This window comes from Bacillus sp. N1(2025) (assembly GCF_053470005.1).
On sequence record NZ_JBLTJB010000014.1, the window covers coordinates 1 to 56,440 of the forward strand.

Here is a 56,440-nt window from a genome sequence, read left to right on the forward strand (position 1 = left end):
CAGATATGATTGCATGTATCCTTCTTAATTGATCTAACGTTAAATCAACCGATGACCATCTATCAAAGACTGAGCGTATATCGAAAATTAACTTTTTCTTCTCTTCCTTATCAATAATCTCTTGTTTTGATAAATAAAGCTCCCAGTCAGGACTATATTCTGTCACTTCTCTCATATCCTCCAAAGAAAATTTGAACATGCGTCTTGTTTCTGTCTCTCCCGTATTTCCAACATAGAAATATTTCCTTCCTTTTTTCAGCACAACTTTCTCTAGAATATCTTTTCTTCCATATCGTGCGGCATTATTGATTGGTTTAAGATATACTGTTGAGTCCACCTTTATTAATTGACTTTTATCCAAATTTTTTCTCTCCATTCTGTTTAAAATATGCATTTCATTTTGTTTTAGTTATTTTATTTTCATTCTTAAAATATGTATGCTCTGCTGTTGTTTTAACTTGATTTAAGTATAACATGACTATTTTAAATTATCAATACTTATTTTATTTTTATTATTAAAGTGTGTATTTTGTTATGATGTAAGCAATAGAAGCTTTGATGTATCCAGGATATAATAAGAAGCGTTATTTACCGTTTCATTGTAAGATTGCGCACCCTCAAAATTATTAATTACGTCTTTTTCTTCTGCTGTCATATCCTGATATTTTACCTTACCATACGAAGGAGGAAGCCAGTTTTTCTTTTGGCTGCCAAAGATATTAAATTTCTTGAGAATTTCCATATCTTTAAACTCGATGTGACATGTTCCTTTTTTATAGAAAGTTACATAGAAGTACTTTAATTCTATTTTTTTCGTTTCACCGTAATGCTTAGCTAGTTTTATAGTTTCATCAATGTTTATGTCTTCTGTTAACCCATTGTCAAGGTAATTGAAAACTTTTTCGATATCTTTCAACTTTTCTAAGACCTTGTAGTCTGTTGGACTATAGTGACCGAGCCAACTACAATACCCGTTTAGTGGAATAATTATTTTTTTATTAATTTTATATGATTTATTTGTTTTCCACCCATTATATAAGTGCACATTTTTTGATGATTCATCATAGTAATGCTTGTGGCTAAATTCTTCAAAAAGGTTAAGTATTGTATCTTCTACGCCCTGCGTCACCTCTTTACTCATCTGAATTCTTAATGTATAGATATTGAACAAAGAAAAATCATAATCTTTTAATTCCTCAACGTGCTGCAAATACTTTTGTTTTAAATTGCTTGTGAAGAGCCCCATAAATTGATCATTGTTAAATAACGTATTCCAATACTTCGCCCTAATTTGTTTTATATATGCATTCTCTATGTCATTTTCTTCGGTATTCTTGTCAATTAGCAGCTTCAATATTGGAGTACTGTCATCATTGAAACTATGCAGCATTAATGGTTTTAAACTGTTATATTCATTGATTAATTTTAAACCCGCTTTGATTTCATAATTGAACTGTTCTACAATTCCTTTTATAAAGTCTACATTCACTAACTGTGTTGCTTTATAATCGGCACTAATTTTATGGGACTCATCTTTTTTCAATTCTTCTATTAGAACACTGTCATATTCTTGTTTTTCAATGCTTATGTAAATTAGCGCCGTTTCAACTTCTGTGTTTCGCTCTGAGTTCGAAAAAGCGTTTTGAATGTATTCAACTTCTGCATTTATTTCCTCTAGCTTACGTATAAGAAATTTCCTGTCATTTGAATACGGATTTTTTAATGTTTCGGCATTTAGTAAGCAAACAATTTGTCCGGATCTTTGTTGCTTTTCAATTAATTCAATCGCCTTTAATAAATGTTTAACACCGCTACTAAAAGGTGGATTCATAAAAATCAAATCATACTTCTTGTAAGTGTTAAACGTCAGAAAATCGTCTGCTATCACTCTGTAATCTTTGCCTTTAAGTATGTGTCGTAAGTTTTCATCTTGTTCAATTGCATCAATGTCATATTTCGAATTCCTTCTATAGTTGCTGGTGTTTTTAAATTGATTGTGAATAGCTTCTACTAAGTTTCCTTTACCTGCTGACGGCTCCAAAACGGAGTTAATGTACTTCCATTCTACTTTAGATGTCATTTTTCGGATTAACTGTGGTGGTGTCGGATAAAAATCCGGATTATCTTTAAACATTTTTTGTTCTCCCTTTTTAGGGAATGAGATGTTTTCCCATCCCCCCTCTTATTTCATAGATTAGACTTATAAGTATTGATTAAAGGTTTGAATCTTTTATTATTTAAGTAATTTAAAACCTCGTCAAATTGTCTTTTGTCACACGAGTAGTACTTACTGTGAATTATTTTAGTCCCATCTGGTTTAACCTCTACATTATTCAACACTGTTTCGGGCAGCGAGTGCCATCCTTTGAACATCAATAATTCTGAATAGAAGTGTCGGTAATATAAATTCCTTTTATTTTCAGGCCGATATGTCAACTTCACTGCATTATCATATTGAGCATATTTAGTTGACTGGCAACTGTCATACGTTATTCTTTCAGTAATTAAAGATCCAAGATCAGATATGTGAAACAGAGTATATTTTTCACCTTTTTCAAGATCAGCATTTTTAAATTGTTCTTGAATACTGTCAACTTCATGGAGAATTCTGTATAAAGCAGTTTTTAATTTTTCTGTATCTGCTTGTTGGATAACATTTTTACTCAAATTCAAATTATTCAATTTCAATTTTCCTTTGAGTGAAGTTTTATATTTGTCCCAGTCTTCATTATTCCAGGTTAGAAATATATTTAATTCTTCAATGACTGAACTAGAAAGATCTTCTATTTTTCCCGCTTGATGTTTTAACTCGTCTAACTCTCCTTCTTTTATCGCTTGTTTATGAGAAAATGACTTTTCAATTTTTGCATTGTCCACTAAACCAACGTATCTTGCATAAGAATGGCCTTGAGCGTCTACAATGAATTGCAATTTCCCGCCGTAGTACACTCCTACGCCATATAAATTCCATTTGACTGTGTTCTTTTCAAGATCGTCCATATTGTAATAATCAATCATTGAGTTGATTCTATTGTCTTCCGTAAAACTTCCACCGGTTTCCGCAAGAAAATCAAAATCATTTAAAAGCAAGTTAGAAAAGTTGTTTAAAGCTTCTTCAGTATTGAAATGCACTTCTTTTGTAATTTTCACATTTTCAAGTCTGTAGTCACCTTTAACAACCTCGTCTTTATATTGATTAAGTGTTTGATTTTTGTTTAAGTTGGCAAACTGTGCATCAATAACAAAATACTCTTGATCTTCATTCAGTTGTTTTACTACAATGCTGCTATAGATTTTTTCGACTTGTTTCTTTTCTTCTTCTTGCCGTCTCTTATATTCAGCATTTTTAAGCTCTTGCTCTTTTAAATATTCCTGAAGTTCTTTTTCTTTTCTCGCTTTCTCGGCTTCTTCGAATTCTTCCATCTTTGAATCAAACAGTGTCATATCTTCTTTAATTTCTTCTGTTTGTTCTGTCACTGTGTATTCCCAATCTAATGAAACACGACCATAGAAATTGTAACTACCTGCGTAATCAGTGTATGGATCTGCTGGGCTGTAGCAATGGCGATAATTGTTTAAAAGGCTGTTGCAATAATTATAAATCGCAGTCAAATAAGCTGAGCCTTTTTCATAAGGACTTGATTTGATTGTGATGTTAATAGTGCTATGTGAATTGCTTCCCCCAGTAGTAACAGAGAATTTGCATTGTGGGAAACGTTGTCTCAAATGCTTTCTTATTTCCTTTGCCATTTCTTTCACTTCTTGTTCCTTGTTAACCTCGAATTCACTCCATTGTGTTGCATCCCACAGACTCATTTTTACGCCCTTAGCTTTCTTTTTGGTTTTAGTGATTGTTTTAGAAGATGAGATTTCTTGTTTAGTGACACCATTAGCGACCCGCATTGATTTTTCTGTCCGTTTGCTCCACCAACATTTTTTGAATCCAGAGTATCGAAAACCGTTTGATTTAAGATGAGTTAAAACCTCTTGTTCTGGTTTACTATCAAAATAAAGTTCAATTCCGTTTAACTCTTCGTTAATTCTTAAAACAGCTGTCATTTTCAATCTCCCCATTCTTTATAAAAATTTTATTTTTACTCTAAATGTATGTAATCCTTTGACTTGATTTAATTTTAACATGATCACTATAAATATTCAATAATTATTTTATTTTTATTCTAAAAAAAGAAAAACATATTATCGAGGTTCAGCTTGCTGAAACGAGACGTCCGTAAAGGCACTTTACGGACGAATTTATTATTTTTTTATTTAATTATTACCCCTCTTCCCCTTTAAGGGACACACCCCTCAAACCCTTGGGACAGTTGACTTTTTTTTATGATTTATTGCTTTATTTGCAATAAGGGTTATAAATCATTATTTAACCAATCAATAAACATTAACCTCATTCTTCTTGATGGAATGTAAATTGAAATCGAATCATTATTTCTTATGCTGCTTCTCCATATCCACTGAATCATCTCTGAAAGGGCAAAGTAAGTCTCATCAACTTTAACACCCTTAGAGATAAAATATTCAACTAACAAGGGATTACAATAACGGTTAATAGCATAAACCAGTGTATTTTTATGACTATGTTCATTTGTAGACCGGATATTACATGGTATGAACCCCTTAGTATATCCCTTGCCTGAAAGCCTTGGTTTATAATCAATAAACGTTGTCCACATATTAAAGTTTGATTTAGACTTACATATGTTCTGAAAGTAATTCAGGATATTATTCTGCAGTCGCTTATGTAAAACCCTTTTATTTCTGTACCATCCTTTTGATAAAGAGTACTTTTCTTCACCGATTTTATTAAGATCTCCATCGTAAATATTTATCTTTATTTTAATTTTACCCTTAATATGCTTATCTGCTGCTGAATCATAGGGCACACACTTATACTTTCCCTTATCTTTTTTAATCATATATTTCTCATAAGGAATATTGTTTAAATCATAATAATACTTCTGTAACTGTCCATCGAACAGATATGTTAAGTTGTATACTTCTTTAAACAATTTGAATATGTCAGCAGGAAAGTTCCAGAGTATGACTGAATCATTATGTAATATTAAATTGTTATTTAATGCAAGCTGTTTCAAGTGTTTAAACTCTCCATCATATTCCCTTTGCATATTCTTTTCTTGTTCCATGTTCCATATTATTCGGTCGTCTTTGTTAATTATCCAGTTATTTTTAAATAACATATCCAGGTCATCTGCAGATATGTTTAACTGCTTTACAACCTCTATTGCTTCATCCAGTATCAAAGTATAATTACCTGAATAGATGAGTTCTTTTGTTGTCTCATTTGCCATCTTAAAGAGTGCGTGTGTAGTTGCTATATTCTTATTATCTGAAAGGTGTTTATGTAATGAGTCTAGCTTATAAAATGTTTCTCCGTTTACGCTGTGTATCTTAGGTTCAATAAACTTCTTATCTGGACACGCTTCCTTTATCCTCTTTACCTCATCAAGATATGGTGTAATAAAAATAAACTTATCCTCTTTGGGTGCTTCATTCATCTTTTGAATCATGTAACTTGTCTTACCCGATCCCATTATAGAGTCAATTATTTTAATTTTATTCATAATAAATATAGACTTCCCCCTTTAATATTAAAAATAAAGGAACGGATAAATGTTTTACCGCTCCTTCTCATGTATGAAATTCAATTGTTGATTCTTTCTTCAAGATCATGAATACGTCTTTCAAGTCCAGAGAATTTCTTATCATTGTATCGGTGGTCACTTTCAATATTCTTGTTAATAATCTTAAGCATGGATACAACTTCTTCAGGTTCATTTTCTTCGATCCGTTTAACCGTTTCTTTAATATCCTTAACGTCCTGCTTAATTGTGTTAATATCCTTGGATAGTTGCTGTATCGCTTCAAGGATCTGATTTTCCATTCCGCTCACCTCTAATAAGCTTAGTATAGCATGATGTTAGCTAGATTTGTTTACCTTCTTTTGGCGTATACAAAGTAAGCGATCCATAACAAAATGACAATGATACACGTTACTATGAAGATAGCCGTAATAAGCGACTGTATTCCGCTGCTGAAGTAATCTTTGATGAACAGGAACAACAAGAATAAAACAACAAATGTAATGTTCGTAAACCATAATGAGAATCGTTTCATGTTTACAATGTGCTTGTCCATGTTATAATATGGGTAGTGACTAAAGGGGATTAATTCCCCTTTAGCGTGTTATCTGCGTATACGTTTGCGTTGTCTCTTGCTACGGAGGCGCTTGCGTGTACGCTTTTTCTTTTTGCTTTCTTTATTCTTCATCAGGTTTTGAATCTTCTCAGCTATCGTTAAACAGTTGATGATTAAAACCGTGATAGGAATAAGGAAAGCAATTGTTATACCCACTTTCTCAAGCACTATGTACACCTCCTTTCCTATAACTCTATTATAGCACATTTTTCCTTCGGAGTCATTTTATTTTTACTCTTAAAATGGATTTTTTAAATTATTTTGGACTATTATTCATGGGTGTTTATAGGCTGTATAAGGCATGTATGTGGATTGGATACCAATGATACTATGATTCATTTAAAATTGATTCTAGGTGCATTAGAATGCTTCTGATGATGTTATGGTTTGTGTGTTATGGGATGGATATATGATGATGTGTGGTGAATGGAAACGGAATAGAGATGAGGACAAGTCAGGTTATGGGTGGATGTAATGAGATGAGAAGGAACACGATTAGGATGAATATAAAATTAGAGTGAATGTATAAGATAGATTAAAAATAAGACTTCGATTCATTCCCTTTCGTTATACACACGATTATTTTTTATGAATGGGTATTCACTTTTAAATTGACCGCTTAATTATTTTTTCAAAAATAAATATTGTTTTTCATTTGAAATTGTGTTAGCTGTGCAAATTTATCAGCCAAATCACAAAAACCCTACATAACGTATCTTATATAGGGAATTCAATACCAATATATAGGGGGTATATTAACATCTAAAAGCCAAAAAACAGGAACAAATGTACCCCTAGCACTTCCATTTCCACACCCAACTTATTTTTTCACTTTCCCATTTTTCAGCCTATTTTCACATCGTAATCGCTATCGTAAAAGCCTATAATATCAATGTTTTCCCACCCCTCATTTTCACCTTTTTCATTAGATTTTTAACTCAACGACCACTTTTCCCCTCTCCTGCCTACGTTTTACGATCACAAAACACCTATTATCCCCTTTGACAGCTCTAAAACATTGCTATATCAACTAGATAACCCTTTCCGACCTTCATTTACGATAAGCACTTTTATAGCTCACGATCACCCGGGGGTCATTAAAAGTCAAAATAAAAAAGCCACCTTAATAGGCAGCTTCCCTTTAAAATTAGCGCTTTAGTCTCTTCAGTGCCTCCATATAAGAGGTCTTTTTCGGTTCTCTGTTCTCCAGTTTCCTCGGCTTGAATAAATCCTCTCTACGTCGATTCTTTGCTTTATAAACAGTTGTTTCTTTAACTTCAGTGTTCCCATTTTCAATTAAATCATCTAACTGCTTCACCCGCTCATTGATCCAGTTTAATCCACTAAGAATCGTTATCGCCCTATTACCTTTATCATAATGTCCTTTAAATAAGTCTAGGGGCATCTTGTTATCAAAGACATTAAACAGCTCATTATACGATATATGCTCCGTTAAGAACTCATGAACATCCAGAATAACTCCAGCTCTCATCACATTTGTAAACTCAACAGGAGTGAAAATCGAATTGTTCCACGACTTTTGTATATCTTCATGCAGCTTATCAAAATACTTGCCCTCATTTGTAAATTCATTGAGGTCTGTTTGAGCAATAGTCATGATTCCTGGTGTATCAAAAAGCTGATTTAAATCCTTCCTGTCTAATGTACTGATCTTTGATCCTCTGTCCGTGTAATTGAGTAAGACTTCAATTAAATCAAGGAACATTTTATTTGTTTCCTTGTAGAGCCTGCTCTCTGAAATCTTTCCTTCGTATTTACCTAAAACCATTTGATTATCCAAAGGTAAAACACATGTCTCTGGCATAGATAAGTCTTCAAGTAGCTCCAGTGAATTCATCTGGTTAACCAATACCTCATTGTTGTCAGGAAGGATTGGTACAGCAACTATTGTTTTATGAGTAAGACATTCATTTAACAATTCTAATAATATAGGGGCTACCCCTGAACCGGATCCACCAGCTGCAGAGAAAACTACGAAAATAACTTGTACTGAAGGCTTTTCCATTGTGTTCTTTATGAACTCAATAGAGGACTCCCAGTTATTTTTCATATGTTTCGCTGCTACGCTTCTGTCTTTACCCACTCCTTCTGTTCCGACCAAATGCAGCTTATCTTGAATATTGACCAATGAATTAAGGTCTGAAAGTGAATAATTTATTGCGACAGAATGAAATCCTCTCTTCATTGCTTCATCTGCTACACTTCCGCCGGCCTGACCAACTCCAATAAAACCAAACATTAAACCCTCTCCCCTTCTAATTGATATCTCAAAGCTTCTTGACCATATTGAGTAATAAAAATTGTATGCTCTTTACTGTTTTTCACTATATTAATAAATTGCAAGGCCTCCAGACGATCGATGCTCTTTCTAAAGGTAGCATCAGTTAACTGAGTTTTAGCTTGAATGGTTTTCTTCCTAATTGATTTAAACTTTAAATCAGCCCCTTCATCGCTCAATAAGCCTAGAATATACAGATCATTTCGAGTTAAGTTGTCAATGACAGAAGCAAAATAAGTATCCATGTGACCCCTCCTTAATATCTGATGATTTTGAAGTATCTTGGTTGATATACGATTATTATATTGTCTATTTGCATTTAAATGCAAATATTTTTGTATCTTAATGCAAATAATCATACTCTGCTTGTATGTAAACCAGTCATTTTATAAAATTTATTCAAACAGCAAAAGGATGATTTAAATGGAATATAGGGTTAAAAGTAAGTTGGATTCATTTCTAAACAGCAAAGGTATTGAAAAAGGCTGGTTAGCAGAGCAAATAAAAGCTGAAAGAGCAAGTATATCTAGATGGTGTAAAAATGACAGCGAGGGATTTGCAACCGTCCTCCCTAGTACATACAATCTTTTATTAATGGCACATATTCTAAATTGTAAAGTTGACGATCTTTTTGAATTAATCGAAATTAAATCCAATTAACTTTGGATTTTTATGTTTACAAGAGTAAAAATAAAATATATAATAAAGACACAACCACGTGAAGTGGTCTTTATTTTAATCATTTTAAGAGTAAAAATAAAATAGTATGGAGGTGTAAGATGAAAAAGCAGTATTTATTTAGTCATTTAATGGGGTTTATAGAGGGAAAAGTAGTCGATGGGACAGCAACACCCGAAGAAGAATACCTTTATCAGGATTATAAATGGTACGGAAAGATTAATAAGCAAAGCTTTACATATCGAAGTTTAGTAAATCAATATCTTAATAGCGAATATTAAGCACTTTAAGAGTAAAAATAAAATGAACGGAGAGGATTTATTGAAAAGAAAAAAAGACGGATTGTCTAAGCAAGTTCACATTTACAGTGTGGATACATCAGCATTTTATAATGACAAAGAAAATTTATTACATAATAAGATCTTAAAGTCTTATAGATACAGAGATTATCTTAAGACATTAGACAATGTACATAATAAACATAAGAAATACATTTCACAAAGAATTACATACCTTAAAGAATGCCTCTATTCTGCATTCGAAGAACATAATGACATAAGAACACTTCGAACTGACAGTTTAAGGGACAATAAAGTGATTTCTTTATTTGATTCAGTGTTGACCAGAACATTAGGGATTAAAGAAAACACCCTTTCAGAGGAAATCATGGTTGTCCAGACTTACCATTTTGAAGTATTGAAGGACATTATTGATCAGGGATTTTTACATAACAATGAAAAATACGTTTATTTCACGAGTAGCGCCGGTCAAATTCGTACAAAGAAGTCTTGTTTCATTAAAAAAAGCACCTACGATAAATATCAGGATGCTTTGACATGCGGCTTGAGTATTGAAAAGATCAACTCCCTTGGTGGTAGCAGCATTAACAAATGGAATAGCTATATGGCCTTATCTAACAGTGCCAGTAGCCCTTGGGAGATTAATATTGATAAAGCGGTTGTAGTCAACGACTTAGAAACTGATGTGTCGAGTCTCGTTGACTACATTGATCGAGACACATACGAGATCACACGAAAAACAATGAACATTCCCATTGAACATACAGATGGCTGCGGAATGATACTTCCCACTCTAAGTCGTAAAAGCTTCATGGTAAGACTCCCATGGGTAAAGGGTTTATTAGTCCCTTTTGATTTTCGTAAATTTGCTGAGGAAAACAAAGCTTTTAAAGTAACTGATATATACGGCAAGGAATGGGACATAGTGAAAGATGATGTTCAGATTATCTTCACTAAAAGCCAGTTTAAAATGTGGAAGTATTATTCATCGTGGGAAGAATATCAAGGCAATTATAAAAAATATGGATGCTTAGGGGCAAAACTCAATGAAGAAGACCCTTCTGTTGAAGGTAAGCTCACATATCAAATGCTCCAGACACTTACAGATATCTCAGATGAAGAATTAATTCAAATGAGCTCAAAGACTGTAAAAGAAATAACCACATTGGGAACTGACAAAGAAACCATGTTAAGAGTTCTTGGAGCTACGGAGAAAAAGAAACATCGGACAGCTCTTCAGGACGCTTTACTTCTATATCCAGAACTTCTTAACGATGATCACACGAAAGAAATTATTAAAAATAAAAAGAAAAGCATGATTAAAGATGCCAAATCAGGAAAATTGCTTGTGGATGGTGCTCGTTATACATACTTATGCCCTGATCTATATGCTTTCTGCGAAAAATTATTTCTGAATATCCAGAATCCAAAAGGACTGCTTTCAGGAAATGATGTCCATTGTTCTTTATATGATGAAGGGTATATTGACATCCTCCGCTCCCCTCACCTATTCAGAGAGCATGGTGTTAGGTGGAACAAAAAAGATGAGAAATATGAAAAGTGGTTCATTACCCCAGGTGTTTACACAAGCATTCATGATCCGATATCTAAGTTGCTACAGTTTGATAATGACGGGGATAAGGCCTTAATTATTTCTGATGAGTTAATCGTCAATATTGCCAAGCGTAATATGGAAAACATCGTTCCGTTGTATTATGAAATGTCTGTAGCCCAGAAACAAGAGATTAATAGCAGGAACGTATATGAAGCACTTACTCTTGCTTATGGGATCAATATCGGGGAATACAGCAACAACATCACTAAGATATGGAACAGCGACAATATAAATCTGGATGTGATCAAATGGTTATGCATGGAAAATAACTTTACTATCGATTAAATTTATAGTCGCGTCGCATAGCGATATGCGGATGAAAAGTCAGTGAACCTAGAAATCTAGGGTGTACATTCAGCGAAAAGTAGCGATAGGAAATGATCGTCAATGAGTGTGCTAACAGGGGAATTCTAATTAATACATTTTACATTTTTGAACAATGATATTTAAAACAAGGGGGTGACAAAGTGAAGTTTATAAATGAGGATGAGCATAAATATTTGAGTGGGATATATAAGATTGAGCAGATAAGCACCGGCTTAATATATGTGGGGAAAACTAAGATGAAATTTATTAAGCGTTACTGGCATCACACTTGGAAGCTGAAAAACAATTCGCACTGTAATCGACATTTGCAGAATACCTGGAATAAATATGGAGAAAACGATTTCCAATTTCATGTATTGCAAACAGTTGATCCAAACTCAGATATGAACGAATTAGAAACTCACTACATAAATGAACTAGGTGCCTATTTAAATGGCTTTAACATGACCACCGGCGGAGAGGGCAAGAGTAATTGTAAGATGTCTGACTCCACCAAAAGAATTATTGGGGAAAAGAATAGGATTAATAACACCGGAAGAAAGCTTAGTGATGAGACTAAAGCCAAAATGAGTAAAGCGAGAATTGGCAGAAAGCTCTCTCCGCAGCATAAGGAAAAGCTTTTACAATCTAGAATGAATAAAAGGCATTCGCCAGAATCTAGATTAAAGATGCGTCAGTCTCATTTAGGGTCAAAAAATAAATCCTCAAAAATAAATGAAACGAAAGCATACGAGATAAAAGTTCGTTTGATTAATGGAGAAAAGATGTCCGAAGTATCAAAGTCAATGTGTGTTTCCTACCCCATCGTTAAATCAATATTAGAGTGTAAAGTATGGAATCATATTCATGTTACTGGGTGGGACGACTTTATTCTTAAATACAAAAGCAAGAAGAAAAGCACTCTTACTCCAAAAGAAGTATTTCGCATAAGAGAACTTCTTAAAAAAGGGTTATCAGCACCCCATGTTGCAAAAATGTGTAACATAAAACCCAATGTTGTCTATGGAATTAAACAAGGAAGAACCTATAAAAATGTAAAATGAATGTAGAATGTATTATATGAAAACCCTGTGCCAAGCGTTTACATCATGCTGGGAAGCACTTGTAAATGAAGGTGCAACGACCATCCTTTATGGAGTAATAATAAGGTGAAATTCCTTATTATGAAGCGCTGACCATCTGTCTAGCACAGATGATGATATGGTCTATTCCCTAATAAAATATCGGGAAACCGAGGGTATCAAAGTTCGCAAAAACCTTATTCATGCCCACCCGTCCTGATCATGTTGATGAAAAAATTAAAGATTACATAAAAAATAAAGTACCCCACTTCTTCATCAATGCAAAGGATAAAGAAGAACATAGCGTTGAGTTAATTAATGAAAGCACAGTAAATAAGTTAGACTCCATTATCCCTTCTGACCGAATTAATTTCGCAGCAGTAGCAGGAAAATTTGATTATCGCTTCCTGCTCAAGAACAAGGAGATTAAGTTGGACGAGGCAATTATTAGTGAGTACAAACGATTAGACCAAAACAAGAAATGGCTCATGAATGATGAAGACATTAAGCCTGGACAAAAACTTTATGTTTATAAGGTCATTAAAGACAGATTGTTAAAAATCCACAATGACGAGCAATATGTTACTGATGTTTTAGTAAAGTACCTATATAAAAAGAAAAGCAAATTTAAATCAACATTATGGGAGTGCTTTGGAGAGACTTTATTAGAGAATCTAAGACATAACTTAAAGACTTATAGAGGATGCTGTAGTTGCGGAAAAATGTTTAAGTCGACTTCGCACAAGGCGAAATATTGTACAACCTGTGCAAAGAAAATAGCACAAAAGCAAAAAAACAAGTGGAAAAGGGATAAGTGGAGGAAGGAAGAAAAATAGAAAGTGCCCTGAGCCTTACTCCCCCAAGGGGTACAGCGATTTTACCGGAAAAAGTTTAACAAAAAAAGTGCCCTGAACCCTTGATATGACTGGTCTGAAAGCCCCTTTTGAGATAATCGCCATAAGGGAGAAAGAAAGCTAATTTCCACATATAAGGGTGAGTACGTCTCCCATTTTTTCAAAAGAAGCACAAACGGTACCGTAATTATATTTTAACACAAAAATAAACAATATCACTAGGAGGAATTAAAACATGAACAAAACAGAATTTGTTGGAGAAGTTGCAGAGAAATTAGGAGTTACTAAGAAAGAAGCTACGCCTAAGGTAGAAGCAGTATTTAATGTGATCGTTGAAACACTTACAAAAGGTGAATCAATCAAGATTCCTGGAGTTGGAACGTTTGAAGTTCGTGAACGTGCAGCTCGTAAAGGGAGAAATCCAAAATCGGGCGAAGAAATTGATATTCCAGCTACAAAGGCACCTGCCTTCAAGGCTGCTAAAGCTCTAAAAGACGCAGTGAAAGCTTAATAAAAGTTAATGAGGACGACAGGAAAGGCTTCCTGCACGCTTTGTCACATAGAGCTTATGCTCCTAAAAGTGGCAGAGTTAGATGTTATGGAGGAAATTGTCGCCCTCCCCTCTTTTCGCATGTGTTCATCTCCAGGTTAATCAATTAGAGTTCTTTTATTGGCGACATGGGGGTGTCGTCAATAATAAGCTGTTTACTGATATGTGGGATATCAGTTCTCGGCCAATATTCATTTGTTTGAGGACTTGGAATGCCAGGGTTTCAGATAAATGGATATTAGCGGGGTATTGCCCCATCGTGGACTAAGCTTTTTCTAAACATGTTTATTCTCACTTTCATACGAACAAAAGCATTAAATTCGACTTTACAACTACAACTGGTCATTGTGGTTGGTCGGATAATGGTCATTTATGAGGGTTCGAGGTTAACTCGGATGTCTGTATCTTAAAGAGACAGGTAAATGGCCATTATCGGGCTGAACATGCCGGTAAGACCTTTGCTACTCAAGCTGAAAAATTGCTGTTAATGTAGGGTGAATCCCATCACAGTCTTACTATGGGTGACATGTAGCCTGAATTTTAATTGCGGTGCACTGCTTCGGCTTGCACTTAGGTAAGGCAGATGCGTCTCCCTTCCCTTTAAATAATGCCCTTGTAAGCTTTGATGCTTATTATGCGGTCATCAAAAATTTTTCCGGGTTAGCGAGTCTTCTATGCTCGTAAAATAAGTGAGATGGTTTTTGGGCGATTGATCACCGCTCCCATTTCACAGAAAAGGATTATTTTCGGTCTTGCCTTTTCAATTTCACTTAGCAACACGTTCACTTTATTTCACTTCATCTCCTTCAATGTTCTGTATGGAGACTTATCTTTCCCATGCACATACCTCCTTACACGGGTCAGAGAAAACTGTGCAAAATAAATGGCGAGCGTTTGAGACGCTTTGTTTCTTAATAAGGCGTGTAACCTGACAAGAGAGACTGAAAATGCCATTGAGAAGGCTTATAATGGGTCTTTCCTTCTCAATATTTGTTTTTGAATTCATTAAACGAGAGTAGCCGTTTAATCCCGCGTGGGGGACATAAAAGATACCTCGATACGTCAAGCTTTGGGATTCCTTCTAAAGCCAGCTACTAATCAAGTGTTTCACTGCGAATTCAGAGGTTGTTCGGCGACTACTTAACCCATATTATGATTGAGTAGTTGGCAATAACGCAGGATTGATTTCCTTCATTCGCAGCCTATAAATGAATTAGCTCATCTGCCAGGTGTAGAAGGAGCCAGCTGGATTTCGCACAGCGATAACCAGCCTTTTATGCTCATGTACCATGATGTACAAGGAGTTTCTGAAGACGTTATTTGGCGTCTTTTGTTATTTTCGACTTACTTATAGTTTGTCGACTACAAAGGTTTCACATCAGCGTATTCCCTGTCGATCTGAAGGCTTGCGTCCCTACGTGGGCTACTGATGTAGGTGAAACGGGGTTAGAATGTAATCAGAACAAGGCCATCTAAATCGTTAGAAGGTCTTTTTGTGCTTGCGTTAGCCTACGGGCCGACCGGAATAGGCTTCCGGTACGCAAGTTATCAATAATCTCCTTCGGGCGTTTCCCCAACGCCTATCCGACTTATCTTTTCATCTCCTTTATATCCCCTTTTCGGACGTTACCGATGCTTCGGATCATCGGGCTTCCGAAGGAGCTTATTGTACGTAAATAAAACACATATTGGAGGAATTAAATTTGGCTAAAGGCAAGAAAGAGTATTCTTTTAAAAAATGCACTGTAAATGTTGATGAAGATCAAATTATTGAACATAAAGGTGATGGTATACACATTCACTCACTATCTAAATACCTAAGAGAGCTTGAGAGCAAAACAGATCCAATTGATTTCACGTTAAAAAGCGACAGTGATGTTGTTCCTCAAGAAACTGAAGGGCTTTCTGAGTAGGTGGTGACTGAATGACAGCTATTTTAGATACTGTTTTACAACGAGAAAAAGACGAATCGTTCACTGATTATCATATTAGACTTTTCAAAAACAAAGATACTTATCACATTGACACAAAAACAATTGCTACCCTTTTAAACAAGGATCAGGGAACCAACTATGATGAAAGCAAATGGCGTAAAGACTTTAAACAATTTGAGCGCTGGCACGATTACTTTATCTCAAAGAATATGAACAAAGAAGTTCAACAAAAACATGAAGAAATTCGCATTGAATCCGAAAAACAAACAATCAAAGCACGAGACCAAAAAAGAGAATACCGGAAATTCATTGCCAATCAAGCACGGTTTGAACAAATTAAAGATGATGTCGTACAAGCTATTGCATCTCTAGAGTCAAAAAGACCCCTTCGCTTCACCTTCCCATCCCCCGCTATTGCTGAAAAACATGGGCTTGCATTATTCAGTGATTGGCACTTCGGAATGGAAATCGACAACCGCATTAATAAATTCAATAAAGAAATCTTCAATGAACGTGTAGAACATCTCACCAACAAAGTGATTGAGTATGGTAAGCAGAATCATGTCTCCACATTACATGTAGCAAATCTCGGTGATTTAATCGGAGGTCTTATTCATGTGTCTACAAGAGTTCAGGCCAATGAAGATGCTGTAGAACAAATTAAATATGTATCAGAAACGCTTGCTGAGGTGTTAGCTATGTTGGCAAGTGAGTTTCAAGAGGTTAAGTTCTACAACGTAGCAGGCAATCACGGTCGCCTGTCCCCTTCTAAAAATGATGTAGGGATTAAAGAAAACTTTGAATACCTCATTAATTGGTATCTTGAAGCCAGATTAAAGAAAATAGAGAACATCTCCATTGAACCTGAGCAAGACGGATTCATCCCCGCCAAAATCAACAATCAGGAAGTCGTGTTTGTGCATGGCCACTACGATCGTGTTGATCAGTGCGTAACACGATTACCCCAATTGCTTGGTTATATCCCTTCTTACATATTCGGTGGTCATATTCATCACAATTATGAAAAAGAGTACGGCAGCACAACAGTTGTTGTAAATGGAGCGCTTGTCGGTGCGGATGATTATGCTATGCAAGGTCGGTTTGGCACAAAACCTTCTCAAAAATTTATGGTTTTTGATGATGCAGGTATTGAGGCTACATACATAATTCGCTTTAAAAATGAAAAGTAAAAGGAATGATCCTATGTCTACAAACGAATTTATAGAAATATTAGCAGTGCAGTGGGACAACCTGTCCCCTGAAAGTAAGAGCACTCTAGTAAATTTGATTGTTAATTGATATAAAACTTTAATTTTATTCGGATTGGGGCAGTGTAAGTGACTGATTACAAAGATGTTTACGAGTCTTTCTGGAAGGAAATCATTGAAGATGGAACAAGAAATATTAACAAAGAACAATTAATGAAAGAGCTGTGTGATTATAAGTATCTGTTGGATTCAATTCCTGCTGTTTATGAAGAAGTGACTTGTAATACTGTAAGTAAGCCATTTGCTGATCCTAAATATGTTATTGAGACTCATAGAGAAGCTTTTATAAATAAAAGAATTGCCATAGATGATTTAAGAAACATGAGTGTGGCAGCAAAACACTATTCACCTTATGAGACAGTTGTGAGCCTAGGAGCTATTGAAAGTTTATTAAAGTAATACAAAAAACGATTGAGGATGAAGACGAAAAATGACGAATGAAGATTTTAAATACTTAAATAAACATTTAGAAACCCTCTCAGAGTTAAAACAGTCTGGATACAGATGTGATTCTGAGATTAAGCGTGTATTAGAAGCTATTCATTTAACTATTTTTGGAGAGAAAATCCAACCTCCATCCAAGCGAATGAAAGTTGTTTTTAATGACGTGGATAAATCACTACAAGAAAAATTTCATAAAAATGCACCCAAAATACTGCTGGTAAATGGTTCTCAGAGAGGTAAAGGTAAAACAACTCTTCTTCTTAGGCTATCACAAGAGAATAATATTCCTTTACTTGTAGGTGCTCATCAAAAGGTTTACAAAGACTTAGCCAAAGAAAAAGGAATTAGTTGTACTATTATCTCAGTCAATTATTTAGAAGGTAACCATTTTCCGAATGGCGTTTATATCGACAGTACTGTTACTAAAGATCAACTCAAAACAATTAAAAAATTAGGAATTGAGATCAAAGGAGGATTTCATCATGATGAAGTCCTCTCTTCTTTAGTTTAAACACCTTTTTAGAACGCCCAGGATGATTGCGGTACCCCCTTCCGCTCTATTGCTGGGCGTTTTATAAAACGTGTTTTTAGAAATTAACGGAGGTGAGTAGATGAATATTGAAAAAATTGTTTGCTCCTGTTGTGGAAAAGAAAGAGACGCAGGGCAATATTACGCCTCTGCCTCCCCTTTTCACGCTGCAACAGGTAAGCTACACGTCTGTAAACAATGCTTATTAAAAATTGCTGACTCAGACATAGAAAGTCCTATCCATATACAAAATCTCTTACGAATGCTTGATAAACCATACTTACACACTACCTGGATTTCTTCAATTGAAGAAGCAGCAAATAGAAATAGGCATTTATTTTCAATTTACATGAAGAATTTAGGTCTAAGACATAACCGCATGAAAACATGGCAAGACAGTGAGTTCGACGAAGATGGCACGAAAACACAGCAAGAAATAAACGCAGATCATCCATCTAAAGATGATGGCATTCAGTTAGATGATACCAATAAAAAAGATGTATTAAGGATGTTGGGATATGATCCGTTCGAAGGAGAAATTGAGAGTGATAAACGTCTTCTTTACAATAACCTAGTCAACTTCCTTGACGAAGGAACATTAGAGGACAATTTCAAACTACCCGCTGTAATTGAAATTGTAAAAGGATTTAATCAAATTGATAAAATAAACCGAGCAATTGCGACAATTACAAGTGACGTAGCTAATATGTCTAATCAGGCAGGCGGCATTAAATCCTTAATTGACTCCAAAGAAAAGATTCTCAAATCCATGCTGGCTTTAGCTAAAGACAATGGTATCTCGGTAAACCATAACAACAATAAAAGCAAAGGTGCCGGGACTCTTTCTGGAATTATTAAAACACTTCAGGAGAAAGGCTTTGAAGAAGGAGAAGTTAATCAATTTGATATTGAAACAGCACAAGGGATAAGACAAGTAGCTGATTTAAGCAATAAAAGTATTATGGATCAATTGCAATTCGACGAGAATGATTATACTTCAATGATTATGGAACAAAGAGAAATTATTCAGAGCTTAGATGCAAGAACAATTACTCTTGAAGAAGAAAACCGGAAGCTTAAGAAAGAATTATTTAGCCTGAGAAAAACAGAAGGAACTTTGACAAATGACTAAAGCTAATATGTCTCAACGGAAAATAGATGGATTTATTAAGCTTGCCGAAGTCATTCAGTGGGGGCGAAAAAACCCGGTCAAATTTGTAGAAAGATTCTTCGGCATGGAACTTTTAGATTATCAAAAGTACGCTTTTACTGAAAGTTGGTACAAGCAATATGTTCTTTGGTGCATGGGGCGAAACTCAGGAAAAACAACACTGGGAAGCCCTTTTATTATGGCCAAAAGTCTCCTGATCCCCAATTTCCAAGCGTATATCTTGGCTGGTGTTGGTTCACAATCGCAAGAGATGTTCTTAAAAATTGAAAAAATAGCGAAAAGAGAGATTGCGTCCTTTACCGGCCTTACAGACATTTTTTATAACGAAACCGTTAAGAGTGCAGCAAACACTGATGGCTTCACCCACAACCCCGCATCATTTCAATACAAACTTTATAACGGAAGTATTGTAAATTCATTAAACGGATCCTTTGACAACAACCGCTCGAAGCGTTCTAATCTAAATTTCTATGATGAAAGTGGTTTTGCTCCTGATGAGCTTTTTACGACTTCTGAACCGTTTGCTGTTCAGAACAGTGATTTTAGACTAGGTGGAGATGTTGATGTCACTCTATTTCCTAAACAAATGCCCAACCAACTGATTTATGCCTCGTCAGCCTCTTCAACAGATACCTACTTCTATCGAAAATATAGCGATTTTGCTAAAAAGATGTTCTTAGGAGACAAAAGATATTTTGTCGCGGATATCAGTTCAGACATTGTTATAAATGCCACCTTTAATGGAAAACTGTACCCTGTGTCTTTGCTATCCCAAGAAACTGTGGATGCAGCAATGAGAGATAACAAAGAAAAAGCTATGCGTGAATATAAGAACATATTCACCACCGAGGGATCAGACAATCAAATCATCAAACGTGCAATGATTATCAGAAATTCTGTAACGCGCCCCCCTGTTCTTGCTAATGATGGCTCCAGAAAATTTTTAATGGCCATCGACCCTGCAAGAAATCATGACAACTCAGTATGCACAGTTGCAGAGCTAATTAATGATGAGAATGTAGGCTACCGGCTTGAAATTTCTAATAATGTTTCTTGGACTGATCTAGAAAAGAAAAAGAAAACCCCAATTAAGACTCCTGATCAAGTTAAGGATTTTAAAAGGATGCTTCTAAATTACAATGGAACAAAGGCAGCTGATTATGAAAATATCGAAAGAATTCTCTTAGATGCCGGTGCTGGCGGTGGCGGTATGAATGCCTGGGCAGATGGTTTACTGGAGGACTGGACAGATACTAAGGGTGTTAAACACAGGGGTCTTATTGATAAACAACACGAAGAGTACAAATCTTACATTTCCAAGTATCCAAACGCCAGTGACAAACTCTCCCTCCTCTCACCTCAAAAACTAAAAAGCGACATGTTTGAATCTTTAATTGAGATGATGGATTTAAACTTAATATCTTTTACTGAAACCTATGATTATAAGGGAGAAATCACTTTACCTACTGATAACGGTGAAGGAAAAAAGTACAAGCTAACCGATGAAGAAATTTTGTCTTTAACAAATATTGATTTAGCAAAAGAAGAGCTTGTCAGCATCTATAAATTTTCTTCTGGGAGTAGTAGCAAAGTAAGGTATGACTTGCCTCCTGATAAGAAAAGTAAAGTTCACGACGACCGTGCATATACAATTGCAATGCTTGCTTGGTACTTAAAGCAACTAAGACGTGAAAACATAACAAAAAAAGAGCATCCCAAAATTGATATGAATAAAATGTTCCTGTTTAAACAACCGCAAATTTCTTAAAAGAAAGGAGTTGAAATTTGTAACAAATGGATCAAAAATTAATAAGTTTTGCGCAGCTGTCCAAGCTACTTCTCAACGACATGAGCTTAAATAATAACAAATCAGCTATTTCCTCAAAATTCACTAAAGAAAATATCATTATGTACCTTCAAAACCCTCAAAAAAGCCAAAAAGAATTGAGAAGAGTTAGCCGTTTTTTATATAACACCTCGCCTAACTATAAACGCCTGATTCAATATTTTGCAACTATGCTCCGCTTTGATTACATAATCAAACCTTTCGATTTAAATATAGACAAATTCAAAGAAAAACCCTTTAAAGATCAATATTCCAGCATATTAAAACTTATTGAAACAATGAATCTTCAGCACGAATTCACAAAACTATTGCTAATTGCCTTTAAAGAAGACGTCTTTTATGGATATGAGCATACAACATCTGATTCGTATTTCATTCAAAAACTTGACCCAGATTATTGTAGGATAAGTTCCATTGAAGATGGAGTTTTCAACTACAGTTTTGACTTTGCTTATTTTGATTCTAATAAGGACATCTTAAAGGATTATCCTAAAGAATTTAGGGTTAAGTATCTGAAATACACCAAAGACAAAACAGGCTTAAGGTGGCAAGAACTGAGCTCCGAAAACACTATATGTATCAAGGTAAATGAGGAACTTGAATATCTACTTCCCCCTTTCTCTTCAGTTTTTGAATCAGTTCTTGATATAGATGAAACCAAAAGACTTCGCAATGTAAAAAACAAGATGGACAATTATATGATCCTAACACAAAAAATCCCCATGGATGAGAAATCTGGAGAAGCAGACAAGCTTTTATTGAACATGGAAACAGCCATTGATTTTCACAATATGGCAATGAATGCTCTGCCAGAAGAAGTTGGTCTAGTAACCTCTCCTATGCAAATTGAAGCAATTAAGCTTGAAAGAAAAAGCAATGATGCAGATGCTGTCGCAAAAGCTGAAAGAGATTATTATAATGCGGCCGGAGTCAGTCAAATATTATTCAACAGTGATGGAATGAGTGGAACAGGCCTATCTAAATCGATAATCACAGATGAACAAGTCGCTTTTAGAGTGTTAAAACAATTGGAACGATGGCTAAATAGGAAGCTCAAAAAAATGGATAGTGAATATAAATTCAGAATTGAGCTATTAGAAACTACAAAATTGAATGTAGAAACTGTACGAGACAGTTTGTTACAAGCAGCTCAATATGGAATGCCTGTTAAGTCTGCATTAGCTTCTACATTGGGGGTTACACAGAGCAATTTAAACAACATGGCATTTCTTGAGAATGAAATTATGAACTTGCCAGATAATTTAATACCTTTGTCCAGCTCTCACACACAAAGCGTTAAATCCGCTGGCGCCCCAAAGAAAAAAGAAGATGCTCTTTCCGATAAAGGTGTTGAAACGAGGGAAAATGAAGGAAACCTTAATCGAGAGTAATCAAATGATTTTTGAAAGGAGGTGAAAATTTGGACAAAACGGTAGATAATTATGTGCCTCTTCTCTTTCAGAGCTTGGATTCATTTGAAACAGAAGACACTCGATTCTTAAAGGTGAAAATTTGGCTGATGCATTTAGGGGAAAACCTAAATGGAAGCTATTTTAATAAAGAAGCAGTTCAAGCCGCTATCCCCTCTCTTGCTAATACTCCTATTTTATCCTACATAGAAGAGAACTCTGATGGGGATATTGATTTTTCAGACCACCGCATGGTTTTAATTAAAGAGGATGGTCACTTTAAAGTTAAGTATATCGGACAAGCTATCGGGCTCATTCCTGAGTCGAACAATGCAAAGTTTGAAAAACGAGTTTGTGATGACGGAATAGAAAGAGAATTCCTTACTTGCGAAGGACTTGTATGGCAAAAATGGGACGATCCAATCGAAATATTCAACAGAAACAGCGTGAAGTCACAGTCCATGGAACTCCATGATGATTTTGAAGGGGAATGGATTGATGAAGTGTTCCATTTCACTAAATTTAGCTTTTTTGGTGCTTGTGCATTAGGAACTGATGTCCTCCCTGCTATGCAGTCTGCAACTATCGAAACTCAATTCTCAGAAGACAAAATGTTCAAAGGTATTCAAGAAAAAATGGAACTGTTTAAATCCATCAACACTGATAAAGGAGGTATAAAGACTTTGGATAAAACAGAACTTTTAAAACAATTCTCTGTTACTAAAGAAGAGTTAGCCGCAAACGGAATCAATTATGAAGCCCTTTCATATGAAGAGTTAAATCAAAAACTCAAAACAGCATACAAAGTTGACAGCAGCTTTTCCTTGTCAGCTAATCAGTTAGAAGCTGAATTAAAACGTGCCCTTAGTGAAGAAAAGTTTGTGAAAACTTATAGTTGGGGTGAATCTGAAGAGCGAATTCGCTATTACTACGCAGATCAAAAAGACGATGAAGTTTTTGCATTTGATAACAAAGAAGACGGATTACTGTATGGCTTCAAATTCTCCATTTCAGAAGACAAGGTGACAATTGATTTTTCAACAAAACACCGAAAGAAGTTTGAAATTGTAGATTTTATCGAAGGCAATGAATCAAAATTTTCTGTGGTGCCTGTTGAAAAACTAAAAGATGAACTTGAAGCAAAGGAAAAAGAGGTTGAACATACTTACGCGTCGGTTAAAGAAGAAAATGAGGCGCTCAAACAATTTAAAGCTGACACTCTTTCTTCACAACGTAAGGAAAAAGAAAAAGAGCTTTATGAAAAGTTCAATCTTGAACTATCTGAAGATGATATCAATTCAGTTAAAGCGATTTCTGAAGGTTTATCTATTCAACAGATTGAAGAGAAACTCTTCACTCTTTTAGGAAAAAAGAAAGCAAATTTTTCATCTTCGAAAAAAGAAAAAGATACAACTGTGAAAATACCTTTTAATAAAGAAAATGATGATACACAACTGGTTTATGGCGGGTTGTTCGAAAAGTTTTCAAACTAAATAACATTTGGAGGAGGCATTTAAATGTCAGGAGTTGTTCGTTTAGATAATTTGGCTGCCGTATACGGCGGTGCCCATATTCATTCTGTAAAAGCAAAACTTAATGTTGAAAATGGTAATGTTGGTGTGGTTGGAGTTCCGTATGAAGGTGAACGAGAGTTGCGCCTATTTAAAAGAGCTACAGATCCAGCCAAAGAAAAAGCTGCTATTGTAGCACAAGATGAGATTATGTATGACCAGACTCGCAGATCACAAAACAATTTAAAGTATTTCAAAATTGACGCCGGTCAAATTTTTAGAGTATACGACCTTGTTGAAGGCGATATCTTTTCTGTTTCACCAGATCTAATTGATGCTCTTGGTGAACAAGTTGTAATTGGAAATAAGGTCACCTTACAAGCTAATTCTTTCAAATATAAAGAGATTGTAGAGGCAGATGTAGCCGATCAAAGATTTGTAGGGCGAATCGAAGCCATCGAAAAGATTGGCACTCAAACAGTAACCGGGAAACCTGGTTATGTGGGCGGAATGCTTGATTTAGTCGTTATCAGAGTAGAACAAAACTAATAATCATAACTTGGAGGTTAATTAATGAAACAAGATCTTGTGAAATTGGGTATTGATTTATATAAAAACAGAGTTACAGATTACTCAAATAATCAGGCAAATGATGTTATCCGTAAAGCATTTGTAGAGATTATCGGCACGGACAAGCCAAACTTTAGTCAATTTAGACGCTATAAGAATGATATCTTCGAAATTATTGAAGAGGTACTTGATCAAACAATTACCGATGGTATGATTGCCAGCCCTTTCTTCGAACAATTCGTGGATTACCGTGATTTAGCTCTTGGTGATACCAATGAATTTTATGTTGAAGATAGAACAATGCTAGTAGCAGCGCGGCATTCAGGTAACCATTGGAGCATCAGACGGCAAAAATTGAATATTGGGGATACCTTTACTGTACAAACTGAGCCGTATGCTATTGCAATTTACACTGACTTCAAACGGTTCTTAGCCGGTCGCATTGATTGGGACGCTTTCATCAAAAAAGTAAGTGAAGCATTCACTCAGGAGTTGAATTCACGTATCTATACTGAATTCATGGCTTCTATGGCATACTTACCTGCTGAGTTCAAACAGACTGGCACCTATAATGACGCAACACTAATTGAGCAGGCAGAGCATGTTCAAGCAGCAAACCAAGGATCTCAAATCATTATTGCTGGAACACGCACAGCATTGTCTAAACTATCCGGTGCTACTACTCTCATGAGTGAAAATATGAAAGATCAAATTAACAAAAACGGTGTTCTCTCCGTTTGGAACGGATACTCCCTCCTTCCTATCCCTCAAAGCCACAAACCAAACACTTTTGAATTCCAAATTGCAAATGATCGTTTGATGGTTCTACCAGCCAACGCCAAACCTATTAAGGTTGTCAAAGAAGGAACTCCTTTTATTAAAGAAGTATCCGATGGTACAACCAACCAAGATATGTCTATGGAGTACAAATTCATTACTCAATACGGAGTGGACACAGTATTTAACGTAATGTACGGCATGTATCAATTTGCATAATATGAGGGCTAAATAGCCCTCATATATTTTTGATGAAAAAGGAGAGTTTTAAATGGCAACAAAAGAAACTGCAATTGAATCTAATGAAGTGGTTACTGAAAAAGAAGCACCAAAAAAGAAAACAGTTAAGAAAAAGAAACAAATAAATCGTAATCAGTTGGTGTCATGTTTCAATGTTACGAATGGAAGTTTGAAATACATCTCAAAAAAAACTGGGCTAGAAACTGTATGGAGTGCGTATGGGGATGAAGAATACATAGAGGTATCTGAATTGTTAACAATGAAATCGTCTCAGCCTAAGTTTCTAACAGAGCCTTGGATTTTTATCGATGATGAGGAAGTTGTACAATACTTAGGTTTAACCAAGGTTTATCAACACATTATTCCTATTGATGAAGTTGAAGAATTCTTCAATCTTTCAGTCACAGATGCCAAAGATATCTTACTTAAATTACCTAGAGGAATGAAGGAATTGATTGCTGACAAAGCTAGAAAAGGTGTTGAAAGTGGAGAATTTAATAATCTTCAGCTTCTTAAGCTATTGGAAAAAGAGCTCCATTTGGACATTCTTTCATTAGCAGATTAGGAGGCGTAATATTTGCCTACTCCTTTTGAAGAAATCTACGGGTTTTTCCTTCCTAAGTTAACTGATTACTCATTTTTAAACATTTCCGACCAAGATTTGGCTGATACCTTAGAGCCTTTATTAAGGTCGTCATCTATTAAATTTAGAAGGTGTAAAAAGGACTTAACTGACAGGGATCAAGAACTCAAACAATTCAATGAAGATCTATCTGATGAAGAAAAAGAAATTCTGGCATGCTTTATGGTTGTAGAATATCTCACTCCCAAAATAGTCACTGCTGACCTTTTACATCAAACTCTGAGCTCTAAGGACTTCAAATTGTATTCGCAAGCGAACCATATTAAGGAGATTAGAGAGCTACGTAATTTAATCAAAAAAGAAGCTGAAGATTTAATGGTGCAATATACATACTCAAATATAAGTATGAGAGGCTTTAGATCATGAAGATGATAACAGATTCAAAAACTCAGTTAGCATACTTCAACTTTTTAAAGTCACGCATCTTTAAAATCATTCCCCTCCTAGAAGAAAGTAATTATGGTATTAATAATTATGTCAGTTCACTAATCTTCGAATTATATGGAGCTCAGGATACTATTAAATCTGCACATGATTGCTCTGATTATGTTGTGATACTTGCAACTCTAGAGTCCATTCGATTGAATATTTCATCACATGACTACAGTTTTCATGTCGTTAGAAAAGAAGTGTTTAAAGTTCTTGCAACCATTGAAAAAATAATGGGGAGAATGGAACATTGAACTCTTTTGAAACATATAAAAAGAGGTTACTTGCATACGGCTCTACTCCTGATGAAGTTATAATTAATAACACGAAAGACACAATAAATAAGTCTTTTGATTCTTCACTCTTCTCTGAGAGCATTCCGATCAACGGTGAATTAACCGATGTAATAATAAATCAGGGGAAAACCTCCGAAGATAAAACATTACTGTTTCGACCTGATTATGAATCCCATAAGGGAGCTATTGCGGAAATAAACGATTCCCCTTTTCTTATTACAGAGTTTGATACAAACAGACTTTATCCCATAGCCAAGGCTAAATTATGTAACTCATCTATTTCACTAACATCATCTGATCGTAAGATTCCATCTGGAAAGATTAATGAAATTACAGGAAAACCAATTATGATTACAGTTCCTGGTGAAAAGCTTGAAGTTCCTTGTGTCTTTGAGCGCACAACCTCAATAATTGGATCCGAATTGGCCATAAACATTCCCGAAGGACAAGCACATGTCACCATCCCCTTTTTAAAACATGAAAAATTAAGGAAGGGTCTTTTTCTTTCTTTTTATGGCGAGGAATTCCGTGTTGATGATATAGACTATTCCAAGGTCTATGGAGACACCGGGACAATTAGACTTATAGCCAAAAAGAAAGTTGGAGGTGATAGTGAATGAGTATGATGGTCGAACATATGACAACTGTATTCAGAACCATTATGAATGATACTGAATTGAATCGTCTTTTATATTATAAAGATGACCCTCTCTCCTCTTCTCTCCCTGACGTTCAGACGTTGGAAAATTATTATGATCCAGTTGATGATTCCCCATCGATATTAAGCTCCATAATTAAACGTGCTCCCAAAACTGATGATTTAACCGATCAACCAATTTGCAGGCTTTGTGTTTATCTTGGCAATGGAATCCCTAAACCCTCAACCCAAAGTGTGATGCTGCTAGATCAAGATTTGATGATTGATGTTTATACACACATTAACACCTATGAAGAGACTGAATTCAGGAACCTGAAAATTACTGATCGTATTTGTGACATGCTCTTCAATCAAAATTTTGCTGGTATCGGTAAAAATGTTAAATACACAAGGTTGCTCATATCAAATGCGCCTGAAGGGTACTTGGGATACAAATTAATATTCACTTTCGGAGCTATGAAATGATTGATATGGAGTTTTTCATTACTGGAGAGCCTATCTCTACAGAACTTGGTGAATGCAGATTCATTAAAGTTAAAGAGTACGGTCAGTTAGCCAATTATTTAAGGCTAATCAAAATGTCCAAAAAAGAGATCATTTATGTTTATAGCAAAGAAGATGTTAATCGTTTTGGGGAACTTGATGAGCTTGTTGCTGAATTAAAAAAAATGACTCTTTATGAAATTTCGGGTACCCTTCCTAATTTTCAAGAAGCCTATAGCACAGTGTTTTCTAAAATGTTCAATGGAGAAGAAATACTGGATAAGCTTACTCCAGACAACTTCGATTCCATTAGAGAACTTGTATTAAAAATGTGTTGTTTGAAGGAAGAAAAAATAAGCTCCAATCCTGAGATTCAAAAAGCTAATGAGCGAAGCAAAAGAGTTAAGAGTCAAGATGTGGATCCAATTGATATGGCAGATATCATTAGCACAGTATCAACTTATACAGGCTATCTTTATAAAGACATTAATGATATGACCCTGTTTCAACTTTATATGACTTATCACCGGATTGCTCAATTCAAGCAATATGACACTTCTACCCTCTTTGCTACAGTTTCACCAGAAGCAGGCAAGAACATTGTGAACTGGGATAAACACATTGACTTATTTGAGGAAGAGAAACATTACATAAGCCGAGATAAATTTATGAATGAGACCAAGGGTTTTTCTAAGGGCAGCTAATAGCTGTTCCTTTTTTATTTTAAGGAGGAAATCTATAGATGAAAACAGTTATTCAAGATACAGCTGATGTTTATTTCAGAAGAAAATCTGATGGTCAGCTTGTATTCACAGCAGAAGCACAAACAGCTTCATTCTCCCAAGCCATCTCCGAAGACAAGCTTCGTGGTGGTATCGGGAATAAACCACTCTATATCTTGAAGTCTGAAAAAGAAATCAATCTTACTGTCAAGAATGCATTTTTCGACCTTGAATGGTTGGCAATGACACAAGGTGAAACAATTGAAGAAGAAGCAAAAGTTCAGGTTTTTGACCGTGAACATGGTCTAATTGTTGATGACAAAAATACGGTTACTCTTAAAGGTAAACCGGTAAGTGATATAACCTTCTTCAACAAAAAAGGATTAACTTATAAGACGCCTGTATCTACAGATGGCACATACTTAATCCCCAATGGATTTGCTGGTAAAAAAGAAAAGTTAACAGCCGTATATCAGATTAACAAAATCGGCAGACGGCTCGCTATTAAAGCAAGTAAATTCTCTGAGCGATATGAAGTTGAGTACCGTACAATTGCGTATAACCCTGATACCGAAGAGGTCTATAGCGATATCTATATTCAATTCCCTAACGTATCCCCTTCAGGTGAGTTTGAAATGTCTCTCGAAAACGGTAATGCATTAGCTCCAGAAATTAAATTTGAAGCACTGGCCGACACTGACACAGACGAAATGGCTGTTGTTATTGAAGCGAGCAGAGATGATAATGTAGCCACTCCAGATCCTGACCCTGACACAGAAACTCAAACTAAATCCGTAGACGTTGGCAATTAATTTTACAGGAGTGATTTTTAATGGCAGCAAAACTTAATGATTTCGATGGTGTAAAATCTTCAGCTAGAGATGATGGAAACGGTAGCTTAGTAACTGACATTCATCTCAAATCACAAGAAAAGCCTCTACAAGTTGACTTCCCTCAAGCTGGTTTAGATGCTATCAAAGGCATCCAAGTACAATCCCCTTCCGTGACCTTGAATGAAAGAGATCCCGGTTTCTCCTCTTTTAAAACGGATAAATTCACTGTTACTTCAACAGCTCAAAAAGTTACCGCAGGTATCACTGACAGAACAGCACTTACTATTTATCCACCTGCAGAAGGCACGATTTACATTGGAAACTCTACTGTAACTGCTGATACAGGTATCCCATTGACAGCCGGCGACAAACCTTTCTCGGTGCCTGTTGCTACCGGCAAAACACTTTATGTATATGTGATTAATGACGGTACTGACAGAGACGTAAGAGTATTTGAAGCTAAATAAATTGAGGGGATCTTTCCCCTCTCCTTTTTAAATAAAAGTCAGTTTTTAAACAGACTTAGGAGGTGGAGTTGTTGACAGAAACCGATGAAAATATTTTAAAAACCATTCCAGATAAAGCAACCTTTACATTCCACGAAGCAACAACTGCCCCGTCTGAAGGTGAAGAATTTGTAGTATCACATTATCGGGATATTACTGTTAAGATCTCTGGTTCCTCAACTTCAAGAGAAATAAAATTCTTTGCCGTAGATGAAAATGGTGAAAAGACAGAAATTGCTGGAACAAACAAAACTGATTTTCAATTAGGTACGGGCACATTGAATACAAATGAAAACTGGGATTTCGATATTGCGGGGCTTTTCAAATTCATGGTTGAGGTCATTTCCGTAAATGGAGATGTTACGGTTAAAGGAATTGCGGTGAGTTAATGAGCAGCAGTAAATTTGTAGGTCAGCTCAAACAAAACAATATACAAATCAATAACCTTAAAGATCAATTTTTCAGAACTGAATCTCATATGTCTGATCATGAAAAACGTTTATCCGATAAGGTCGATGAGTTCATGGAAAAGCAAAATTCGGAATTAAAGTCGCATACTCAGAATACAGAAAACCCGCACAAAGTGACTAAAGAGCAAGTCGGATTATCAAATGTACTTAATGAAGAGCAAGCCACAAAAGTTGCTTTTGATGACCATCTTAATGATAAGAAAAATCCTCATGCAGTTACTAAAAGCCAAGTTGGTTTGTCTAAGGTTGATAATGTTCAACAAGCAGCAAAAATTGATTTTGACGCTCACGATGCAGACCTCGATCGACATATCACAAAGGATGAGCGCAGTTATTGGAACAGCTCTGATGAAAGGTCAAAGTCTTTCTTAGCTGAACATACTAACGATCAATCAAACCCACACAAGGTTACTGCTGAACAGGTTGGACTTGGGAATGTAGACAATGTAAAACAAGCTAATAAAAGTGACTTTGATAATCATCTGAATGACACTAATGTTCATATCAACAAATCTGATCGAGATAGATGGGACGCTGCTCAACTTTTCAAACTCACTGCCGATGATGGGAAAGTATTCTACAAAGGTAGCTCCGAAAAAACGGAGTACAATGATTTGATTAACACTGGATTTTATTTAATCGCAAACCAGGGGCTTCACTCCCCTGCCAACTTATCCAATGTCTATTTAGCTGTCATGAACTATGGAACTACAATTGCACAATTTGCATTAGAAGCGTATTACGGAACACATACTTATTTCCGTTTTAGAAAAAGTGATTCAACTTGGACTTCATGGCAAACACACGAAACGACTGACGGAGCACAAGCTAGAGCTACTACCGCACTCAACTCAGCGAAAGCCTACACCGATGCCCACGAAGCAAAAACTGATATTCACGTTACTTTAGATGACAAAGCTAGATGGAGTGGTACATCAGGTTCTTGGAACCCAGTTACACTTATTAATGGAGCTACACAATACTCCACTTACCCTTTCAAATTCTCAAGTGTAAACAATGTGTTATGGCTAAGAGGATCTTTCGGGACATTGCCGGCCATTGGAACTGCAGTTGCTAAATTCTCAACCAAGCCAACACAGCTGGTGGATTTTGTAGTACCCACAATTGGATCATATGGAACAGCGAGATTTGCCTTCACAACAGATGGAGATTTACGTTTTGATGGATTGTACGCTAATGACATTAACAGTGTTTCCAGAGTTTCATTTAATATAGGAATTCCTTTATGGTAGTAGGTGAAAATATTATGCATGTTCTTTATTACGATGAGAACTTTATGTACGCTGGAGAAGACTTCATTGAAGGCGATGCTCTTCCTCCAAATAGTACAACTGCTGTCCCAGACCCCACAATAATCTTGCCCAAATATGATCCCAAGAAAAATAAATGGATTGAATCAGCAACTGAAGAATACAAGGATAGTGTTAAACCAAGCATCCCTGAACCTAACGATTTTGAAATAATAGGACAGACCCTATCCCAACTCCGCTTAAGCTTGTTACAAGTCAACAAAACAATAAGCACAATGTTAAAAGATATTGCTGATCTAAAGGGAGGTTCATAAAATAACTACATACAATTATTGGGTTAATGCCCTGAGTCGAAAATGGGCAACCGTCGATCAAGTCAAAGAAGCTTACCAGGAATTCAACGATGTGACAAAAGAAGAGCTCCAATTAGGAGTAAAGAATGGTTTAGTCACTTTAGAAGAGTACAAAGAAATCACTGGCGAAGACTACGAAGAAGCAGACACAGAATAAAATACAAGTTTTATTTAGACACCTCTCCCCTATTGAGGTGTCTTTTTTAATGTGTGCAGAGGATATATAAGGAGGAAATGAGATGGCATCGAAAAAATTAAATCTTGGGTTGATTGAAGAAAGTGTAAGTAAATATGACAAGAAAGAACGAGTACAACTTACTGATGACGTTCATGTTTTTATTTACCCTTACTTCTCCCCTACCCGCTTGACCAAAATGCTTACTGAATTTATTACGGATCAAGAAGAGGCAAAAGAAGCAAGAATTAAGTTTGAAGATATTAATCCTGTTCAATGGGGATTCTTTTCATTAATTAAGGAATTTACAGAATTGGGTATTCCAAGTGATATTAAAAACAAAGTTAAGTGGTTTGTTAAACTTGTGGACTCTGAATTTTTCCCTTTGATTATTAACAGCTTTCCCGAAGAAAGTATGAAGAAATTTGGAAAAGCAACAAAGATGATGCAAGAGAATTTAGACAAACTTTCAAATATGTCTCAGGAAGAAATAAATAACCTCATCCTTAATAAAGTCGATGAGATTGAAAATGAACAAGAGGCTGAATAATGGCCAAGAATATAAAAGAAATAGCAGCACTAATTGAATTTGCCGCGAAGCAAGCCGTACAAAAACAATCAAGCACAAAAAATACAATGATTAAAACTGGTCAAGAGCATGTGCAATCTGATGTATATGAGGAATACGATCCCCTTGAATATGAACGTACATCTCTTTTGAAGGACTCCTTTGTCGTTCAAAACGAATCTAACGGAATTTCATTAGACAATACCCGTGAAGACAACGGTAAGGATGTTGCCACGGTTGTTGAGACTGGTCAAGGATACACGTATCCAGATAAATACGGTTATGGTTACGGAAAACCTCGCCCAGTCATGAAGAATACTGCTGAATCCTTAAAAGATGGACGATTAGTTGCTGCTATGAAAAAAGATTTAAATGCAAATGGTATTAAAACAGAATAACGGTGGTGTATTAATGGCCAGAAAAAAGATAGCATATGCAACAAAAGAAAAGGTCAACAAAATTAACCCCAAAAATGCGGAATTAATCCGGAAGTATTTTGTCTTTAAAAACATGAACCTTTCGGAATCCAGTAAAGTTGGGTATCAATCAGATTTCAATCAATGGCTGGTATACATTTTAGAGAATTACAATAATCGGCACATTGTGGATATTATTAAAGAGGATCCTGATGATATGGTTGATTTAATTGAAGATTTTGTTGCATTCTGTACCAGTATTCTAGGCAATAATGAACGAAGAATTCAGAGACGAATGAGTAGCATTAGCTCATTCTTTTTATTTTTAAGGAAAAAACGTAAGATCAAAGAAAATCCCGTTGACTTCTTAGACAGACCTAAGGCCGGAACTGGTGAAAAACTTCAAATTAAACAGACCTTCCTAACAAAAGAACAAGTTGAAGAAATCAGAAAAGGACTTAAAAAGAAGGAAAATATTCAGTTAGAGCTCTTCTTTGAATTCGGTCTCTCCACGATGGCCAGAGCTAATGCTATAAGCAACGTTAAAGTTGAACAAATTGACTTTGAAAGACTTCGGGTGGAAGATGTCATTGAAAAAGAAGGATACAAAGTCACCCTCTTCCCTTCTCAAAGAGCTATTGATCTTGTTAAGGAATGGCTGGAATACAGATCCGAAAACGGAATTGAATGCGAATACCTTTTCATAACAAAGTACGGAGGCACATGGAAAAAAGCTGAAACCGGAACTTTACAAGGGTATTGGATAAAGAGAATCGGAGAAATAATTGATATTCCTGAATTACACTGTCATGATTTAAGGCACAGTGGTAGTAACCTTCTGTATCACAGTGGCATGAGTCTAGAGGACGTGTCTCAATTATTGAACCATAAAGGAACTGACGTAACAAAAAATCACTATCTAGAAGTAAATAAAGATGCTATTCAAGACAAGAAAGCAAAATTTGAAGTGTAAATGAAATCCCTCTTTTATGCAGAATCAAGATCCTTCAATTGAGGGGTTTTGCTTATGGATAAAATCTTAAACATATTTCCATATTTGACGATAATATGGAGAGGTGAAAAATATGAATAAGACAATACTTAAACACAATTTAGTACAGATGGATAGTCGTGACCTAATAAAATATATACAAAAGGAATTCCCCCACTCAGGCGAACCTTACTCAGAACAAAAACGCAAATTTCAAATCCTAAAATCACTTAATCCATCAGATTTAACTTTAGCTATTTCCCGTATGACTCGGATTGAAGCGTCCTTCGATCATACAAAAATGTGGACAGTTGGAAGTGTGCTCATAGGAACATGCTTACTATCTCTCAGAATTTTATTTAGGTTTAATTTGCTTTGGTATATTCTAATCGCAACATCCATTTGCCTTCTCCTACTTTTCCTTGTACGAAAAGATAGGGACATTGTTATTACTGCTACATACTTTAAAGAATTACTTGAGCAGATTAAGTCCGAAAAAGGAAAGTGACCCTCCCCTTTGTTGGTTCTACACTTTTGGAAATCATGTTATAATGTAGGAAAATAATACTGGCGGTGATTGGATGATATGGGCTATCATTCTAATTTTAGTTGTCGGCTCTTTCATTATTATTGGGGTTTTAGCATCGGACAAGCAAAAAGAAATAGATAAAAAAAGGGCAAACGAGATTGAGATGGTTGGGAACTTCCCTTCTAATTGCAAGTCGATTATTAATCCAGATAAAAATGCAAAGCTTACATTGATTGAACCGGAAGAAAAATTTATGATTCACAAATTCAATCAATATGGAACACTTGAAGAAACAATTATCCCCTTTGAAAAAATCATTGAAGCCGAGGTTTCAATTGATGATAGTACAATTACAAAAGTGTCCAAAGGAAGTCAAATAACAGGCGCTGTTGTAGGTGGATTAGCCGCAGGCAGTATTGGAGCTTTAGTTGGCGGGCTGACTTCCAATAAGACAGAAACAAAGTATTTCAAAAAAATTGATTTGAAATTAAAGCTCGATGATTTCTCCTCCCCTATTTACAGATTTGATTTCCTGCCGAGTAAAGATGAATTTGGATTAGAGAATGTTAAAGGGTTTAAACAGGATGATCCAAAAGTTAAGGATGCTTTATCAAATGCCGAAATATGGCAGGGTATTATGGAGATAGCAATACGGAAAGCAAACAAAGTCGCTCAATAATGAGTGGCTTTTTTATATGCCTTAAAAATTACTCTCTCCTATTCGAAAGGATGTGACCTATAATTGAGTCAAGATTTAAAGATCATTCTCACCCCCAAAGCTGATACTTCTTCAAAAACTGTCGAACAGTTAAATCAGCAAATTAAATCTTTAGAGAAAAAGCTTAATTCCCTTAATTTAAAGACCAATATTGATGCCTCTGCTTTAAAGACTCTCAACGACTTCTCCTCTGCGGTTGACACTTACCAAAAACATCTCAAATCCTTCAATCAAACAGTTAAAGAAACTACAACGATTACCAGAAATGCCGATGGCACTGTTGAAAAGCTGACGCAGCAATATAAGAAAAATGGCGAAATCATTCAGCGTGAAACAAAGACCATAGACAATCGCAATCAATCATTACGTGAACAAACGCAAGAAGTTAACAGGCTTGCTCAAGCGACTGAAAAACTAGGTCAGGTACAGAAAAGAACAGAACAAAAGAATTCTCAAGGACAAACAACGAGGGTTACTCAAAAGAACCGCAATGGCTTTGACGATATTACCTATACAACTGATCCAAAAACAAACGCTACTACATCTAAAGTAACAACGAATTATGATCAGCAACGAAAAGCAATTGAACAATTAAAACTGGATTTAGAAAAGCTTAGACAGCAAGGAATTGTAACTGACACCACCCTCTCTTCCCTTGGACGGAAATTAAACACTGCTCAAACAGCACAACAAATTGAAGCATTACAAAACAGAATTAAAATGCTCGATGATAAGTCTGCTGCTGTGGCGAAAAATAATGAGCTCAGAAAAACTATTGAGTTGTATCAACGCCAAGCGCAGGTAAACGTACAAAACCTTAATACACGTTACGGCGATACTATGGGTGCCGGCAATAGACAAGCTGCTCAAGATTATTTGAATGCAGTAAATAGTCTTAATGTAAGTGCCGGCGGTAATAATATCAGATCTCAAATGCAAAGCTTGAACATGCAATTTAGGGAATTGGCTTCAAATGCTCAAACAGCGTCTAGTCAAGCCTCCTCTTTTGGCACGGAGTTAACTCAAGCTTTCAAAAGTATGTCGACATATTTGATCTCCGGTTCTTTGTTCTATGGTGCTATATCTGGGCTCAAGGAAATGGTTTCTCAGGCTATTGAAATTGATACTCTAATGACAAACATCAGACGTGTGATGAATGAGCCTGATTACAAGTACAATCAGCTTCTTCAAGAGTCAATCGACTTAGGTGACACGCTTTCAAACAAGATCACTGACATTCTGCAAATGACTGGCGATTTCGGGCGTATGGGTTTCGATGAAAGTGAGCTGACCACTCTAACAAAAACCGCTCAGGTACTTCAAAACGTCTCTGACTTGACTCCTGATGACACAGTTAACACTTTAACTGCGGCAATGTTAAACTTCAATATTGCTGCGAATGATTCTATTTCAATTGCAGATAAGCTTAATGAAGTCGATAACAACTATGCTGTAACTACTCTCGACCTAGCGAATTCGATTCGAAAAGCAGGAAGTACCGCTGCCACTTTTGGCGTTGAATTAAATGATCTGATTGGGTATACTACTGCAATTGCAAGTACCACCCGTGAATCAGGAAACATTGTTGGTAACTCACTTAAAACCATTTTCGCACGTATTGGGAATAATAATAGCTCAATTAAAGCCTTAGAACAGATTGGTATTTCTGTGAAAACAGCTAGTGGTGAGGCGAAATCTGCTACTGAATTAATTAATGAGTTAGCAGAGAAATGGAATAACCTCAGCGATGCTCAAAAACAAAACACCACGATAGGTGTAGCGGGCATTTATCAGCTTTCTAGATTTAATGCCTTAATGAACAACTTTTCCATATCACAAAACGCAGCGACTACTGCGGCTAATTCCGCAGGAAGCGCTTGGAGTGAACAGCAGAAATACGCTGACAGTTTACAAGCAAGATTAAATAGGTTGTCAAATGCATTTACAGAGATGTCAGTTGCCTCAAGTGAAGCTTTCATATCAGATAGTATTGTGGTTTTTGCAGATGCACTTAAAGGTTTAATGCAAATAAGTGCTCAAATCACTAAAACAGTCGGTCTCCTTCCTCAAGTTATAGGAGCTGCTACAGCTGCAGTTATGCTTTTTAACACTTCTTTACGTACAAGTGCACTTACCTCAGGAATGGCAATGGGCGCAGCCCTTAAAAATTTAGTACTCAACTTTAATGCTGTAACTGTTGGAGTAACTGCCGCCTCTGCCAAAACAGTTGTTTGGAATAGAGCTGTAACTGCATTTAATGCATCCCTAGTTGGACTTAAAAGAGTGGCGATGACCACTGGAGCTTTCTTAGCAGGAAGTTTTCTTCCTATGGCAGCCATGGTTGGACTTGGCGTCGTTATTGAGAAGTTAATTTCTTCTTACTCTGAGTTGAAACAAGCTAGAGAAGATTTTGAACAAGCGAAAACTACAAGCATTGAAGCAATTACAACCAATAAAGATGAAACTGATAAACTGATTAGCCAATACAAAGAACTGCAAAAGGCTAAAGATGGCGGGGCTTTATCAGCCAATCAGGAGCAAGAATACCTACAAGTAACACAACAATTAGCACAAACATTCCCGAATTTGATCGCTGGTTATGATTCTCAAGGGCAAGCAATCTTAAAGAAAAACCAAGCCCTTAAGGATGCTATAAAGTACACTGAAGACCTTAGTAATCTAAACAAAAAAGACATTCAAACAGGGGCCAATAGCAACTTTAAGGAAAGCTTAAAAGACATTGATAAACTCAATGATAAGATTAAACAGTATAAGCAGGTTGCCGATTATTATAAAAACGGCAAGAGTTGGGATATTTTCTCTTCTGAAAACGACAAAAAAAATCAAGGTATTAAAGCTGAACAAGATGCACTACGTACTGAACAAGAGCTATCCAGCTCACAAGCTAAAATTAGAGAGCAAGTACAACAGACAATTGATGCCTTTAACTCAATAAAGATAAATCCGAATCTTTCAAGGGAAATATCTAACGCATTCGATAAAATTGACTTCAGCAAAATGAATGCAGATGAACTTGAGTCATTTTCAATAAATGTTTCGAAATACATGGAAAATATCCAAAAAGCTCTGCAAACGGGCAATAAAAATAATTTTGATTCCGCCTCTAAAAGCTTAGAACAGCTTGTTAATCAATATATGAGTGGCAAAGATAAAGCTAATGGTTTGGCTTTATCTTATGATGACCTTAAAACTTCCATTGACTCTACAAATGATTCAGCAAAAACTGCAAAAGTAACCTGGGATGAAAATGGTGAAGGTGTAGATGCATTAGGTGAGCAAGTCGGGAATTTATCTGACAAGCTCAAAGAAGCTAAAGGTGATTTTGAAGCAATTAAAGGAATCATCGATGAATTAGTTGAATCGAAGCAAAATGATGCTGCTATATCTGCTATTCAAAATGAAGCTTATGACACTATGTCTGACAGCATCTCCCCTTTAAATAACCTCCTTGAAAAAATGTCTGAAGGTAAAAGCATATCTGCAACAGAAGCCATGAAGCTTATTCAGAAAGAACATGATCTTGCTGATGCAATTTCAGTTGAAAATGGTGTTGTAAAAATCAACAGAAATGCAGTTGTTAAGCTTCGGGATACAAAACTCAAAGCTTACAATGATATGCAACAATCTGTAAGACAAGATCTAATTAATCAGGCTAATGCATTAAATAAAAAGATTAATATGTATAAGTCTGAAGTCAAGGCTATCAAGACTGTTCAAGACGCTTATAAAATGAAGTCTGAGCTTGAAGACAACAAGAAAAAGATATACGACGAACTAAAAAAAGGGAACAGTGGTGCGCTGCAGTTCCTACCGAAAACACAGGATGATTTAAACCAGGTCACTGATATTACCGATCAGCTTAAAGAGCTTGATAAACTAGCCGATTTGGCTTCAACTTCCTTATCTGAAACAGGAACATCTCTTGACGACCTTTCTTCTTCAAGTGATAAAGCCTCTGAGGAAATGAAAACATCTATGTACGTGGCTGATAAATACAAGGAAGCTCTGGAGAAAGTTAATGCTGAAGTCGAAAAATATAATAAGCAAGTAAACGACTATCCAAAGTATTCCCAAAGTTATCGAAATGCCCTGCAGAAAGAAATTAAAGCTCTTCAACAAAAGAAAAAACTTATGCAGGAGCAAGCCAAACTCCTCAAGGATCAAATTAAGTCAGGGAACATTTCACAATACGGTATAGTTACCTCTTCCCTTTCCTCTGGTTCATCTTCTGGTGGTTCTTATTCTTCTGGTGGCGGGTCTTACTCCGGTAAATACTCCAGCTACATTAATTCTGCCGCAAGCAAATACGGTGTTGATCCAGCTCTAATTGCAGCTGTAATCCAACAAGAATCAGGATTCAACGCAAGAGCTCGTTCTGGAGCAGGCGCAGCCGGATTAATGCAGTTGATGCCTTCCACTGCTAAAAGCTTAGGCGTAAACAATGTTTATGATCCTTATCAGAGCATTATGGGTGGCACGAAATATTTAGCCCAACAACTAAGCAAATTTGGTGGCAATGTTGAGAAAGCACTTGCTGCTTATAACGCAGGGCCTGGTAATGTAATTAAATACGGCGGCATCCCTCCTTTCAAAGAAACGCAGAATTATGTTCAGAAGATCATGTCAAACTACACCAAGTCAATGACTTCTGCTAATTCCTCCATTGCAAGCTACTACACGAAGAACAGCGCTTTTAGAATAAGTTCTAAGTATGGTGCACAAGATGGCGCTTACCGATCAACTCCACATAAAGGTATCGACTTCGCAGCAAAAGCTGGAACCGCAATTAAATCGGTTCAAAGTGGAAAAGTTCAAATTGCAGGTTATAGTAAGACTGCCGGTAACTGGGTTGCCATTCAGCAGGATGACGGAAAAGTTGCTAAGTATATGCATATGCTTGATACCCCTTCTGTTAAAGCCGGTCAAACTGTTAAAGCTGGACAGACCATTGGTAAAGTTGGCAGTACGGGTAATTCAACAGGAAATCACCTTCATCTTCAAATTGAGGAAAACGGAAAGACGGTTGACCCTGAGAAGTATTTAAAGGGTGTCGGCACATCTATTTCGGATGCATCTCAAGCTGAAGCAGAACGACAACAAGCAATAGCACAGGCTAAATCAGACCTCCTCTCTCTCCAAGGTGACATCGATTCAGTAAATGATCAGATACAAGAGCTTAGATATGAAATCGTTCAATCGAAACTCGATGAATATGACAAGCGTATTGGTGATTTTGATGTAAGAATCGCTAAAGACAAAGCACTCGCAAGTCATTATCTGAGCGACAGTAAAGAGTTCCGTAAGTATACAAATGATCAGAAAAAAGCTTTAACTGAACAGCAAAAGATTCAGAGTCAGAAGGTTTCTTTCATTGAAAAAGAAATCAAAACAAACAAAACTCTGAATTCCGCTCAAAGAGCACAGCTTGCTGAGGAATTAAAACAAGCTAAGATTGATCTCATCAATTTCCAAGAAGAAGTAAGAGAACTTCAAGGACAGCTCATCCAATCTAAAGTTGACGAAACGCTTAACGGTATAGAGAAATCAACCAAGAAAACTGAATCCAAGCTTAAAGATGTTAGCAACAAAATATCCATGACCGAGGAAGATAAAGACAAGGTTAAATATTATAGCCAACAGATTAAGCTTATTCAGCAGCAACAGAATGAAGCGAAGAAGTATATAAAACAGTTGGAAGCACAAAAGAAAGCTGCCAAAGGGTTCCCGGATATTCAGAAACAAATTACTGAAGAAATCGAGAACTGGAAAGACAAGCAGAAGGATTACAATCTGGAGCTTTACAACACAAAGAAATCAATCAAAGATGTGTACAAATCCCTTGCTGATGAAGTTGTCTCCATCTACAAAGAGATGTACGAAAAGATGCGTGATATTGAATTAAAAGCGCATCAAAAAGCTACGCAAGACTTGATTGATGAGATTGATAAAACTGATGATGAAGCTAAATTCCAAAAACAGTTAAAAGAGAAGCAAGACAGTATCCAAAAACTCACTGACCAAATTAATCAGTATTCTCTTGATGACTCAGAATTTGGCAAGTCAAAGGTTAAGGAATTGACTGAGCAGCTACAAAAGGAACAGTTAGATTTAGATGAGTTTCTTAAAGATCGTGAAAGTAGCAAACGAAAAGAAGCGTTGCAAGATCAGCTTCAAAAAGACGAAGATTCAATTAACAAGAAATATGATGATCTCGTCAATGATGAGCGTGGATTTAAGGAACTTGAGAAAAAGCTAATGGATGGGAAGATTACTGATATTGCTAAGCAACTGAATGAATTCTCTAAGTTCATTAACAGCAATATGGAGTCCATAGGAAAAAGCATCTCTAATAACCTTATCGATAAGCTTAAAGAAGCCTCTAATGCACTTAATACTGTGACCAAAGGTAATAAAACTGGAAAAAAGGTATCTTCTTTTGCATCGGGTGGATATACAGGAACAGGACTGGGCGCAGGTAAGCTCGCCTTCCTCCACGATAAAGAGCTTATTCTAAATAAAACAGATACTGAAAATATGCTTGAAACTGTAAAGCAAGTTCGTAATCTCTCTGGTAACGATTTGAACAATGAAACACCTAAATGGGGGCAAGGTGGAAAATTAGCAGCCTTGATTAACAAAGGGATTACCTCTATTCCATCAATAATTCCGAATATTAACCAATCGAGCCTATCCAATAGTTTGATACCAAACGTTAAAACCACTAACCTCCCTCCTACAGTTAACTCTACTGGCGATAAAACAGTGAATCTAACAAACAATTTCAATATTGAAAAGCTCACAGGTGGAGAAACAGGAGCTAGGACAATGTTCGAAACCATCAAGAAAGAAGTTATAAAATTAAATGGAAGTATGTAAGAGCCTGCATTATACAGGCTCTTCAGCTTGCTTTTTGATTGCTAAGGGTGGAATTTTATGATTAGAGAAAGTCAATATTTTATGTTCGATGATATCCCCTCTTATGAAATTGGAGCAGTGAATGTAAACACAGAGGGCGGACTACTGGAAGAGACATTCATAGCGAATAGAACAGTAAATGAAACATATACACGATCAGCTTCTGAGCCATATGTAGACAGTGTTAAACGTGAACCATATGAAATCCCTTTAAACTTTTACATAGAAGATCATTTAGATGAGGAAAATATTCGAAGAGTGGCACGTTGGCTAAACGTAGAAGATTACAAACCTCTTTCATTCAGTAGTAATTTAGATATCATTTATTTTGCTTTGCCAGTGAACGCAACAGATTTGGTACACAACTGCTCTAATGATGGATATGTGAAGCTGACAATGAAAGTATTTCCTTATAGGTATGGACGAGAAACAACTACACATTGGTATGACATATCATCAGGCTCTAATAATATAGAAATTAAAAATATAGGGGATTTAGATATCCCACTCTCACTTGAATTCAAAAAGATCGGTGATGGAGACATCACAATTGAAAACTTGACAGCTTATAAAGAACCTCTAAAATTCACATCAATTAAACATCAGGAAGTTATTAATGTAGATGCCAATAAAGAGCTGATCACCTCCAGTGTTACTGGGTATGAGTGTTATGATCAAGTCAATGAGCAGTATGTTTTTTTAACAAGAGGGATAAACAGAGTTAAAATAACGGGCGAATGCTATATCCGGTTTATATACAGATATAAGTATTTGTAAGGGGATGTTTTATTGATTTACGATTTTAAACCAGGCCATCTCAAACTTTCTTTAGCAAAACCAAATAAAAAGAAAGTCGCTAATATAGTAGATTTCTCTAACGCCTCTCTAAATTTGAATTTTGTTGAACTTCACGATCTAACTTTTAATATCCCACTTAAAGCAAGATATAATTTCAAGATGAAGTCAAACCATGTGGCAGAGCTCATAAAAGGCTGGTATCTCATTAAGGCAGAGTTCTTAAACAGAGTTGAATGGTTTGTAATAACCGGATTGACAAAGTCAGAAAATGAGGAACAAACAATACAAGTTAGAGCTCAAGGGCTTCCCTACATTCTTCATAAAAGCAAAATCAAATCATATGAAGGCATCTCTAAAAATCTGTTGGAAGTTGCCACAGATTGTCTTAAAGGAACTTGCTTTACTGTAGACTTTATTGACCCCTCTTTTAATGAAAAACGCCGCTCATTTGATGTTACCTCTACCCGATATGAGTTTTTAAAGAACATTGGAGAAACTTTCGAGGCTGTGCCTATATTTGATACTGTGAACAACACAGTATCATTTTATAAAAAAGAAACTGTGTCCAAGTATAAAGGTGTCCAATTCTCTCCTAAAAGATTCATGATTGATATGGAAGATACCATTGATATTGATGAAGTTGTAACACGATTAGACATTACCGGTAAAGATGGAATTGTTATTAATTCAGTCAACCCTACTGGACAGAGTTACTTGGATGATTTCTCTTATTTCCTCTACCCTTTTGAACGTGATGAAAAGAGAAATGTAATTAAGCATAGTGATTACATGGATGATGATTTGTGCCATGCAATTTTAGATTACAATGAACTTGTAAATAAAGAAGGCTCTTCTTTTCACCTCCTTTTAAATCAGAAAAAAGATCTGGAAGCAACAAAAACCACACAGGAGAATGCCCTCTTCACCCTAGAAAAAATTGAATTACAACAAATCTTAGATAAGATCACAGTAGCAAAAAAAGCTGGAGATGACACGAAAGACCTTATCAAGCAAAGAGATGCCAAACAACTTGAAGTTACATCAAAGAAAGCTGAAATATCCACCACTGTCAATCAGATTTCCAAGATAACTGAAGAAATAGCAGTGTTAAAAGATCGGTTGTCTATGGATAAGTTTCTCGGTGAAAAGCTAATGAAAAAGTTGTCTTATTTTATCCGTCAAGAAGATTGGTCTAATGACAACATTTTTGATGAAACAGAGTTGTATGAAAAATGCCTTGAGGAACTTGGAGAGAAAAATACACCTCCGGTAGACATCAGAACAAACATTGTGAACTTATTTACTGTCAACAAAGAAAAGGATTTTTGGGATAGAATTTACCTGGGAGATGTAATCAGATTAGTTAATGACGATTTTAGAACTGATGTCAAAGCAACACTTACAGGAATGAATTTTGATTTTGAGCAGCAAAGTATACAAGTAACACTCTCGAATGGAAAAAGAGCTACTACGATAGAACAAGACTTTGCACGCTCATTGTATACTGCTAAGAAAGCATCAACTGAATTCAATAAGAAAAAGATTGATTATGATACCCTACTGACCAATTACAATGCACGAAATGATCGTATATCTGCACCCGTTGCAAACCCAACTATCCGAAATGACGGGACTGCTATAACTCATGTTGTAAATGATAATGGATCTGTAGATGTATCAATTGAATGGGATTTTCCAGACTCCGGTGAGGATAAATACAATATCGATGGTTTTCTTATCCATTGCTACTCTGACACATCAGATGATACCTATCTTTTTGGTTCAAAGATGTCAGCTGAACAATATTTATCAGTTAGTTATGATAAACGAATTGCAACATTAACCGGTCAAGTTTCAAATAAACACTATACATTTGGAGTCCAAGCCTATCGCACAGTAGAGACATCCATTGATAGCAGTGGTCGAATACTATCTGATATTGTACAGCCTAAATTCCCTTCAGAAAACCCCTACCTCCCTTCTTCTACAGTAGAAGTTAAAGGCAAGCTAAATGGCTCGAAATACACTGTCTCCTCAACTGAACCTGAAGAACCTGAAGCAAACGATTTATGGACTAATACGGTTACCGGCGTTGTTTCATCTTACGACGGAGAAAAATGGGTTTCCAGTGATCAAAAAACAGCTGAGCTTGTTGAAACCACAGCCGCACAAGTTGACACTAAGCTCTCCGACTATGATAGTCGTGTTCAAAACATTGAACTCAATAACCTTTTGGTCAATCCTCTGAAATGGAAAGGCGGAAATGTCTCTGCATTTGGTCGTAAATATTATTCTGATGTAAGTAATGACTCAACTGTTTTAAACTTAAACACAGTCACGATTCCTATCCTTATTAATGCAGTAGATGCTTCAGATTCAAATCCAACTGTTGTTGACTACACTTATAACGAAGCATGGGATATGATCCCTAAACTCAAAAATGATGGATACAACGTTATTTTAGAACCCTATCCCTTCATCGCAAATGGAACGATAGCTGAAACCGATTGGATGCCTTCTGATCTAAACCAATGGTTCACAGCATGGAACAACATCCTACAAGACTTCGCTAAAAAATGTGAGCAATTTAAATTAGACGGTTTATACATTGCTTCAAACTTAGTTCATATGGAAGACTCAACAGAAAAGTGGAAATCAGTTATTACAGGCCTTAGGAGTTTATTCTCTGGTAAGCTACTCTACCGGACAAATTATTGGGTAACTGCTGACTGGGCTCCCGAAACGATTGCTGCGTACAACAAAAAGCTGAACAATCCTATATTCGGACTTGTTGATATCATTGCCATAGCTGCTTATTTTGAATTGACTGATAACCGTAATCCAACTGTCGATCAGTTAATTGATGCTATTTATAGCGTACCGTTATATGGACGAGGACAGAATATATTCAAGGAAATCAAAGCATTTTACGATAAATGGAATAGGCCGATCTTCTTTGGTGAACTTGGCATCCCACCTTACAGTAACTCTCCTGAACAGCCCCATAACGCATTCGGAGACCTAGGAGAATACAATGAATCAATTCAGGCGAATTGGTTTGAAGCTTGGGTTAGAGTTTTTCAAGCTCAAGATTGGTGGCAAGGATATTCTGTATATGCGATTTCAGATGAGAAGTCTGTTTATAACGTAATTGACAAGAAAGCTGAATCCATTATTAGAGGACAAACATTAGGTGGCACTAAGGGCAGACTGCAGAGTTTAGAAGAAAGAGTCGCGCACTTAGAAGAATTGCTCAAATCAATTACACAATAGGAAAGGACGGTGAATTTAGTTTGGATTTTCCTCAGCTCTATAACGACCCTACCCTTTCTCAAAAAAGGAAGGGTTCAATCGATGACCCTTATTTAAGCTATAGTGAAACTTTAACTGTTTACAATGGTCGAGTCTTACTTACAGAAGTACCTAACCGTGAGTACAGAGTCGAGGTTAGTGGTGACAGTAAAGAATGGCGAGAAATTGAAGATGGTGAATTAGAAGACAACTACTTTAAGGTTGATTACCTTATGGGAGTTGTCTTTTTCAATGGTTCAAATGAAGGTAAATCACTTACTTTTACATATCAAGGAGAAGGCGCATCCTTCTTCCCTGCCTCAAGAATATGGATTAAACGACAAGGAAATATGGTCATTGAAACACTTCAAGGCTTAATTGACGATGCTGAAGATGCCATTATTCGTATCAACGAACGTATTGCTGAATGTGAACGTGTCACCAAGCGATGTGTTGAAATAACAAATTGGTGCAGACAAGCAACATCAGATTATGAGTATGTAGTTGAGAACACTAGGAAGATTTACAAACCCTCTGTTTATACATTCGCAGATATACAAACAACTTACCCTAATCCCCTTATAGGATGGACGGTTGCTGTAAAAGAAAACAAAACCGTGTACAGATGGGATGGTTTTGATTGGATTGATATTGGAACTTCGGAAGCTTATGAAGGTTTCAATATCCTATTAAGCGCTGTAGAACCTTTCAATACTAATTATGTATGGTATCAGGATGAAGGCTTAATTCCAGAAAAACAAAGAGTTGTTATATCAAATAGTGCTCCAGAATCAGGTGCAGTTTGGTATGAAATTGACTAAAGGAGACTTCGATCGGGTCTCTTTTTTATGGAGGTAAATGAATGGGATTTAAATATTACGACAAGAAAACAGAGCAGTATATACCCATGTCGATTGAATTACTCAAATCCGATGGGGTATCGTTCACTGCTCCTGAAATCAAAAAAGCTTTTGATGCCGCTTCTAAAGACATTACTAACGTAATAAACACAGTTAATGCTGGCTTAACAGATATTACAAACATTATTGGAGACATTTCAAAAATCCCTGCATCTGGTGCAACAATTGTTGATAAAGTTTTAAATGAGTTTATCCGACGAAGTGTCAATGTTCAGGATTTTGGAGCTAAGGGTGACGGTGTTACTGATGACACTGAAGCTTTTAAAGCTGCCTTTGCAAGTGGGAAGCGAGAAGTTTTTGTTCCTGCAGGTATTTATATGGTTCAAGGATTGCATATCCCCTCTTATGTCAGACTTTATGGTGTTGGATCAGGGTCTATTATCAAACTTCATCCAACTGCAGCCGGAACATCTTGTGTGTTAACCAATAGCGACTACACAAACGGAAACGAATATATCTTAATTGAAGACTTAGACCTCGATTGGAATTTAGACAAAAAGGATAACACCATTACAAATGGAACAAATGCAAACTGTGTGGGTATTGTTAACTCTAAATTTGTTCGGGTTAGTAACGTCAATGCTCGAAATCCAGGTGTGCACGGTTTTGATGTAAGCTCCCCTGTTTGGAACTCTTCCTCTGATGGAGCAGATCATTATCAGCCAAATGGCAGCAAATATGTTTGGATTGAAAATTGTACTGCAACTAATTATGGTGATGATGGCTTCACAACTCACTATTCCGACTACATCTTCTTTACTAACTGTTATGCTTATGACGCTAATGGATCCGCACACAGCAAAGGAGCTTCAAATTCAAACGGTTTTGAAATTGATGATGGCTCTAAAAACGTATGGCTTGTGAACTGTTACAGCCGAAAAAATTGCAGGGGTTTCGAAGTCAAAGCTCACAACAGAGCACCAGCAGCAAGAAACGTAAACTTAATTAACTGCTATTCCGAAAATGATATCCGTGCTTTCGACTTTAGACATATTGGCTTCCACCTAGCCTCCGAAAAAATCTCCACAAGTGCATTTGACATAAATGTCGTTAACTGCACTGCACAACATCCTATTTTCAGTGACCTTTATCAAGGCTTAAATCCTCGCGCACTTGTTATTTCCGCTTATAGAAATGTCAACGTATCAAACTTCAATGCAATTGGTGACCCGACATATGATTACAAGAATACTACAGTTATCTCTACTCAATATAAGAGCAGAAACATCAACCTGAACAACATCACAGTTTCGGGATTTACAACAGCAAGTAACGACATCTATGTGATTGGTGGAGCTCAAAAATCAGACAATGTTAACATCTCGAATGTAACCATTAACCAGTCTGCTTTAGTGGGTATTGCTGTTGGAAGTAAAGTTGGCTCAGTCAATATCAATAACGTTAACATGACGGGAACAAGCAAAGCAGGTTCAATTGGCGTTTATTGTACTAACTCACAGGCCAATATTAGTGCTGCGATGTGCGAACAATACGCTACTCCCAGTAAAATTGCCGGGAAAACCTACGCATTTATCCCGAATAATTTCAAAGGTGGCACACGGATTGCGACGACTTCCGGCTACGCTAAAACAAATACTAGCGTCGTAATGGCATCTTCAGGTGGCGGACAAGCAACCGGAGATGCTTCTGCTGTTATTGCAACAACTGGCGGCTCTAAAGCAGAAGGCCCACGTAATGCAGTTATTGCGTCCTCTGGAGGATCTAAAACAACAGCGGAAGGAAGTCGTTCATTGGTTGTTGCATCAAATAATTCTTCCATTGAAGGATCAGGATCTTCTAGGGTTGTTATTGGGTCACAATCTGTAGTAAACAGAAAAGGTTATACCACTATATGGGGATATGGAACATCAGATACCCCTTCCACCTCGAACATTAAAATAGAACATGATGCGATGAGAGGAAATGTTGCCTTAGCCGGTCAGGTTAAAGGTGCTTCAACATTTGCTGATTATGCGGAGTATTTCGAATCTGCAGATGGAAGAGCAATTCCTACCGGATATATGGTCACACTTGATGGGGACAAAATTAAAAAAGCGAATCTCGGTGACAAGGTATTAGGGGTTATATCTGAAACAGCTGGCATTGTGCTCGGAGAGTCTTTGTTTAATTGGCAAGGAAGATACCTCAAAAATGAATTCGGCGGTCTTATTTATGAAGATAGGGATGTGACATTTGTGGATTCGGAAGGTATGCAAAGAACAGAAATAAGAAGGCTACCAAAAGAAAATCCCAACTTCAATGCCAATGAAGAATATGTTCCACGATCTGAGCGTCCTGAATGGAATATAGTCGGTATGTTTGGACAAATTTTCGTTCGCATTGACGAAACAGTTCAAGACGGCGACAGAATTGTACCTAAAGCCGGAAAAGGCTCAAAATCATCTGATGAATCAGGTTATCCTGTAATGAAAATAACAACACCTTATACAAAAGAAAGAGGATATGGTGTCGCTGTCTGCTTAATAACACCGACAGTTTAATTCAGTGCCCTCTTTAAAGGAGGTGGTTATGTTCTAGTTAAAATATAAATTTTATTCAATTTATAGCATTCAAAAACAGAGATAACAAGAGCATACGTGAGATAAAGAGAGATTGGGATTTGCCCCTTCTCTCTTTTTTTGTGCTCAAATTTAATTTTTAGGAGAGATGTTCAATATGACAATTGCAGTGAAAAAGAGATTAGTTCCAAGTGGAAAATACGCTCTGAAATGTCCGAACCCAATGACACCGGAGTATATCACTATTCATAACACAGCAAACGACGCATCAGCCGCCAATGAAATCAGTTATATGACAGGAAACAGCGAATCGACAAGCTATCATTTTGCCGTCGATGATAAAGAAGTAATTCAGGGGATTCCGCTGGATCGGAATGCTTGGCATACTGGCGATGGCACAAACGGAACCGGGAACCGTAAGTCTATTGGCGTGGAAATCTGTTGCAGCAAGTCAGGTGGTGCGCGTTACCGGGTAGCAGAGGCACTGGCTATCAAGTTTGTGGCGCAACTTCTCAAAGAGCGCGGATGGGGCGTTGACAAAATCAGAAAGCATCAGGACTGGAACGGAAAATACTGTCCGCATCGTATTCTGTCTGAGGGACGTTGGGATCAAGTGAAAGCGGCCATTGCTGCAGAATTAAAAGCACTCGGCGGAAAAACTTCTTCCTCATCTTCAAAGCCAACAAAAGTAGTTAAAACAAATGGTTCTTATGTTAAGAACACAGTTATCGCTGACAGTCTTAATGTGAGAACCCAACGCAATGCAAACTCCTCTATTGTACTCGCTCTTCCTAAAGGCTCCACTGTCCAATACCAAAAAGGATCAACTCAAAATGGTTGGGGATATATCAAATATACAAACTCTAAAGGTGCTACATACAGCGGTTACGTAAATGTGAAGTACATTAAAAGTGATGCTGAACTTGGACAATCAACCCCAAAGCCTAAATCCACTTCTAAGCCTAAAAGCAGTGGTATCAAATCTGCAGGCAAAATTAAAATTGTCGGTGTAAAAAGCGCTGCAATCGTTATGGACAGACCCGATAAAAACAAAGCAAAGAATCTTGGCACCGTAAAGTTAGGTGACACACTCAGCATTTCTGGTTCAGTGAAAGGTTCAAACAATGCTAAGGGTTACTGGGAAGTGATCTATAAAGGTAAACGCGGCTACATCTCAGGTCAGTTTGGGTCAAAAATCTAAATATATTTAAATATCTTTGAGGATGATTGTTGATCGAGGTATATCAATGATTATCCTCTTATTTTAGGAGGTGATGTAATGTCACCTTTCTATTTTATCAAAGGTTGGTGACAAATGGATAACTTTGAGCAAAGCACCATTTCAAGATTAAGTGCACTTGAAGAAAAAGCTAAGCACACTGATAACAAAATTGACTCTCTTGAAGAAAGAACAAATGTTATTGGTCGTATTGCTACGCTTGTTGAGCAGCAAGTCGAAATTAATAAGGATTCTCAAGCACAATCGAGAGAACAGTTCAGCACTCTGAACGAAATGAGCAACAGTTTAAAAAATCTGAGTAAATCATATGAAAAACTGGACAATCGAGTTGAAATATTGGAACGCTCTGATTCTACTCGCAAAATTGATCCCTCTCAGTTTACTAAAGACCTTGTGTTTAAGGTACTGCCCAGTGTAATTGCGACTATTGTCGCAGCCTGGTTACTCATACATTTTGGCCTTAAATAAAATGAACAGGAGCGAATTTCATGACTAAAATTAACTGGAAAGTAAGACTTAAAAAGAAAACATTCCTGGTTGCAATCTTCTCTGCAACTCTTTTGTTTGCACAAGCTATTGCATCTGCTTTCGGATACGATATTTCTGTATTTAGTGATGATCTCACTGAGAAATTTAATGCTTTACTTACGTTTTTAACTGCAATGGGGGTTGTAGTGGATCCAACCACTACAGGTATCTCAGACAGTGATCAAGCAATGGAATACACAGAACCAAAATAACTCGGGGGAGTTCATCTCCCCTTTTTTTCATTTTTAATTAAGAAAGGAATGATTGTTGGCCATGCAAATAGGATCTGGATATATCGGGAGTCCAATGCTTGAGAAGTCAGAATCTAACCATGAAGTAATCCCTTCCCCACCTGCAACCTGGACGATTAAATATTCTTTCTATAAATTCAGCTTTTCGAATGATCAGGAATGCCACGTATCAATCAATGGCAGTGATCCTATCTATTTAAGAGCTGGACAAGGCTTTCAAATGGACGCTCATGATTCACCTATCACAAGCTTCAAAATTTCTGAGTCAGGAATAACATATAATTTTTTGGGGGCGCATAAATGAGTTTCTTCAATCCAATGGTTAATGTCTCAATTGTCACTGGGAAGTCTGCTTATGATATTGCAGTAGACAATGGTTTTTCAGGAACTGTAGAGGAATGGTTAGCTTCATTAAAAGGTGAAAAAGGCGATACTGGAACTACAGGTGCAACCGGGGTTAAAGGTGCTACTGGCGCTGCCGGTAAAGATGGAAAATCAGCATATGAATTAGCCGTTCAACAAGGTTTCTCAGGAACATTGGATGAGTGGCTTGCCTCACTGAAAGCAACAGCAAACTGATAACGTACCCTTCTCTAACGAGGAGGGTATTTTTTTCGTTTCGGTCATAAACAAATTATTGATTTGTTTTTAATTTTCACTCAAATCCCCTTTACATTTCTTTCCTCTAATGCAACTATATAATAAAATGGATATGAAAGGGGTTTAGGACTTGAAGAGTGAAAAAGTCATTCCTTATGATTTAGTAGCAACAAAGATGAATCATTGGTATGTGGCTATTAAAAAGAATTGGGTCGGTAGAGCAGAAGAAATGCGTAAAGAAGTTATGCAGGAAATAAAAGTTATGGAAGAAAATCAAGATGTTTTACTATACTTCTCCCTACTTGAGTTTAGACATAAGCTAATGTTGGCATATATGTATCCTAACGCTATAAAAGACATTGAGAAAAATTATGGCGAGCTAAAAGAATATGAAGGTCATGGAAATTTAACAGGAATGCTGGAATATTACTATTACTTTTTCATGGGCATGTTCTATTTCAGACAAAAAGAGTTAACATTCTCCCTTAATTACTATAGACAAGCTGAGAGGTATTTGGATTCAATCGAGAGTGGAGATATTGAAGTTGAAAAAGCTGAATTTTATTTTAAATTGTCAGAAGTGTATTACCACATGAAACAGACTTATTTTTCAATGAATTATGCCATGAGGGCTTACGATATATTTAAAAAACAACCTGCTATTGACGGGAACCCTACATACGGGGTACAAAAGGTGCGCTGTCAATTCGTCATATTTGGTAATTTGCTGGACAGTATGAAGTTTGATGAAGCTTTAAAGCAAGCATACAAAGCGTATCAGGAGGCAGTAGAGCTAAACAAAAGTGAAAAGAATCGTGGGCATTTGATGCGTTCAGCACTGTTTAATATTGGATTGTGTTATAATCAAATGGAAGAACTTGATAAAGCATTTTTTCACTTTAATAAGTCACTTCAAATCATTGAGCCGGAAAATCATGATTACGCTGCTAAAACATTATTTGTTATCTCCTTCTTAAAGGGAAGGCAAAATGACGTTGAAAACGCAAAAAAATTTTATGAACAGGCCAAACAGCTGGCTGAACGGCATAACAATGAAATGGTACTTGAAAAGTTAAAAATGGTTAAAGGACTTTTCTTGGACTATGATTTAGACTTAGTTAGGAAAACATTCGAGTTCTTCAAAGAAAGAGGTATATACCCTGACATGGAAAGTTATGGTGTCTCTGTAGCAGATTTTCTCACTGGAAAACAGGATGCTTGGGGTGCAGTTGAATTTTATCGTTTGGCAAATGAAGCAAGAAGACAAATCAAAAGGGGAGAAGCAATATGAAAACTAAACTATTTATCTGTGCAGTTCTATTATTCGGCGTTGCCGGAACATTGGGTGCTTCCTATCTCCAACAACAAAATGATACGTTCAAGGTTGCTGAAAGAGCCGAAACGTAAAAAACTAATAACTTTGTAAGGAGAACAGAGGGAGCTGCTCTCTGTTCTCATGACTTATGTCCACCAGTCAAACCTGCTCTATGCAATGCTGTTCCACCAGGTGTATATGAAACAGCTCGTAAGATCGCTTTAGATCCGTATTTATTTCTTATCCCGTCCATCACAAATCCAAGCTTCCTTCTCTTCTCATTATCCTTTTCAAACAGACTTAATTGCTGATTCACATCGTCTTCAATATTGGATAAAGTAACTGAAATACTTCTTACTGTTTTTCCTGTATAGAACTTATCAAACAAAATCAAGCAGTATCGATAAATATCCATTGTGATATTCGTAGGCAAATCAATTGTTTTAGATCTGTGAAAGCCACCGCCGAACTCATCTTTACTGTAACCAATTCCTAAGCTGATCGTACGCCCTACTTTGTTATGTGTTCGTGCTCTTCGTGCAACCTCTTCACAAATCTCCAAGAGGACTACTTTGATATCCTCTTTCTTCGTATAATCTCTAAGTAATATCTGACTTTTCCCGTAGCTTATTTGCCCCTGCATTAAAGGAGCTCCAATTTCAGAAAGGTCAATTCCATGGGCATGATAATAAAGCTGATTCCCCATAATGCCGAAACGTTTTTCAAGCAGCTCTAATGGATAATTGGCTAATTGGCCAACAGTCGCAATCCCCATTCGGTTTAAATTCCTTTCCATCCTCCCTCCTATTCCCCACATTTCAGATAACGGATGAACACGCCAAAGTTTTTTCGGAACATCTTCATACCTCCACCGTGCAATCCCAGTCTTTGTTTTCTTGCTCTCTAAATCAAGAGCTAACTTACTCAGCAGCATATTGTCGCCAATGCCAACAGTACAAACTAAGCCGAACTCTCTCTTCATACTGCTCTGAATTGCTTCTGCCATGACTTCAGGATTTTCTTTTCCTGCATCTAAAAAAGATTCATCAATTGAGTACGTGTGTACACATGTTTCAGGAACGAACCTGTAAAACAATTTAGTGATTTCAGTTGAAACTCTGATGAAAAGTTTCATTTGCGGGTTTACTATGTGAATTCTTGGATCATCTGGAATCTCAAATAGCCGGGAGCCAGTCTTGATTCCATAATCTTTTTTAAGTGCAGGAGACGCTGCTAAGACAACACTCCCCTGTCTATCCGTGTTTCCGACTACAGCGAGATAACATGTCATTGGATTCAATCCCATTGTTACAGCTGAAACCGAAGCATAAAAGGATTTCATATCTACACAAAGTATATTTTTACGTGGAAACTGTGAGTAATCAATCATTGTAAGCAACTCCTATGATGTCATTCATGGTGATGTATACGGTTTGATCGTGATGATCTTTTACATGTAATTTGTGTTGTTCGTAATTTAGATATTGAACTGTACCGATTAAATCCTCGGCAACTCCTTCTTTAAAGAGTTTAAACTTCAGTTCTTTATTGAATGCCATTGCTTCAGAAACCAAGATGTCAATCTCCTCAATTTGTTGTTCATCTAAAGATGGCTTCTCCATTTTCGAAACATCTAACAAGTCCTGTTTTAATTGCGTTAAATGTTCTGGAAGCATCATGGAAGTCCATTTGATTGTTCCTCGATCTCTAAGCATTTTGAATCACTCCTTTATTGATCTAATATTAACAGAACAAATGTTCTTTGTTCAATATAAATAAGAACAATAGTTCGATGTAATTGTTGGAAATGACTATTCATTAAATATCTTTATGGTCTACTCTAGTCGAGACATTGAATTCTCTCCAATAGGCATGGGAGCGAAAAGAAATCCGCAGAAAAAAGTAAACACACAGCCGCATTATTTTCTGGCAGCTGTGTGTCTTTATTTGTCTTTATCGGCTCCGGATTTCTCTTGTTTTTTATTCGGTAGCTGAATGGAAGGCGTCACACCTGACCCGCCGCTTCCGTTATAAAACTGTGGCACCTCTCCTTGAATCGCTTTAATGGAGACTGGAATATTATTTGTCACGACAGATGTCTTACTGGCAAACGGAATAATGACCTTCACTTTAATTTCCACAAAGATGCTGATATCAATCAGGGCATTGTTGATGCCGTACGGCTTTATTTTTGTTTTCACATCAGTTAACGCATCACCGATCAAGTTAAAGCGCACGGGGATTTTCGGCCCAAGATTTCCGAGAATGCTGTTTCCCGTGACCTGCCCTAAAGGAATATCAATCATAATTGCATCGGCCGTTTTCGCGCCTTTTTCTGTTTCATGCTGCTTATTGTTCGACTCCA

Annotated in this window: 51 protein-coding genes and 4 pseudogenes; 44 read left to right on the forward strand and 11 right to left on the reverse strand. The window is 36.5% G+C overall.

Going from position 1 to position 56,440, the window contains the following annotated elements; translation table 11 throughout:
* From ACNFN4_RS20435 to ACNFN4_RS20470, 8 genes are all read right to left on the reverse strand, one after another.
* On the reverse strand, positions 1-361 hold a 361-nt coding region (locus tag ACNFN4_RS20435), incomplete at its 3' end, for a beta barrel domain-containing protein (RefSeq protein ID WP_448200443.1).
* 171 nt (positions 362-532) lie between these two features.
* Positions 533-2,134 (reverse strand): DNA N-6-adenine-methyltransferase, encoded by a 1,602-nt coding sequence (locus tag ACNFN4_RS20440; protein ID WP_423734312.1) that lies wholly within the window; start codon positions 2,132-2,134, stop codon positions 533-535.
* Between the two features lie 53 nt (positions 2,135-2,187).
* Positions 2,188-4,059: an LPD29 domain-containing protein gene (locus ACNFN4_RS20445; RefSeq protein ID WP_448200444.1), complete on the reverse strand. Its 1,872-nt coding sequence runs from the start codon at positions 4,057-4,059 to the stop codon at positions 2,188-2,190.
* Positions 4,060-4,367: 308 nt separating this feature from the next.
* Positions 4,368-5,600: a hypothetical protein gene (locus ACNFN4_RS20450; protein ID WP_041482525.1), complete on the reverse strand. Its 1,233-nt coding sequence runs from the start codon at positions 5,598-5,600 to the stop codon at positions 4,368-4,370.
* 80 nt (positions 5,601-5,680) lie between these two features.
* Positions 5,681-5,920 (reverse strand): hypothetical protein, encoded by a 240-nt coding sequence (locus ACNFN4_RS20455; protein ID WP_014472020.1) that lies wholly within the window; start codon positions 5,918-5,920, stop codon positions 5,681-5,683.
* 302 nt (positions 5,921-6,222) lie between these two features.
* The gene (gene yonT, locus ACNFN4_RS20460) at positions 6,223-6,402 is read right to left on the reverse strand and encodes a type I TA system toxin YonT (RefSeq protein ID WP_041482523.1); all 180 of its coding nucleotides are present in this window, start codon (positions 6,400-6,402) and stop codon (positions 6,223-6,225) included.
* A 979-nt stretch (positions 6,403-7,381) separates the two neighbouring features.
* On the reverse strand, positions 7,382-8,494 hold the full coding sequence (locus tag ACNFN4_RS20465) for a cell division protein FtsZ (protein WP_448200445.1): 1,113 nt from the start codon (positions 8,492-8,494) through the stop codon (positions 7,382-7,384).
* Positions 8,494-8,778, reverse strand: a complete 285-nt coding sequence (locus tag ACNFN4_RS20470; RefSeq protein WP_021493592.1) for a hypothetical protein — start codon at positions 8,776-8,778, stop codon at positions 8,494-8,496. The genes ACNFN4_RS20465 and ACNFN4_RS20470 overlap by 1 nt, the downstream gene beginning before the upstream one ends.
* A gap of 178 nt (positions 8,779-8,956) precedes the next feature.
* On the opposite strand from ACNFN4_RS20470, the gene ACNFN4_RS20475 reads away from it, so the two are divergent.
* From ACNFN4_RS20475 to ACNFN4_RS20690, 44 genes and pseudogenes are all read left to right on the forward strand, one after another.
* Positions 8,957-9,193: a helix-turn-helix domain-containing protein gene (locus ACNFN4_RS20475; protein ID WP_021493593.1), complete on the forward strand. Its 237-nt coding sequence runs from the start codon at positions 8,957-8,959 to the stop codon at positions 9,191-9,193.
* A 119-nt stretch (positions 9,194-9,312) separates the two neighbouring features.
* Complete coding sequence (locus tag ACNFN4_RS20480; RefSeq protein ID WP_014417885.1) at positions 9,313-9,492, forward strand: hypothetical protein; 180 nt, start codon at positions 9,313-9,315, stop codon at positions 9,490-9,492.
* 40 nt (positions 9,493-9,532) lie between these two features.
* A pseudogene (locus ACNFN4_RS20485) lies at positions 9,533-11,407 on the forward strand (RNA dependent RNA polymerase); the annotation flags it as partial.
* A gap of 185 nt (positions 11,408-11,592) precedes the next feature.
* The gene (locus ACNFN4_RS20490; RefSeq protein ID WP_053574268.1) at positions 11,593-12,495 is read left to right on the forward strand and encodes an NUMOD3 domain-containing DNA-binding protein; all 903 of its coding nucleotides are present in this window, start codon (positions 11,593-11,595) and stop codon (positions 12,493-12,495) included.
* A 203-nt stretch (positions 12,496-12,698) separates the two neighbouring features.
* Positions 12,699-13,349, forward strand: a pseudogene (locus ACNFN4_RS20495) (hypothetical protein); the annotation flags it as partial.
* 253 nt (positions 13,350-13,602) lie between these two features.
* Positions 13,603-13,878 (forward strand): HU family DNA-binding protein, encoded by a 276-nt coding sequence (locus tag ACNFN4_RS20500; protein WP_020954168.1) that lies wholly within the window; start codon positions 13,603-13,605, stop codon positions 13,876-13,878.
* Between the two features lie 1,742 nt (positions 13,879-15,620).
* The gene (locus ACNFN4_RS20505; protein WP_077722256.1) at positions 15,621-15,830 is read left to right on the forward strand and encodes a YonK family protein; all 210 of its coding nucleotides are present in this window, start codon (positions 15,621-15,623) and stop codon (positions 15,828-15,830) included.
* A gap of 11 nt (positions 15,831-15,841) precedes the next feature.
* Complete coding sequence (locus tag ACNFN4_RS20510) at positions 15,842-17,041, forward strand: metallophosphoesterase family protein (protein ID WP_448200446.1); 1,200 nt, start codon at positions 15,842-15,844, stop codon at positions 17,039-17,041.
* Between the two features lie 147 nt (positions 17,042-17,188).
* Positions 17,189-17,518 (forward strand): hypothetical protein, encoded by a 330-nt coding sequence (locus ACNFN4_RS20515; RefSeq protein ID WP_029974505.1) that lies wholly within the window; start codon positions 17,189-17,191, stop codon positions 17,516-17,518.
* 31 nt (positions 17,519-17,549) lie between these two features.
* Positions 17,550-18,074 carry a hypothetical protein gene (locus ACNFN4_RS20520; protein WP_014417878.1) on the forward strand — a complete coding sequence of 175 codons (525 nt, stop codon included), beginning with the start codon at positions 17,550-17,552 and terminating at the stop codon, positions 18,072-18,074.
* A 100-nt stretch (positions 18,075-18,174) separates the two neighbouring features.
* Entirely contained in the window at positions 18,175-19,224 is a 1,050-nt protein-coding gene (locus ACNFN4_RS20525; RefSeq protein ID WP_022553081.1) for a hypothetical protein, read from the forward strand.
* Positions 19,217-21,031, forward strand: a complete 1,815-nt coding sequence (locus tag ACNFN4_RS20530; RefSeq protein WP_014417876.1) for a hypothetical protein — start codon at positions 19,217-19,219, stop codon at positions 21,029-21,031. The genes ACNFN4_RS20525 and ACNFN4_RS20530 overlap by 8 nt, the downstream gene beginning before the upstream one ends.
* Positions 21,032-21,057: 26 nt before the next feature.
* Positions 21,058-22,500, forward strand: coding sequence for a hypothetical protein (locus ACNFN4_RS20535; protein WP_022553080.1), 1,443 nt, complete (start codon positions 21,058-21,060; stop codon positions 22,498-22,500).
* Between the two features lie 29 nt (positions 22,501-22,529).
* On the forward strand, positions 22,530-24,011 hold the full coding sequence (locus ACNFN4_RS20540) for a hypothetical protein (RefSeq protein ID WP_022553079.1): 1,482 nt from the start codon (positions 22,530-22,532) through the stop codon (positions 24,009-24,011).
* 24 nt (positions 24,012-24,035) lie between these two features.
* Positions 24,036-24,578, forward strand: coding sequence for a hypothetical protein (locus ACNFN4_RS20545; RefSeq protein ID WP_022553078.1), 543 nt, complete (start codon positions 24,036-24,038; stop codon positions 24,576-24,578).
* Between the two features lie 24 nt (positions 24,579-24,602).
* Positions 24,603-25,595: a hypothetical protein gene (locus ACNFN4_RS20550; RefSeq protein WP_014417872.1), complete on the forward strand. Its 993-nt coding sequence runs from the start codon at positions 24,603-24,605 to the stop codon at positions 25,593-25,595.
* A gap of 52 nt (positions 25,596-25,647) precedes the next feature.
* Complete coding sequence (locus tag ACNFN4_RS20555; RefSeq protein ID WP_022553077.1) at positions 25,648-26,181, forward strand: hypothetical protein; 534 nt, start codon at positions 25,648-25,650, stop codon at positions 26,179-26,181.
* A gap of 12 nt (positions 26,182-26,193) precedes the next feature.
* Positions 26,194-26,625: a hypothetical protein gene (locus tag ACNFN4_RS20560; protein ID WP_224988287.1), complete on the forward strand. Its 432-nt coding sequence runs from the start codon at positions 26,194-26,196 to the stop codon at positions 26,623-26,625.
* Positions 26,622-26,942, forward strand: coding sequence for a hypothetical protein (locus ACNFN4_RS20565; RefSeq protein ID WP_041482519.1), 321 nt, complete (start codon positions 26,622-26,624; stop codon positions 26,940-26,942). The genes ACNFN4_RS20560 and ACNFN4_RS20565 overlap by 4 nt, the downstream gene beginning before the upstream one ends.
* Entirely contained in the window at positions 26,939-27,604 is a 666-nt protein-coding gene (locus ACNFN4_RS20570) for a hypothetical protein (RefSeq protein ID WP_014417870.1), read from the forward strand. The genes ACNFN4_RS20565 and ACNFN4_RS20570 overlap by 4 nt, the downstream gene beginning before the upstream one ends.
* Positions 27,601-28,107 (forward strand): hypothetical protein, encoded by a 507-nt coding sequence (locus tag ACNFN4_RS20575; RefSeq protein ID WP_014417869.1) that lies wholly within the window; start codon positions 27,601-27,603, stop codon positions 28,105-28,107. Before ACNFN4_RS20570 ends, ACNFN4_RS20575 begins: the two co-directional genes overlap by 4 nt.
* Positions 28,104-28,829 carry a hypothetical protein gene (locus tag ACNFN4_RS20580; RefSeq protein WP_115997303.1) on the forward strand — a complete coding sequence of 242 codons (726 nt, stop codon included), beginning with the start codon at positions 28,104-28,106 and terminating at the stop codon, positions 28,827-28,829. Before ACNFN4_RS20575 ends, ACNFN4_RS20580 begins: the two co-directional genes overlap by 4 nt.
* Positions 28,830-28,867: 38 nt before the next feature.
* Positions 28,868-29,659, forward strand: a complete 792-nt coding sequence (locus tag ACNFN4_RS20585; RefSeq protein ID WP_115997302.1) for a hypothetical protein — start codon at positions 28,868-28,870, stop codon at positions 29,657-29,659.
* 20 nt (positions 29,660-29,679) lie between these two features.
* Positions 29,680-30,147, forward strand: a complete 468-nt coding sequence (locus tag ACNFN4_RS20590) for a hypothetical protein (RefSeq protein WP_115997301.1) — start codon at positions 29,680-29,682, stop codon at positions 30,145-30,147.
* A gap of 71 nt (positions 30,148-30,218) precedes the next feature.
* Positions 30,219-30,575, forward strand: coding sequence for a hypothetical protein (locus ACNFN4_RS20595; RefSeq protein WP_022553073.1), 357 nt, complete (start codon positions 30,219-30,221; stop codon positions 30,573-30,575).
* Positions 30,575-31,909: a pyocin knob domain-containing protein gene (locus ACNFN4_RS20600; protein WP_265971885.1), complete on the forward strand. Its 1,335-nt coding sequence runs from the start codon at positions 30,575-30,577 to the stop codon at positions 31,907-31,909. The genes ACNFN4_RS20595 and ACNFN4_RS20600 overlap by 1 nt, the downstream gene beginning before the upstream one ends.
* On the forward strand, positions 31,903-32,241 hold the full coding sequence (locus ACNFN4_RS20605; protein WP_265971887.1) for a hypothetical protein: 339 nt from the start codon (positions 31,903-31,905) through the stop codon (positions 32,239-32,241). The genes ACNFN4_RS20600 and ACNFN4_RS20605 overlap by 7 nt, the downstream gene beginning before the upstream one ends.
* Positions 32,242-32,272: 31 nt before the next feature.
* Positions 32,273-32,437: an XkdX family protein gene (locus ACNFN4_RS20610; RefSeq protein ID WP_202109960.1), complete on the forward strand. Its 165-nt coding sequence runs from the start codon at positions 32,273-32,275 to the stop codon at positions 32,435-32,437.
* An 82-nt stretch (positions 32,438-32,519) separates the two neighbouring features.
* On the forward strand, positions 32,520-33,005 hold the full coding sequence (locus ACNFN4_RS20615) for a hypothetical protein (protein WP_021493614.1): 486 nt from the start codon (positions 32,520-32,522) through the stop codon (positions 33,003-33,005).
* Positions 33,005-33,421, forward strand: coding sequence for a hypothetical protein (locus tag ACNFN4_RS20620; RefSeq protein ID WP_224988291.1), 417 nt, complete (start codon positions 33,005-33,007; stop codon positions 33,419-33,421). The genes ACNFN4_RS20615 and ACNFN4_RS20620 overlap by 1 nt, the downstream gene beginning before the upstream one ends.
* A gap of 13 nt (positions 33,422-33,434) precedes the next feature.
* The gene (locus ACNFN4_RS20625; RefSeq protein ID WP_448200447.1) at positions 33,435-34,412 is read left to right on the forward strand and encodes a tyrosine-type recombinase/integrase; all 978 of its coding nucleotides are present in this window, start codon (positions 33,435-33,437) and stop codon (positions 34,410-34,412) included.
* A 112-nt stretch (positions 34,413-34,524) separates the two neighbouring features.
* Positions 34,525-34,938 carry a hypothetical protein gene (locus ACNFN4_RS20630; protein WP_423734298.1) on the forward strand — a complete coding sequence of 138 codons (414 nt, stop codon included), beginning with the start codon at positions 34,525-34,527 and terminating at the stop codon, positions 34,936-34,938.
* Positions 34,939-35,011: 73 nt separating this feature from the next.
* The gene (locus tag ACNFN4_RS20635; RefSeq protein ID WP_276123432.1) at positions 35,012-35,638 is read left to right on the forward strand and encodes a hypothetical protein; all 627 of its coding nucleotides are present in this window, start codon (positions 35,012-35,014) and stop codon (positions 35,636-35,638) included.
* Positions 35,639-35,701: 63 nt separating this feature from the next.
* Positions 35,702-42,574 (forward strand): phage tail tape measure protein, encoded by a 6,873-nt coding sequence (locus ACNFN4_RS20640; protein WP_448200448.1) that lies wholly within the window; start codon positions 35,702-35,704, stop codon positions 42,572-42,574.
* A 57-nt stretch (positions 42,575-42,631) separates the two neighbouring features.
* On the forward strand, positions 42,632-43,390 hold the full coding sequence (locus ACNFN4_RS20645) for a phage tail domain-containing protein (RefSeq protein ID WP_062623498.1): 759 nt from the start codon (positions 42,632-42,634) through the stop codon (positions 43,388-43,390).
* A gap of 12 nt (positions 43,391-43,402) precedes the next feature.
* Positions 43,403-45,542: pseudogene (locus ACNFN4_RS20650) on the forward strand (DUF7359 domain-containing protein); the annotation flags it as partial.
* A 281-nt stretch (positions 45,543-45,823) separates the two neighbouring features.
* Positions 45,824-46,684, forward strand: a pseudogene (locus ACNFN4_RS20655) (glycoside hydrolase family 113); the annotation flags it as partial.
* 20 nt (positions 46,685-46,704) lie between these two features.
* Entirely contained in the window at positions 46,705-47,523 is an 819-nt protein-coding gene (locus tag ACNFN4_RS20660) for a hypothetical protein (protein WP_448200449.1), read from the forward strand.
* Between the two features lie 41 nt (positions 47,524-47,564).
* Entirely contained in the window at positions 47,565-50,123 is a 2,559-nt protein-coding gene (locus ACNFN4_RS20665) for a peptidase G2 autoproteolytic cleavage domain-containing protein (protein ID WP_448200450.1), read from the forward strand.
* 175 nt (positions 50,124-50,298) lie between these two features.
* Positions 50,299-51,342 carry a peptidoglycan recognition protein family protein gene (locus tag ACNFN4_RS20670; RefSeq protein ID WP_022553061.1) on the forward strand — a complete coding sequence of 348 codons (1,044 nt, stop codon included), beginning with the start codon at positions 50,299-50,301 and terminating at the stop codon, positions 51,340-51,342.
* Positions 51,343-51,456: 114 nt separating this feature from the next.
* Positions 51,457-51,849, forward strand: a complete 393-nt coding sequence (locus ACNFN4_RS20675) for a hypothetical protein (RefSeq protein WP_014417852.1) — start codon at positions 51,457-51,459, stop codon at positions 51,847-51,849.
* Between the two features lie 20 nt (positions 51,850-51,869).
* Positions 51,870-52,121: a phage holin gene (locus ACNFN4_RS20680; RefSeq protein ID WP_014470077.1), complete on the forward strand. Its 252-nt coding sequence runs from the start codon at positions 51,870-51,872 to the stop codon at positions 52,119-52,121.
* A gap of 339 nt (positions 52,122-52,460) precedes the next feature.
* Positions 52,461-52,739: a hypothetical protein gene (locus ACNFN4_RS20685; protein WP_448200451.1), complete on the forward strand. Its 279-nt coding sequence runs from the start codon at positions 52,461-52,463 to the stop codon at positions 52,737-52,739.
* A 151-nt stretch (positions 52,740-52,890) separates the two neighbouring features.
* Positions 52,891-54,051: a response regulator aspartate phosphatase gene (locus ACNFN4_RS20690; protein ID WP_014417849.1), complete on the forward strand. Its 1,161-nt coding sequence runs from the start codon at positions 52,891-52,893 to the stop codon at positions 54,049-54,051.
* A 163-nt stretch (positions 54,052-54,214) separates the two neighbouring features.
* Here ACNFN4_RS20690 and ACNFN4_RS20695 read toward each other — a convergent pair whose 3' ends face one another.
* The 3 genes from ACNFN4_RS20695 to yunB all read right to left on the reverse strand — a co-directional run.
* Complete coding sequence (locus tag ACNFN4_RS20695) at positions 54,215-55,465, reverse strand: Y-family DNA polymerase (RefSeq protein ID WP_022553059.1); 1,251 nt, start codon at positions 55,463-55,465, stop codon at positions 54,215-54,217.
* Positions 55,458-55,790 (reverse strand): YolD-like family protein, encoded by a 333-nt coding sequence (locus ACNFN4_RS20700; RefSeq protein ID WP_022553058.1) that lies wholly within the window; start codon positions 55,788-55,790, stop codon positions 55,458-55,460. Before ACNFN4_RS20700 ends, ACNFN4_RS20695 begins: the two co-directional genes overlap by 8 nt.
* A 228-nt stretch (positions 55,791-56,018) precedes the next feature.
* The coding region (yunB, locus tag ACNFN4_RS20705; RefSeq protein ID WP_306217608.1) for a sporulation protein YunB at positions 56,019-56,440 on the reverse strand (422 nt) is incomplete at its 5' end.

Bases quoted from the DNA above. Each gene is read 5' to 3' on its own strand.
- ACNFN4_RS20565 (WP_041482519.1), top strand. From the start codon at position 26,622: ATGAAGATGATAACAGATTCAAAAACTCAGTTAGCATACTTCAACTTT.
- ACNFN4_RS20470 (WP_021493592.1), bottom strand. From the start codon at position 8,778: ATGGATACTTATTTTGCTTCTGTCATTGACAACTTAACTCGAAATGAT.
- ACNFN4_RS20665 (WP_448200450.1), top strand. From the start codon at position 47,565: ATGGGATTTAAATATTACGACAAGAAAACAGAGCAGTATATACCCATG.
- ACNFN4_RS20575 (WP_014417869.1), top strand. From the start codon at position 27,601: ATGAGTATGATGGTCGAACATATGACAACTGTATTCAGAACCATTATG.
- ACNFN4_RS20585 (WP_115997302.1), top strand. From the start codon at position 28,868: ATGAAAACAGTTATTCAAGATACAGCTGATGTTTATTTCAGAAGAAAA.
- ACNFN4_RS20630 (WP_423734298.1), top strand. From the start codon at position 34,525: ATGAATAAGACAATACTTAAACACAATTTAGTACAGATGGATAGTCGT.
- ACNFN4_RS20590 (WP_115997301.1), top strand. From the start codon at position 29,680: ATGGCAGCAAAACTTAATGATTTCGATGGTGTAAAATCTTCAGCTAGA.
- ACNFN4_RS20520 (WP_014417878.1), top strand. From the start codon at position 17,550: ATGACGAATGAAGATTTTAAATACTTAAATAAACATTTAGAAACCCTC.
- ACNFN4_RS20555 (WP_022553077.1), top strand. From the start codon at position 25,648: ATGGCAACAAAAGAAACTGCAATTGAATCTAATGAAGTGGTTACTGAA.
- ACNFN4_RS20695 (WP_022553059.1), bottom strand. From the start codon at position 55,465: ATGATTGATTACTCACAGTTTCCACGTAAAAATATACTTTGTGTAGAT.
- ACNFN4_RS20675 (WP_014417852.1), top strand. From the start codon at position 51,457: ATGGATAACTTTGAGCAAAGCACCATTTCAAGATTAAGTGCACTTGAA.
- ACNFN4_RS20670 (WP_022553061.1), top strand. From the start codon at position 50,299: ATGACAATTGCAGTGAAAAAGAGATTAGTTCCAAGTGGAAAATACGCT.
- ACNFN4_RS20580 (WP_115997303.1), top strand. From the start codon at position 28,104: ATGATTGATATGGAGTTTTTCATTACTGGAGAGCCTATCTCTACAGAA.
- ACNFN4_RS20510 (WP_448200446.1), top strand. From the start codon at position 15,842: ATGACAGCTATTTTAGATACTGTTTTACAACGAGAAAAAGACGAATCG.
- ACNFN4_RS20700 (WP_022553058.1), bottom strand. From the start codon at position 55,790: ATGCTTAGAGATCGAGGAACAATCAAATGGACTTCCATGATGCTTCCA.
- ACNFN4_RS20475 (WP_021493593.1), top strand. From the start codon at position 8,957: ATGGAATATAGGGTTAAAAGTAAGTTGGATTCATTTCTAAACAGCAAA.
- ACNFN4_RS20445 (WP_448200444.1), bottom strand. From the start codon at position 4,059: ATGACAGCTGTTTTAAGAATTAACGAAGAGTTAAACGGAATTGAACTT.
- ACNFN4_RS20615 (WP_021493614.1), top strand. From the start codon at position 32,520: ATGGCATCGAAAAAATTAAATCTTGGGTTGATTGAAGAAAGTGTAAGT.
- ACNFN4_RS20450 (WP_041482525.1), bottom strand. From the start codon at position 5,600: ATGAATAAAATTAAAATAATTGACTCTATAATGGGATCGGGTAAGACA.
- ACNFN4_RS20535 (WP_022553080.1), top strand. From the start codon at position 21,058: ATGGATCAAAAATTAATAAGTTTTGCGCAGCTGTCCAAGCTACTTCTC.
- ACNFN4_RS20455 (WP_014472020.1), bottom strand. From the start codon at position 5,920: ATGGAAAATCAGATCCTTGAAGCGATACAGCAACTATCCAAGGATATT.
- ACNFN4_RS20545 (WP_022553078.1), top strand. From the start codon at position 24,036: ATGTCAGGAGTTGTTCGTTTAGATAATTTGGCTGCCGTATACGGCGGT.
- ACNFN4_RS20525 (WP_022553081.1), top strand. From the start codon at position 18,175: ATGAATATTGAAAAAATTGTTTGCTCCTGTTGTGGAAAAGAAAGAGAC.
- ACNFN4_RS20600 (WP_265971885.1), top strand. From the start codon at position 30,575: ATGAGCAGCAGTAAATTTGTAGGTCAGCTCAAACAAAACAATATACAA.
- ACNFN4_RS20500 (WP_020954168.1), top strand. From the start codon at position 13,603: ATGAACAAAACAGAATTTGTTGGAGAAGTTGCAGAGAAATTAGGAGTT.
- ACNFN4_RS20550 (WP_014417872.1), top strand. From the start codon at position 24,603: ATGAAACAAGATCTTGTGAAATTGGGTATTGATTTATATAAAAACAGA.
- ACNFN4_RS20480 (WP_014417885.1), top strand. From the start codon at position 9,313: ATGAAAAAGCAGTATTTATTTAGTCATTTAATGGGGTTTATAGAGGGA.
- ACNFN4_RS20465 (WP_448200445.1), bottom strand. From the start codon at position 8,494: ATGTTTGGTTTTATTGGAGTTGGTCAGGCCGGCGGAAGTGTAGCAGAT.
- ACNFN4_RS20605 (WP_265971887.1), top strand. From the start codon at position 31,903: ATGGTAGTAGGTGAAAATATTATGCATGTTCTTTATTACGATGAGAAC.
- ACNFN4_RS20625 (WP_448200447.1), top strand. From the start codon at position 33,435: ATGGCCAGAAAAAAGATAGCATATGCAACAAAAGAAAAGGTCAACAAA.
- ACNFN4_RS20620 (WP_224988291.1), top strand. From the start codon at position 33,005: ATGGCCAAGAATATAAAAGAAATAGCAGCACTAATTGAATTTGCCGCG.
- ACNFN4_RS20440 (WP_423734312.1), bottom strand. From the start codon at position 2,134: ATGTTTAAAGATAATCCGGATTTTTATCCGACACCACCACAGTTAATC.
- ACNFN4_RS20635 (WP_276123432.1), top strand. From the start codon at position 35,012: ATGATATGGGCTATCATTCTAATTTTAGTTGTCGGCTCTTTCATTATT.
- ACNFN4_RS20685 (WP_448200451.1), top strand. From the start codon at position 52,461: ATGAGTTTCTTCAATCCAATGGTTAATGTCTCAATTGTCACTGGGAAG.
- ACNFN4_RS20530 (WP_014417876.1), top strand. From the start codon at position 19,217: ATGACTAAAGCTAATATGTCTCAACGGAAAATAGATGGATTTATTAAG.
- ACNFN4_RS20680 (WP_014470077.1), top strand. From the start codon at position 51,870: ATGACTAAAATTAACTGGAAAGTAAGACTTAAAAAGAAAACATTCCTG.
- ACNFN4_RS20645 (WP_062623498.1), top strand. From the start codon at position 42,632: ATGATTAGAGAAAGTCAATATTTTATGTTCGATGATATCCCCTCTTAT.